At 62.7% G+C, this 54,633-nt stretch carries 55 protein-coding genes and 4 pseudogenes; 28 read left to right on the forward strand and 31 right to left on the reverse strand.

From position 1 onward, the window contains the following. Positions 1–35: 35 nt before the first annotated feature. Complete coding sequence (locus DH08_RS33570) at positions 36–413, reverse strand: phospholipase D-like domain-containing protein (RefSeq protein ID WP_246801191.1); 378 nt, start codon at positions 411–413, stop codon at positions 36–38. A gap of 710 nt (positions 414–1,123) precedes the next feature. Between DH08_RS33570 and DH08_RS33575 the strand changes: the two genes are divergently transcribed. Continuing rightward, a complete protein-coding gene (locus DH08_RS33575; protein WP_192183592.1) occupies positions 1,124–1,762 on the forward strand; it encodes a DUF6766 family protein in 639 nt (212 codons plus the stop codon). 318 nt (positions 1,763–2,080) lie between these two features. Here the strand turns inward: DH08_RS33575 and DH08_RS33580 are convergent, their stop codons facing one another. The 4 genes from DH08_RS33580 to groES all read right to left on the reverse strand — a co-directional run bounded on the left by DH08_RS33580 (position 2,081) and on the right by groES (position 4,779). Further along, on the reverse strand, positions 2,081–2,401 hold the full coding sequence (locus tag DH08_RS33580; protein ID WP_192183502.1) for a DUF982 domain-containing protein: 321 nt from the start codon (positions 2,399–2,401) through the stop codon (positions 2,081–2,083). A gap of 82 nt (positions 2,402–2,483) precedes the next feature. Then, positions 2,484–2,705 (reverse strand): hypothetical protein, encoded by a 222-nt coding sequence (locus DH08_RS33585; protein WP_192183503.1) that lies wholly within the window; start codon positions 2,703–2,705, stop codon positions 2,484–2,486. A 69-nt stretch (positions 2,706–2,774) separates the two neighbouring features. Next, positions 2,775–4,403, reverse strand: coding sequence for a chaperonin GroEL (gene groL / locus DH08_RS33590; protein ID WP_192183504.1), 1,629 nt, complete (start codon positions 4,401–4,403; stop codon positions 2,775–2,777). A gap of 61 nt (positions 4,404–4,464) precedes the next feature. Next, on the reverse strand, positions 4,465–4,779 hold the full coding sequence (groES, locus tag DH08_RS33595) for a co-chaperone GroES (protein ID WP_192183505.1): 315 nt from the start codon (positions 4,777–4,779) through the stop codon (positions 4,465–4,467). 339 nt (positions 4,780–5,118) lie between these two features. On the opposite strand from groES, the gene DH08_RS33600 reads away from it, so the two are divergent. Then, a complete protein-coding gene (locus DH08_RS33600; RefSeq protein ID WP_192183506.1) occupies positions 5,119–5,460 on the forward strand; it encodes a hypothetical protein in 342 nt (113 codons plus the stop codon). Between the two features lie 22 nt (positions 5,461–5,482). Beyond that, positions 5,483–5,754, forward strand: a pseudogene (locus DH08_RS33605) (usg protein). On the opposite strand, the gene DH08_RS33610 reads toward DH08_RS33605, so the two are convergent. Then, positions 5,748–6,005: a hypothetical protein gene (locus DH08_RS33610; protein ID WP_192183508.1), complete on the reverse strand. Its 258-nt coding sequence runs from the start codon at positions 6,003–6,005 to the stop codon at positions 5,748–5,750. The pseudogene DH08_RS33605 and the gene DH08_RS33610 sit on opposite strands and share 7 nt — an antisense overlap. Positions 6,006–6,230: 225 nt before the next feature. Here DH08_RS33610 and DH08_RS33615 point away from each other — a divergent pair, with 225 nt between their 5' ends. The 5 genes and pseudogenes from DH08_RS33615 to DH08_RS33635 all read left to right on the forward strand — a co-directional run. Next, positions 6,231–6,698: an Hsp20 family protein gene (locus DH08_RS33615; RefSeq protein WP_192183509.1), complete on the forward strand. Its 468-nt coding sequence runs from the start codon at positions 6,231–6,233 to the stop codon at positions 6,696–6,698. 66 nt (positions 6,699–6,764) lie between these two features. Then, positions 6,765–7,274, forward strand: coding sequence for an Hsp20/alpha crystallin family protein (locus tag DH08_RS33620; protein ID WP_192183510.1), 510 nt, complete (start codon positions 6,765–6,767; stop codon positions 7,272–7,274). 61 nt (positions 7,275–7,335) lie between these two features. Next, complete coding sequence (locus tag DH08_RS33625; protein WP_192183511.1) at positions 7,336–7,794, forward strand: NADH dehydrogenase ubiquinone Fe-S protein 4; 459 nt, start codon at positions 7,336–7,338, stop codon at positions 7,792–7,794. 3 nt (positions 7,795–7,797) lie between these two features. Next, complete coding sequence (locus DH08_RS33630) at positions 7,798–8,097, forward strand: DUF982 domain-containing protein (protein ID WP_192183512.1); 300 nt, start codon at positions 7,798–7,800, stop codon at positions 8,095–8,097. Between the two features lie 427 nt (positions 8,098–8,524). Beyond that, positions 8,525–8,611: pseudogene (locus DH08_RS33635) on the forward strand (ATP-binding protein); the annotation flags it as partial. A gap of 250 nt (positions 8,612–8,861) precedes the next feature. Here DH08_RS33635 and DH08_RS33640 read toward each other — a convergent pair. Then, positions 8,862–10,274: an alpha/beta fold hydrolase gene (locus tag DH08_RS33640; RefSeq protein WP_210329002.1), complete on the reverse strand. Its 1,413-nt coding sequence runs from the start codon at positions 10,272–10,274 to the stop codon at positions 8,862–8,864. A gap of 1,114 nt (positions 10,275–11,388) precedes the next feature. Further along, on the reverse strand, positions 11,389–11,574 hold the full coding sequence (locus tag DH08_RS33645) for a hypothetical protein (protein WP_192183514.1): 186 nt from the start codon (positions 11,572–11,574) through the stop codon (positions 11,389–11,391). Positions 11,575–11,688: 114 nt separating this feature from the next. On the opposite strand from DH08_RS33645, the gene DH08_RS33650 reads away from it, so the two are divergent. Next, positions 11,689–11,847: a hypothetical protein gene (locus DH08_RS33650; protein WP_192183515.1), complete on the forward strand. Its 159-nt coding sequence runs from the start codon at positions 11,689–11,691 to the stop codon at positions 11,845–11,847. A 105-nt stretch (positions 11,848–11,952) separates the two neighbouring features. Here DH08_RS33650 and DH08_RS33655 read toward each other — a convergent pair whose 3' ends face one another. The 4 genes from DH08_RS33655 to DH08_RS33670 all read right to left on the reverse strand — a co-directional run bounded on the left by DH08_RS33655 (position 11,953) and on the right by DH08_RS33670 (position 16,632). Next, on the reverse strand, positions 11,953–12,138 hold the full coding sequence (locus tag DH08_RS33655; protein WP_192183516.1) for a hypothetical protein: 186 nt from the start codon (positions 12,136–12,138) through the stop codon (positions 11,953–11,955). A 296-nt stretch (positions 12,139–12,434) separates the two neighbouring features. Beyond that, on the reverse strand, positions 12,435–14,702 hold the full coding sequence (locus DH08_RS33660) for a bifunctional DNA primase/polymerase (RefSeq protein WP_192183517.1): 2,268 nt from the start codon (positions 14,700–14,702) through the stop codon (positions 12,435–12,437). Positions 14,703–14,899: 197 nt separating this feature from the next. Further along, positions 14,900–15,109 (reverse strand): helix-turn-helix transcriptional regulator, encoded by a 210-nt coding sequence (locus tag DH08_RS33665; RefSeq protein WP_192183518.1) that lies wholly within the window; start codon positions 15,107–15,109, stop codon positions 14,900–14,902. Between the two features lie 260 nt (positions 15,110–15,369). Continuing rightward, entirely contained in the window at positions 15,370–16,632 is a 1,263-nt protein-coding gene (locus DH08_RS33670) for a tyrosine-type recombinase/integrase (protein ID WP_192183519.1), read from the reverse strand. 333 nt (positions 16,633–16,965) lie between these two features. Here DH08_RS33670 and DH08_RS33675 point away from each other — a divergent pair, with 333 nt between their 5' ends. Then, positions 16,966–17,496: a hypothetical protein gene (locus DH08_RS33675; protein ID WP_246801193.1), complete on the forward strand. Its 531-nt coding sequence runs from the start codon at positions 16,966–16,968 to the stop codon at positions 17,494–17,496. Positions 17,497–17,912: 416 nt separating this feature from the next. Continuing rightward, complete coding sequence (locus tag DH08_RS33680; protein ID WP_192183520.1) at positions 17,913–18,344, forward strand: cupin domain-containing protein; 432 nt, start codon at positions 17,913–17,915, stop codon at positions 18,342–18,344. 109 nt (positions 18,345–18,453) lie between these two features. Here DH08_RS33680 and DH08_RS33685 read toward each other — a convergent pair whose 3' ends face one another. Continuing rightward, positions 18,454–18,909 (reverse strand): carboxymuconolactone decarboxylase family protein, encoded by a 456-nt coding sequence (locus DH08_RS33685; protein ID WP_192183521.1) that lies wholly within the window; start codon positions 18,907–18,909, stop codon positions 18,454–18,456. A 181-nt stretch (positions 18,910–19,090) separates the two neighbouring features. Between DH08_RS33685 and DH08_RS33690 the strand changes: the two genes are divergently transcribed. From DH08_RS33690 to DH08_RS33700, 3 genes are all read left to right on the forward strand, one after another. Further along, complete coding sequence (locus tag DH08_RS33690) at positions 19,091–19,891, forward strand: copper homeostasis protein CutC (protein WP_192183522.1); 801 nt, start codon at positions 19,091–19,093, stop codon at positions 19,889–19,891. Next, a complete protein-coding gene (locus DH08_RS33695; RefSeq protein WP_192183523.1) occupies positions 19,888–20,382 on the forward strand; it encodes a GNAT family N-acetyltransferase in 495 nt (164 codons plus the stop codon). The genes DH08_RS33690 and DH08_RS33695 overlap by 4 nt, the downstream gene beginning before the upstream one ends. Before the next feature lie 77 nt (positions 20,383–20,459). After that, positions 20,460–20,957, forward strand: coding sequence for an SRPBCC family protein (locus DH08_RS33700; RefSeq protein WP_192183524.1), 498 nt, complete (start codon positions 20,460–20,462; stop codon positions 20,955–20,957). Between the two features lie 99 nt (positions 20,958–21,056). Here the strand turns inward: DH08_RS33700 and DH08_RS33705 are convergent, their stop codons facing one another. The 3 genes from DH08_RS33705 to DH08_RS33715 form a co-directional block, all read right to left on the reverse strand. After that, the gene (locus DH08_RS33705; protein WP_192183525.1) at positions 21,057–21,854 is read right to left on the reverse strand and encodes an FAD binding domain-containing protein; all 798 of its coding nucleotides are present in this window, start codon (positions 21,852–21,854) and stop codon (positions 21,057–21,059) included. A gap of 12 nt (positions 21,855–21,866) precedes the next feature. Further along, entirely contained in the window at positions 21,867–24,218 is a 2,352-nt protein-coding gene (locus DH08_RS33710; protein WP_192183526.1) for a xanthine dehydrogenase family protein molybdopterin-binding subunit, read from the reverse strand. Between the two features lie 114 nt (positions 24,219–24,332). Beyond that, positions 24,333–24,833, reverse strand: a complete 501-nt coding sequence (locus DH08_RS33715) for a (2Fe-2S)-binding protein (protein WP_040583100.1) — start codon at positions 24,831–24,833, stop codon at positions 24,333–24,335. 458 nt (positions 24,834–25,291) lie between these two features. On the opposite strand from DH08_RS33715, the gene DH08_RS33720 reads away from it, so the two are divergent. After that, positions 25,292–26,287, forward strand: coding sequence for an FIST N-terminal domain-containing protein (locus DH08_RS33720; RefSeq protein ID WP_428339782.1), 996 nt, complete (start codon positions 25,292–25,294; stop codon positions 26,285–26,287). A gap of 12 nt (positions 26,288–26,299) precedes the next feature. After that, positions 26,300–27,643 (forward strand): ATP-binding response regulator, encoded by a 1,344-nt coding sequence (locus DH08_RS33725; protein ID WP_192183527.1) that lies wholly within the window; start codon positions 26,300–26,302, stop codon positions 27,641–27,643. Between the two features lie 35 nt (positions 27,644–27,678). Here the strand turns inward: DH08_RS33725 and DH08_RS33730 are convergent, their stop codons facing one another. Then, positions 27,679–28,362, reverse strand: coding sequence for a response regulator (locus tag DH08_RS33730; protein WP_006203423.1), 684 nt, complete (start codon positions 28,360–28,362; stop codon positions 27,679–27,681). A 160-nt stretch (positions 28,363–28,522) separates the two neighbouring features. Between DH08_RS33730 and DH08_RS33735 the strand changes: the two are divergent. From DH08_RS33735 to DH08_RS33745, 3 genes and pseudogenes are all read left to right on the forward strand, one after another. Next, positions 28,523–28,753 (forward strand): annotated as a pseudogene (locus DH08_RS33735) (fumarylacetoacetate hydrolase family protein); the annotation flags it as partial. Between the two features lie 77 nt (positions 28,754–28,830). Continuing rightward, positions 28,831–29,481, forward strand: coding sequence for a maleylacetoacetate isomerase (gene maiA / locus DH08_RS33740; RefSeq protein ID WP_192183528.1), 651 nt, complete (start codon positions 28,831–28,833; stop codon positions 29,479–29,481). Positions 29,482–29,516: 35 nt separating this feature from the next. Further along, positions 29,517–30,557 carry a zinc-dependent alcohol dehydrogenase family protein gene (locus DH08_RS33745; protein ID WP_192183529.1) on the forward strand — a complete coding sequence of 347 codons (1,041 nt, stop codon included), beginning with the start codon at positions 29,517–29,519 and terminating at the stop codon, positions 30,555–30,557. Positions 30,558–30,572: 15 nt separating this feature from the next. Here DH08_RS33745 and DH08_RS33750 read toward each other — a convergent pair. Next, a pseudogene (locus DH08_RS33750) lies at positions 30,573–31,465 on the reverse strand (DMT family transporter). Positions 31,466–31,567: 102 nt separating this feature from the next. On the opposite strand from DH08_RS33750, the gene DH08_RS33755 reads away from it, so the two are divergent. Then, the gene (locus DH08_RS33755) at positions 31,568–32,971 is read left to right on the forward strand and encodes an aminotransferase-like domain-containing protein (RefSeq protein WP_192183530.1); all 1,404 of its coding nucleotides are present in this window, start codon (positions 31,568–31,570) and stop codon (positions 32,969–32,971) included. 15 nt (positions 32,972–32,986) lie between these two features. Here the strand turns inward: DH08_RS33755 and DH08_RS33760 are convergent, their stop codons facing one another. After that, the gene (locus tag DH08_RS33760) at positions 32,987–33,880 is read right to left on the reverse strand and encodes a LysR family transcriptional regulator (RefSeq protein WP_192183531.1); all 894 of its coding nucleotides are present in this window, start codon (positions 33,878–33,880) and stop codon (positions 32,987–32,989) included. A 131-nt stretch (positions 33,881–34,011) separates the two neighbouring features. Here DH08_RS33760 and DH08_RS33765 point away from each other — a divergent pair, with 131 nt between their 5' ends. Continuing rightward, positions 34,012–35,460: an MFS transporter gene (locus DH08_RS33765; RefSeq protein ID WP_192183532.1), complete on the forward strand. Its 1,449-nt coding sequence runs from the start codon at positions 34,012–34,014 to the stop codon at positions 35,458–35,460. 3 nt (positions 35,461–35,463) lie between these two features. On the opposite strand, the gene DH08_RS33770 is transcribed toward DH08_RS33765, so the two are convergent. The 3 genes from DH08_RS33770 to DH08_RS33780 all read right to left on the reverse strand — a co-directional run bounded on the left by DH08_RS33770 (position 35,464) and on the right by DH08_RS33780 (position 37,984). After that, positions 35,464–35,961, reverse strand: coding sequence for a MaoC family dehydratase (locus tag DH08_RS33770; RefSeq protein WP_192183533.1), 498 nt, complete (start codon positions 35,959–35,961; stop codon positions 35,464–35,466). A gap of 221 nt (positions 35,962–36,182) precedes the next feature. Next, positions 36,183–36,611: a phasin family protein gene (locus tag DH08_RS33775; protein WP_192183534.1), complete on the reverse strand. Its 429-nt coding sequence runs from the start codon at positions 36,609–36,611 to the stop codon at positions 36,183–36,185. A gap of 68 nt (positions 36,612–36,679) precedes the next feature. Further along, positions 36,680–37,984, reverse strand: coding sequence for a DUF445 domain-containing protein (locus tag DH08_RS33780; RefSeq protein ID WP_192183535.1), 1,305 nt, complete (start codon positions 37,982–37,984; stop codon positions 36,680–36,682). Positions 37,985–38,188: 204 nt separating this feature from the next. Between DH08_RS33780 and rirA the strand changes: the two genes are divergently transcribed. Continuing rightward, complete coding sequence (gene rirA / locus DH08_RS33785) at positions 38,189–38,650, forward strand: iron-responsive transcriptional regulator RirA (RefSeq protein WP_006203413.1); 462 nt, start codon at positions 38,189–38,191, stop codon at positions 38,648–38,650. A 15-nt stretch (positions 38,651–38,665) separates the two neighbouring features. Here the strand turns inward: rirA and DH08_RS33790 are convergent, their stop codons facing one another. The 5 genes from DH08_RS33790 to hemP all read right to left on the reverse strand — a co-directional run bounded on the left by DH08_RS33790 (position 38,666) and on the right by hemP (position 42,858). After that, a complete protein-coding gene (locus tag DH08_RS33790) occupies positions 38,666–39,454 on the reverse strand; it encodes a heme ABC transporter ATP-binding protein (RefSeq protein ID WP_192183536.1) in 789 nt (262 codons plus the stop codon). A 7-nt stretch (positions 39,455–39,461) separates the two neighbouring features. Further along, on the reverse strand, positions 39,462–40,565 hold the full coding sequence (locus DH08_RS33795) for a FecCD family ABC transporter permease (protein WP_192183537.1): 1,104 nt from the start codon (positions 40,563–40,565) through the stop codon (positions 39,462–39,464). Between the two features lie 4 nt (positions 40,566–40,569). Further along, positions 40,570–41,466 (reverse strand): heme/hemin ABC transporter substrate-binding protein, encoded by an 897-nt coding sequence (locus DH08_RS33800; RefSeq protein WP_428339759.1) that lies wholly within the window; start codon positions 41,464–41,466, stop codon positions 40,570–40,572. Positions 41,467–41,580: 114 nt separating this feature from the next. Then, positions 41,581–42,642: a hemin-degrading factor gene (locus DH08_RS33805; RefSeq protein WP_192183539.1), complete on the reverse strand. Its 1,062-nt coding sequence runs from the start codon at positions 42,640–42,642 to the stop codon at positions 41,581–41,583. A gap of 9 nt (positions 42,643–42,651) precedes the next feature. Beyond that, entirely contained in the window at positions 42,652–42,858 is a 207-nt protein-coding gene (gene hemP, locus DH08_RS33810) for a hemin uptake protein HemP (protein ID WP_192183540.1), read from the reverse strand. A gap of 262 nt (positions 42,859–43,120) precedes the next feature. On the opposite strand from hemP, the gene DH08_RS33815 reads away from it, so the two are divergent. The 5 genes from DH08_RS33815 (at position 43,121) to DH08_RS33835 (ending at position 47,548) form a co-directional block, all read left to right on the forward strand. Next, a complete protein-coding gene (locus DH08_RS33815; protein ID WP_246801196.1) occupies positions 43,121–45,271 on the forward strand; it encodes a TonB-dependent hemoglobin/transferrin/lactoferrin family receptor in 2,151 nt (716 codons plus the stop codon). Positions 45,272–45,274: 3 nt separating this feature from the next. After that, complete coding sequence (locus tag DH08_RS33820) at positions 45,275–45,712, forward strand: hypothetical protein (protein WP_192183542.1); 438 nt, start codon at positions 45,275–45,277, stop codon at positions 45,710–45,712. 134 nt (positions 45,713–45,846) lie between these two features. Beyond that, positions 45,847–46,797, forward strand: coding sequence for an energy transducer TonB family protein (locus DH08_RS33825; RefSeq protein WP_192183543.1), 951 nt, complete (start codon positions 45,847–45,849; stop codon positions 46,795–46,797). A gap of 63 nt (positions 46,798–46,860) precedes the next feature. Then, positions 46,861–47,175, forward strand: a complete 315-nt coding sequence (hmuQ, locus tag DH08_RS33830) for a heme-degrading protein HmuQ (RefSeq protein ID WP_192183544.1) — start codon at positions 46,861–46,863, stop codon at positions 47,173–47,175. A gap of 1 nt (position 47,176) precedes the next feature. After that, positions 47,177–47,548: a bleomycin resistance protein gene (locus DH08_RS33835; RefSeq protein ID WP_192183545.1), complete on the forward strand. Its 372-nt coding sequence runs from the start codon at positions 47,177–47,179 to the stop codon at positions 47,546–47,548. Between the two features lie 20 nt (positions 47,549–47,568). Here DH08_RS33835 and DH08_RS33840 read toward each other — a convergent pair whose 3' ends face one another. Then, complete coding sequence (locus DH08_RS33840) at positions 47,569–48,657, reverse strand: glycosyltransferase (RefSeq protein WP_345892488.1); 1,089 nt, start codon at positions 48,655–48,657, stop codon at positions 47,569–47,571. A gap of 60 nt (positions 48,658–48,717) precedes the next feature. Continuing rightward, complete coding sequence (gene putA / locus DH08_RS33845; RefSeq protein ID WP_192183546.1) at positions 48,718–52,329, reverse strand: bifunctional proline dehydrogenase/L-glutamate gamma-semialdehyde dehydrogenase PutA; 3,612 nt, start codon at positions 52,327–52,329, stop codon at positions 48,718–48,720. A gap of 162 nt (positions 52,330–52,491) precedes the next feature. Between putA and DH08_RS33850 the strand changes: the two genes are divergently transcribed. Further along, positions 52,492–52,944 carry an Lrp/AsnC family transcriptional regulator gene (locus DH08_RS33850; protein ID WP_192183547.1) on the forward strand — a complete coding sequence of 151 codons (453 nt, stop codon included), beginning with the start codon at positions 52,492–52,494 and terminating at the stop codon, positions 52,942–52,944. Position 52,945: 1 nt separating this feature from the next. Here DH08_RS33850 and DH08_RS33855 read toward each other — a convergent pair whose 3' ends face one another. Together DH08_RS33855 and DH08_RS33860 are read right to left on the reverse strand one after the other, a co-directional pair. After that, on the reverse strand, positions 52,946–54,154 hold the full coding sequence (locus DH08_RS33855) for a cytochrome-c peroxidase (protein ID WP_192183548.1): 1,209 nt from the start codon (positions 54,152–54,154) through the stop codon (positions 52,946–52,948). A gap of 7 nt (positions 54,155–54,161) precedes the next feature. After that, positions 54,162–54,605, reverse strand: coding sequence for a FixH family protein (locus DH08_RS33860; protein ID WP_192183549.1), 444 nt, complete (start codon positions 54,603–54,605; stop codon positions 54,162–54,164). Positions 54,606–54,633 lie beyond the last annotated feature (28 nt).

The raw sequence follows: 54,633 nt of genomic DNA on the forward strand, positions 1-54,633 counted from the left end.
TCCTAATACAGGATCGGCAACCTCACAGATCGTGATCACTCCCGAAAGGTGGCCCGGAAACACCGCTTACCCTTGTTGTGCATCCTCCGGGTCAACGCAAAAAGTCGCAACAGAACTTCCACACCGCGAAAAATGCTGCGTTGCCTGATGCCGCTCGGATTGAAGAGCTTCAATTCGATGTTTGGATGATTGCTCAGCGCTCGATAGGCAGATTCGCTTTTGCGCGGATTGACGTCGTCAAGGAGCATACGCACCCGCACCCCGCGCTCAGCGGCCCGGACAACTTCCTGCAGAAGCAAGCGGCCAGTCTGATCATCGTGCCAAAGGTAGTACATAAGATCGAGGGTTCGGACCGAACTTCTTGCCGCCAGAACGCGCACGGCGAAGGCGTCATAATTGTCCGCAACGAGCATGGCGTGAGGCATCGGCGCTGGTCGATGAAACTTTTCAAGCCGTCGCTGGAATGGTCCTTTCGCAGGTCGGCGCCGAGGTCGCCCATGGCAGTAGCCGGGCGCAAAAATTCTTCGCGAGCTTTGAGCCGCCGGCACGACCGGAACAAGGCAAAGTTGGTTGCGTTATGAAGTTATCGGTGGCGTTGGCCACCTGCGTCCGCGGAGATTTTTACTTATGTCAGTCCAGTGTCGCGTTTCGGTCGACGATAGCCAGTTCATCGAGAATGTGACTTTTCAGGTCCTACCACGTGTCGGCGAAAGCGTTTCCATGTCGATTGGCGGGGCGCCCACCAATCTTCGCGTTTCGCGAGTATTACATCTGCCGGACGGTGAATCTCCTGACGGCTCGCTCATTGTGCTTGAACTTACCAGCAAGATTCTCTGAAGGTTTTCGCAAAGCGAGGCCTTTGGCGTTTGGCGCTGGCGACAAACCAGTTCGACTGCACGGGCGTTGGGATCCGGCTGCGTCACGTACCCAAGCTCTTCGTGAGGTGCAGGAACTTCATCTGACGTTGGACATTGAGCTGCAGGGGTGCATGCACTTCAGCCCGATGCCGTCAGACGAGCGATTGGAGCTATCTTATGCAGGCTCCGTCTATCGCGACTTAGCGAGCAGTTCGAGGCCTGATGCACCCGAAGAACCGGAACAAGCAGTTGGTCGAGGAAACGTGTTGAGAGCCTTCCTTCGTAACAACGGGCTGACAATCGCCCTGGTCTCAATGTTCCTGTTTTGCGTGCTTGGCATGGTCTGGTCAGGCCAAGCAGCCCACAATGAGGAACTCCGGGAGCACGGCACACCAGCTATCGGAGTATTTGCCTATCTGAAGAGCGCAGAGTTTCTCTCGGCGCTTTTCGAAAACTGGGAAAGCGAATTCCTGCAGATGTCGGCCTATGTGATGCTGACCGCCATGCTCTTCCAGCGAGGCTCCGCTGAATCTCGCGATCCCGATGAACCCCATAGACCGGAAGACGAACTCCCATCCGCGATCCGCAGGCGAAAGCCGATACTGTCGTGGCTCTATTCCTACTCGCTGGGCATAGCCCTGGCTCTACTGTTTATACTCTCATTTGGCTTTCACTGGTGGACAAGCCTGACGGCCGCAAACGAGACAGCGCTGCGCCACGGGGAATCAATCCAGTCTCTGGGAGACCATCTTCTCAACGCCAAGCTCTGGTTCGAATCTTTCCAAAACTGGCAGTCGGAATTTCTGTCTACGGCAGTCCTGGTTCTGCTCTCGATATTCCTCCGGCACAAGGGCTCCCCGGAATCCAAGCCCGTCAATGCGGCAAACTCCGACACAGGTGAGTAGACCGCGATTGCTCGGTGGGCGCCAAGATCGCCAGGACTACTCGGAGCTTTCCGGTTCAGAAACGGCTCGGCTCTGAGAGCCGCCGCTTGGTTCGCCGGAACGGCGCGATTCAAGAAACGATCACGCCGTCTCAATGGAACGTTAGTGGTTTCGGATAGTTGATTTCATGCTTCGGACCCTGCTGCTTGGTTCCGCAGCAGGCTGGTGGTCAAACACCGGCCGGCCCGCGTCATCGGTCCCTCCGTGGCGCGGGCCTTTTTTTCTTTCATAGACTGACTGTCCTCCAGATAGGCCATGTCGATCAGATACAAAGATCGGCTACATAGACTTGTTGTAGGGGTCTCCCAAAGAGGCTCCGAATGCGCCGGCTGCTTTGGCCGCGACGATGTCCCCTGCGGCCGGTACTAGCAAATCCATGCGGCGGGCGAACGCAACAAAAGTGCTCCGAGCGGTTTCGGCATCCACCTCGCCGGCGAGGGCTGCCCTGCACGCATTGAGAGCGATGCCATGAGCAGCGTTCCGCTTCGATGGCGGCCATTCATCCAGCAGGACGAAGGCGTCTTTTACGCTTTGAATGTCGGTCGGAAACCCAAGACCCACGAGCACCCTCACTGGATGCTGAAATTGATTGTGTTCCATGTTTTCCTCCGTTCACGTGGTGTTTAGTTGAGTCGATCGGAAGCCTCGCCACGGCACCGTGAAAGGTCGCGTTCGCAGCGCCCTAGCCTGCCGAACTCCCGTTTGCAGGGGGGTGTTTGCCGTCGGTGAGATTCCGCGCGGCCAGAAACATCACCGTGTATGCTGTTTTGCGCCGATCCCAACCTGCGTGTTCCGCCCGGTCAAGGAGTTCCATAAGGATTGGGTCCAGCGCGGTTTTCAGATCCGCTTCGTAGTTCAGGTCGGTGGCCGCGCGCGAGGGCGGCGGGATAACGTCGAGTTTCATCACGTTGATGGCCTCACCCTATGTCGGAAAAGTCCGCGCTCCATGGAGCGCGGACACCGCTGCGTTTCCTCAGAAGTCCATCCCGCCACCCGGCATTGCCGGAACTGCGGGTTCCTTCTTTGGCTTCTCGGCAACCATCGCTTCAGTGGTCACCAGCAGGCCGGCAACCGATGCCGCATCCTGGAGCGCGGTCCGCACCACCTTCACCGGATCGATGACGCCCTCGTTGTAGAGGTCGCCGAACGCATTGGTCTGTGCGTTCCAGCCCCAGCCGAATTCCGGTTTCTCGCGTAGCTTGCCGACGATGATCGAACCTTCCGCGCCGGCGTTCTCCGCGATCTGGCGCACAGGCGCTTCGATCGCGCGGCGCACGATCTCGATACCGTGCTTCTGGTCCTCATTCTCGGCCTGCACACTGTCCAGTGCCTTGGCCGCACGCAGAAGCGCTACGCCGCCACCTGGCAAAACGCCTTCCTCGACCGCTGCGCGCGTCGCATGCATGGCATCGTCGACGCGGTCCTTGCGCTCCTTGACCTCGACCTCGGTCGAGCCGCCTACGCGGACGACGGCGACGCCGCCGGCGAGCTTGGCCAGCCGCTCCTGCAGCTTCTCGCGGTCGTAGTCGGAGGTGGTTTCCTCGATCTGCGCCTTGATCTGGCTAATGCGTCCCTGGATCTCGTCCTTGCGACCGGCGCCGTCGACGATCGTGGTGTTCTCCTTCTCAACCTCCACCTTCCTGGCGCGGCCGAGCATCGCCAGCGTGACGTTCTCCAGCTTGATGCCGAGATCCTCCGAGATCGCGGTGCCGCCGGTGAGGATGGCGATGTCTTCCAGCATTGCCTTGCGGCGGTCGCCAAAACCCGGCGCCTTGACGGCGGCAACCTTCAGCCCGCCGCGCAGCCTGTTGACAACCAGCGTCGCCAGCGCCTCGCCCTCGACGTCCTCGGCGATGATCAGCAGCGGCTTCGACGACTGCACCACGGCCTCCAGAACCGGAAGCAGCGTCTGCAGATTGGAGAGCTTCTTTTCGTGGATCAGTACGTAAGGCTCCTCGAGCTCGACGCGCATCTTGTCCTGGTTGGTGATGAAGTAGGGGCTGAGATAGCCACGGTCGAACTGCATGCCCTCCACGACTTCCAGTTCAGTCTCTGCGGTCTTGGCTTCCTCGACCGTGATGACACCCTCATTGCCGACTTTCTGCATCGCCTCGGCGAGGAAGCGGCCGATTTCGACATCGCCATTGGCCGAGATGGTGCCGACCTGGGCGATCTCGTCATTTTTGGTCACCTTACGGGCGTTGGTCTTCAACTCCTGGACAATCGCCTCGACGGCCTTGTCGATGCCGCGCTTCAGGTCCATCGGGTTCATCCCCGAGGCAACGGCCTTCGCACCTTCCTTGACGATCGCCTGAGCGAGCACCGTTGCGGTCGTCGTCCCGTCACCGGCGATATCGCTGGTCTTCGAGGCAACCTCGCGCACCATCTGAGCGCCCATGTTCTCGAACTTGTCCTCAAGCTCGATTTCCTTGGCGACGGTGACGCCGTCCTTGGTGACGCGCGGGGCGCCGAACGACTTGTCGATGACGACGTTGCGGCCCTTGGGGCCGAGCGTAACCTTCACCGCATCGGCCAGGATATCGACGCCGCGCAGCATCTTCTCGCGGGCTTCGGTGTGGAATTTCACTTCCTTGGCAGCCATTAGATCGCTCCATCATCTAGGCAGTTACATTGACTGGATTGCGGTTGGACCATCGCCTCGGTCAGGCGGCCTTCTTGACCGCCGCGGTCTGCTCGATCACTCCCATCACGTCGCTTTCTCTCATGATCAGCAGGTCCTCGCCGTTGAGCTTGATCTCAGTGCCGGACCACTTGCCGAACAGGATGCGATCGCCGATCTTGACGTCGAGAGGCGTGAGCTTCCCGCTCTCGTCGCGGGCGCCTGGGCCGACGGCAATCACCTCGCCCTCCTGCGGCTTCTCCTTGGCGGTGTCGGGGATGATGATGCCGCCGGCCGTCTTTTCCTCGGCTTCGATGCGGCGAACCAGGATACGGTCATGCAATGGACGGAACGTCATATCGTTCTCCTTCAGGACAAACAGATTTTCGAGGTTCCTCCACACCGGACCGGCAATATCGGGCCGGTGCGGGGCGCCGCGACCCTTTTCAGGCGTCGCGCACATTATCGAGCTAGTTTTGGAATTTTCGAGTTTCAAGAGGTCGCTGTAAAAATTTTGGCACTCGGCATTTCGGAGTGCTAGCGACATGAATTCATAAAGCTATTTCGCTAGCGCGCGCGATTTTCAGGCCTTGAAATTCGACCGGACTCCACGAAATTTTTTTGCGGTTGGAGTCCCGAGAAGGGGCCACTGCAACACAACGATGCCAAGGAGATTGATAGGAAGCGGAGACTGTCAATGGAACGAACCTTGTCGAAAAACATCCCCTCGATCGCCCCTGAAAACTCTGATCTTGACCGCCTGCTGTTCCCGGCGCGGCACTTTAATCACCCCGATGAGGTGGTGGGCGACCGCACGCTCGACATTCAGGAAAAGCGCGCCATTCTTGCCTCATGGGCGTCGGATGCTTGCGCCGTCGTATCCATGCCTGCGCTGCGAAAACCACAAGGTGCTGCGAGTCTGGTGACATTTGACGCCGTCATGGATGCACTTCGCCGACTGGACGACATTCGCGCCGAGGTTGGCTGGGATTTCAAGGAACGGCGGGACCGAGAACGCCCGCAAAGACTTGATGCCTGAACGCGCGCGATAGGAGAGACGCATGGTCAGCAGGGAATTCCGGCTGCAGAAATGGAGGGCTACGGTCTCACGACCGCGGAGATCCACTATCATCTCCCCGATCATCCAAGCCTATTGCAGCTCTACGTTTGGCAGGAATACGATCTTGCGCCGGAATTCCCGATCCTCAAAGGGTTTCTGGATTACTGGAAGCGCGAACTCGAAGGCGCGCTCCATTCCGTGCGTGTCGCCCATCACTGCCTGATCCGGCCTTCCGAATGGCAGGCCGTAAACGGTATCTTCACCATTCAATAGCCGGCGCCCGGGTCCCCCCGGGCCGGATCCACCAGGTCAGCTTCGTCGTCGGGCTCGATCAGGTCGATTAGCGCTGCCACCCGTGTTCCCGGCAGCGGTCGTCCCTGGCTCATCAACGCCTCATCACCAAAGGCCCAGGCCCATGCCTCTCTCAATTCCTCGAGCGAGGCACCGGACGCGATGATCTCCGCAATCGTCGCGTTGTCCACGGGTCCGAGGACCGAGACAACGTCTTGGCGTGTCATGGTCATCGTTTTCCTCCGTTCGAAATGCTAGCGAAGCAGATGGGTATTCGATGGAGCAGTTGCCACCAGCCGAAGGCGGTCGCGAAACTGCATTGGCGATCCTCTTGACGCGGCGGAAATCAATTCCCAACTCATTCTCGTCGGTCGCCGCGTGAAGGGACCGATGTGTCAGGGAGCGCCAGGCTTCTTGGCGTTCCCTCGTATCTATGTTGCTCCAAGGAGGATGTAGTTATGAGAACGAACCTGGACTTTTCCCCCTTCTACCGGTCGAGCATCGGCTTTGACCGCATATTCAACCTGCTCGAAAACGCCAGCCCCCCGCAGAACGCGGACAACTGGCCGCCCTACGATATCGCCAAGCTCGGCGAAGACACCTACCGCATTGTCCTCGCGGTCGCCGGTTTCGGTGAAGACGAGCTTACGATCACGCAGGAGCCAAATATGCTCGTGATCGAGGGCGCCAAGACAGAGAACGACGAGGTTCAGTACCTCCATCATGGCTTGGCGCTGAGGTCGTTCGCGCGCCGCTTCGAACTGGCCGATCATGTGACCATTGTCGGGGCAAAGCTCGAAAACGGTCTGCTGATCATCGACCTCAAGAAGGAAATTCCCGAGGAGATGAAGCCGCGCCGCATCGCGATCAATGTCGAGACCGACAAGAAGGCGGCCTCCAAACGTATTGAAAGCGCGGCGGCCTGATCTTTGGCGGTCGGCCTGCAGCAAACACCCCGGGTGCGACCCATAGAACGAAAAGGAGAAGGACAAATGAGCGTACGTGACTTGATTCCCTGGAGCCGTGGCGGCAGCCAGGCACCGAGCATTTATCGCGGTGACGACATGGATCCGTTCCTGTCGCTGCACCGCAATGTCAACCGGCTATTCGACGAGGTATTCCGCGGTTTTGACACGCCTTCGGTGTTGGGCCGCATGGCCCCTCTCAACGGCACTTGGCCAAGCGTGGAGTTCTCGGAAACCGATGTGGAAATCCGGGTGACGGCCGAAATCCCGGGCCTCGACGAAAACGACGTCGAGGTCATGCTGGAGGATGGTGTTCTGACGCTTCGCGGCGAGAAGAAAGCAGAGTCCGAGGACAAGGACCGCCAGTTCAGCGAACGCTATTATGGGCGTTTTGAACGGCGTTTCAGTCTCGGTCGTGAGGTTGAAGACGACAAGGTGGCGGCCACGTTCAGGAACGGTGTGCTCACCGTGACACTGCCGAAGACCAAAAAGGCGCAGGCAAACGCCAAGCGCATTGCAATCAACGGCAACAAATGACGGTCGCGAAAGGGCCGGGGCTCGATGAGCCCCGGCCCTCGCAGATGGCGAGGAACATCAAATGACGGAGCTACTCACAGGAGCCAAACAATCGAGCCGCATCACCTCAAGGTCCTGGCAGGGCGAGGAACTCCAACTGTTCGATGGCGGTCTCAACACCCCGGCTCCAGTGGCCCACCAATCGGCACGGATCTTTCGGCCAAGCCGCCCGGTCACGACATCGGCGCGGGTCACGTGCCGGCCTTGGCTCCTCGTGTTCGAACGCCGAACCCCGCCGGTCATTGATCATCTGATGGGCTATTGCGGTGGCGGTGACACACTCAGTCAGGTGGAGCTGAATTTTCCGACAAGGGAAGCAGCGGTGGCCTTCGCTGAGAGGCAGGAACTGGACTATGTCGTGCACACCGATCCACTTGAGCGGCCTCGACGAAACGTTCGAACTTTTTCCTTGAACGGCTACCCGCCCGACAGACTCAGACGAAAGAGCCGCGTCATGGGAGCTGCAATCACAGGGAGGTAACAAATGACCAGTCTGGCTTTCCTTGCCCCCGTGCAGGTTAAGACCAGTGACGTGAGACACGACATCAACTCGGTGCGGGAGGCGCTCGTATTCTTGAATCAATGGCCGAAGGCCCGTCGGGGACCGGTATACAGCTGCGCGGTGAGGAGCTGCAACGCCGCAATCGCCGGGCAGATGACAACCGAACAGGCGCGACAGGCATTTGTCAGCTTTGCCAGGATTGCCGGCGTGTTGGCCAAATCCGATTTCTCGTCATTTACCGACGTGCAAAAAGCAGCACAAAAGTCGCCGAGGCGCCCTTAATCACTAATGGGAAGACGCCAAGGGCTTTTTAGACGGTCGCTCATTTGGTTCAACAGTCGGTCTTCGGTGGACTCGTCCGAGGGTCTCGTACCAACTCCATGGGCTGCCAGAACTCGCGGCTTTGCCCCGACTATCAAGCAGTTTGCCGCGAGTTCGTTCGCCAGCAAGAACCGCCTCGAAGTAATAGCCAACGCTCCAGGGACTTGGCCCTGATTGTGGTTTGCGACGACGTTCCTTCATGCCGATATCTATGCCTCTGAGCTCTTTGATTGCTGCTCCTCATTTTCTGCCAAAAACGATGATCTCGCAGCAGGGTTCCCCGCCACCTTGAGCCAATCATTCAACTCTTATTTGAAACGATGCAGAGTATGAATGGGGATGCCCAGACATGCATTACCGTTCGCCAAAATAGTCGGAATTAATCCACCTTAACATGCAGATCGTCGGCCTGCCGGACAATGCGCTTTCCGAGAACCGCGAGCGCGTGCAGGCCGCACTTTACGCATCGGGCCTAACCAATGTTGGAAGACTTTTTTGCGCGTTCAATCCTGAATTTCCGGTCCTCTGGCGGCTGGCCGCTTTGGCGCCCACCACGGCCCTCAGCGCAGTCTCCTGCGACGTCAGCTTTCAGGAAATGGCAAGGCCGAACTATACGGCCGAGATTAGGCGCATTGCTGCCATTCCATGGTCGCAAATGAAGGTCTCCTACGGGTCAAAAGCTTGCCGTAGAACTGGCAGTTCCAAAGTGGATCACCGGTCGTAAGCTACGCGACCGGATTGTGCATCGCCAGGAAGACAGCCGTTTCCTCGAAAAACTGGTCGTAGGCTGACGTGCCTTCAATGAGCACGTGGTTATTTCCCGGCAGTTCGACGAACATCGCCCCCGGAATGAGTCTTGCCATCAGGCGGCCCTCCTCGATCGGCACGACGCGATCGCCCACGCAATGCAGCACGAGCGTTGGCACACGGACCCTCTTTGCCAGCTCTGTCACCTCAACTTTGCTGTTCATTTGCCAAAGTCGCATCGCCGCCTCGGGGCTCGTGGCAATGCGCTGTAGTTCGTCAAAGCTCGCCATAATCTCATGTGGGGCGTCGGGGATGAACGTCGAAGTGAAGAAATGCCTGAAAACAGGATTCGGCGAGCCCCAGCCGTCGCGGATCATCATCGCCCCGGCTTCATATAGCTTCCTTTGGTCGAGACCCGGTCGCTTTAGCCGACCTCGGACAAAACCACCCAGCAGGACGAGACATGTCACTTGCTCCGGATGCTCCACAGCATAGCGCACGGAAAAGGCGCAGGCTTGCGAGATGCCGAGAAGCGCGAACCGATCCACCTGTGCAGCGGTCGCGACTGTGGACATGTCACCGGCCATTGCATCTTCCGATATAGTCTCAACCTCCCAGTCCGAGAGGCCGTTTCCGCGTTGATCGAACCGCACGAGATGGCAAAACTTGGCGAGCTTCGCGAGCATCGGACGCCAAATTGGACTGTGCCATTCATACTCAAGATGGTTCAGCCAGTTCGGCCCCTTCAGCACCGGCGCTCCCTGGCCAATGCTGGCCCAAGCCAGTTGCACGCCGTCCGACGCCGTCGCGAACTGCACCCTCTGGTGCAGCGCCACCTCGACAGGTCGAGTCGTCTGCAGCGCCGCGTCGGGCGTCCACTGCCAGACACGGATGGGTCGGGAGATGTTCTTTACCCGCTGGTTGCCCATGTCACGGAAGGGAACCTGGATCCGGTCCTCGACTGCCTGATGCACAATGTCCGAGACGCACACGCCGCCCGGCTTGGCGAGCCCCTCTAGCCGCGAGGCCACGTTTACGCCGTCGCCGAAGACGTCTCCGTCCTCGAACATGACGTCACCGAGATTGATCCCGACGCGGTAAAGGATTTGGGTGTTCTCAGGCTCACCGCTGTTCCGCTCCGCCATCGATCGTTGGATTTCGACAGCGCTCTCAACCGCCTCGACGACGCTCGCAAACTCGACGAGCAGGCCGTCGCCCGTGGTCTTGACGATATTGCCCCGATGCGCCGCGATCCTGGGCCTGACGACCTCACCAATATGTGCCCTCATGCGCGCAAGCGTGCCGGCTTCGTCCACCTCCATCATCCGGCTATAGCCGGAAACATCAGCGGCAAGGATCGCCGCAAGCTTCCGCTCGAAAGGGTCGGCCACGTCAACCATACCGCAGCGTACGGGTCGAGCAGCCCTTCTGTCGAGCTACATTCCTAGCCACGCGCTTCGATGTGCTGCAGCGTTCAGATGCCAGGACCGTACGAGATCGATCGAGCTTATACGGCAGCGCCGCCATCCTGCCCCTTGGCGGCGTGCGCCGTGATGGGGCCCACACTCGCCCCCCCGCCCGGCCTGCCGACAAAGCCGGGGGCGGGTGCCGCGGGCTACCAGCGCGATCCAAGCGGTTTCCGCATCATGAGATTCGCATCACGGGATCCGCAGTCTCGGTCGTCCTTGAACTCGGTAGCACCTGGTTTCGAGAGCGGAGACAATGATGCGGACGCCAGCTTGCGCGGAACCAGTGCGAGTTGGAGAAGGTTGGATCTCAGTTGCTCTCCCTCTACCAGTCCTCACACAATACCTGTTCGCTGGCGACCGCCCTGCTTTACCAACGGCCCACAAGTATCTTCAAAAAATTTGCGATGACGGGACGAATAGGATGATAGCTTGCCTTTGCGATGCGAAGTTGGCGATCAGCCTGAAGCGTTCGTCTAGCAACCTGCGACCCCTCAACATTTGAATTGGAAAAATGTGCGCGTTGGGGCGAAACCGGTAAGGGCGGCAGCCTCGGCCAGCTATCGAAATGCCCCCCCGGGGGGGCATCTGGATACCTGTGGCGGTCTGCTCCGGACACCGGTTTCGCCGAATGTACGCACAGCCGCAATTCAAATGTTGACCCCTCGCGCGCTTGCGCGCACGCGCGAGGAAAATCTGTAATAGCGATGACGCTCGACTTGACGGGCGGTACAGGCTCCGACACCCGTAGAGATCGACATGCCCCCCCGCTGGCGGTTTCAACTCATTGAGTTAAGCTGTTAATCCGCACCCGGAGGGGAGACCGAATGGAACGCTTTGCCTTCTTTCTCGGTCTAGTCGGCTTGGCCGTGTCGATATTCACGGGCGACCACAGATCTACGCTAAGCCTCTGGACTCCACCTGAGGGGGGCGGCCATTCTCCCAATATTATTCTAGGGGCTTTGACCGGCACTGCCGCCCGCTGTGCGCGGACGGGTAGTGCAAACGCGCCAGCCAGGGATCGGAACGCCCCCGTACCTCAGTCATCTTCCTCCTCCTTCATATCATCCGCCTCGTCCTTCAATTTCGGCCAGTCTGCGCCGTGCTTGCGAAGCAGCGCCCGCGCTTGTTTGGGAGTCACGTCTGTCACCTCGGTCAGGTGCTCAACTTCAAGTTCGGCACCTTTCCTAACTCGACTCGTGTCGGTCGTTTTCTTAACTGCCATGGCTGCGCTCCTCGCCCGTCGATCAGAGGCAACGGATACTGATCGATGCGGTTCCGATCCCCCGGAACTATCTGCCCGCCGCGGGGGTTACTCTTCTGAAGAGGAGGACAAATCATGCTTCGTTTCCTAATCAGCCTGGGCGCACTTTACGCGGCATTTCAGATTGGCCGCGAGTTCGGCCGAGCCGAGGCCGAAGTTATGCTGCGTCCTCCAGTCGACTATGAGAAGCGACCCCAGCCGCAGGGCTACGACGACCTTGAGGAGCCGACCTAGCGTTGTCATTGGCAGGCTTCAGGTCAGGCCGGATTTTCCAGAATTCTTGCCAGGACAGGCGGCGAATTTGAACGCTGCCGTCGCCAGTGGCGACGGTGCGGGACATCATGCTGCCTCCTCATTGCGCGACGGCCAGAACATCTCGACAAGGTCGAACCTGCCGGCCTCACATAGTTCTGCCGCCGTGACCCATTCCCACTTCCACTTCCCGTCCACTGGGTCGAGGCCATACACGTGGACACTCTCGCCATCACCATCATCGGCCTCTTCAACGCTATCCAAATCGATCATCGCAGCCCTCCTTCAGACCCGTGTTTTTGGTTCGACTTGCCGACTTGCCACGGTAGGGGAAAACCTGAACGTCACCCAAAGAGCGCATGGGTCGTGGCAAGTGCGGCAAGTCGGCAAGTGAGTGACAGACAAATATAAAATACATATATATATCATACACTTACATATGAACATCCTCCTGATTTCCACTTGCCAAAAACTTGCCACTTGCCAAAGGCATGCACAAAAAACGGCTCAAAATCCGTGCACGTCCGTGGCAAGTGCAAGCGTTTGGCAAGGGTTTTGGCAAGTGCAATTCACCCCCATCCCGCCTCTGACAGACGATAGGTCTTGCCGTCGCTTCGCTCGATCTCGCCGGTTTCTTGAAGGCGCCTTATGGCATCATCGAACGTTCGATTTTCAGCTCCACGAACACCGCGCCGCCTGAGTAGGGTGGCCCGAAAAAGCTGGCCGTCCTTTGCGCCTCGAAGCGCTGCCACGATGGCCTTGCACAGCGTCTCGAACTTGCTCGACGTCATGTGTTTGTCTATGCCGTTTTCGATGGCCTCGATGCTGGCGTCCATCACCCGCCGCGACCATGCGACGTCTTCTACAGTAACAGCCGCGCCGGATGGACCACGTGAAAGGGCGCGCAGTGTGGCCAGGCGGATTGCGTTCTCTGCGAAGCGGCCGATGATGCCGTCGCGGCTTTCGTCCCGGATAATCTCTTCTTCCTGCCAGTCCTCGATCGCCAGCCATGCGCGTTCCGCTGCTGCGTCTGCCCACGGAATTTCGACCAGCGACGGAACGCTCGCTGCCGTGCGCCAGGCGGCTTCGCCCCCGGTTACACGCTTAGGCCACGGGAACCGCTCCCGCGCGTCAGTGACCGCTTCGGAGAGCGCGCGAGGGAGGTGCAGACCGTTATCCTGCGGATTTGCCCGCGACGGTCGCGCTTTCGGGGCGATGAATATCCATCGCGCGACAAATCCGTCTTTCAGGTTTCCCTCGGTCAGTCCCCCGTAGAACCGGATAGGCGTTGATGTACCGACGACAGACATTGTGGGGCAATGGATCGGGTCGCTGTTCTTGTCTTCGTCGACTCGCTCTTTGCCGAACCAAACCCCCGTGGATTTGCTGTACAACTCGAGCATTGCCTTGCGGATCGTAGCTGCCCAATTTCCAGTGCCCGCGCTGCCGACGTTCATTGACTCCAAGACGTCGCCTACTTCATCCCATGGCATCACCATCACAGGCTTCTTACGAAGCACTTTTTCGATGGCGCCCGCACTGGTGACCTCCCCCGGCCCGATCAGATAGGCCATCTTGGAAGACTGCAGCAAATTGACGAGGCGAGCCAATGGCGCCTCCTTGCCGAACCCCGGCCCGGCAATGCCAGCAAGGTACAGGTTCACCCCGCATCCTGTGGGCGTGGCGACGCGTCGGCCGTAGAAGGCCGCCAGGAACGCAACGGACGACATCACGGCAAGCTCTGGCGACCTGCGGCGAGACGTGTTCAGGATCCACTCCGCGACCATGCCGCCAAGGCCGCCGACCGCCTCCGGAGTAAATGGGTCGTTGTCGACAGGCTTCGACTTCTTCGCAACAAGCGCCTTGATAGCCTCGGGCGATGGCATCATCGGCTCGCCGTTATCGACCCAACCAAGATCCTCCTTGCGCTTGCCCAGGCGCTCGCACAGCCATTCAGCGGCGCTCGCAACGCCGTCTCCGCGGCCGACGTTCTTGGCGACGTCTATTGCAGTGTGTGTCTCGCCGCTTCCCCAGTCCGTGATGCCGCTCGGGTGAAACGACAGGTTCGCATTCTTCACGCCGCGCCAAACAGCGACGGGCCGGTATCCCTCTCCGTGGCGAGCGGTCTTTGGTAGGTCAAGTGCCGGCACCCATGCACTGAGATCGTCAAGTGCGGCCTGGTTGACGCGACGAAAGAAGCTATCCGCGGTATTGTCGTTCGATGCTCTTCGCGGCCTCGGTGCTGCCTTGCGCTGCTCTGCATGGGAGGCAAGCAATGCCGACGCGTCCGCGAGCATCCGCTCAAGCGATCCCCAATCAAGTAGCGGCAACTCACTGGCCGATTGCAGTGGCCTATCCCATTCGTATGGCCGCTCTGTTTCAGGATGGATGCCGTCAACAATGACTTGCTGACCGACACCCATCACCTCGATTCGCTGATCTATGCCGTCGATCTTGAACCAGTCGCTGGCGCTCTTCTCGCGGGGATCGGTCGTGCGGAAGAGGAACATTGCTTTGGGGGCTTTGCCTACGCGCATCGGCGCCGGGTCGCCGCCTGGCAATTCACGCACCATGTTGGCGATGGCCACGGCCAGTTCCGGCCTCAGGATATCGATGTCGATTGCCACAACATCGCCGGTTAGAATGCCGGTGGAGCGGTTTTCGGGGAATGACGCTTCCCAATCGATTGCATTCTCAGCGGTGGCGCGAAGATCCTGCCACCCTTTAAAGCCGATAGGGACTTTGCCCTTACATGGAACGATACGATAGCCGGAAGCGATCAGGTTCCTCCGGATGGAGAGGACATCGTCTGTTTTCAGCTTGGGTAGAGCGGCCATTAAAACCTCGCGTTTTGGCGTGCCCGTTCCACGCCTTGGAACCGGCCGTTTAGATGCTCTTGGTAAGTAAGGGATCGTCGCTTGTGGCCGCCCTTAACGGCGGGTGGCTTCCCGCTGCGCCAGCCGCCACGCCTGCACAGCGCGAACGGCGGCAAGCGCGGTGTCGATTTCCTCGATCGTCATTTCGGAGGGCTTGGTCATGCTGCCGCCCTCGCCGCGATGCGCTGGTCAATCCATTGGCGCACCTCAGAAGCGACGAAAGCCACCCTCTTTTCGCCAAGCGGCACGGCTGCAGGGAAGCGACCATCGCCGCGATAGCGATTAAGCATGGAACGGCTTAGGCTCGTCATCCTGGCCGCATCGTTCAAAGATACCAAGACAGCGATGTTGTCGTTTGCGTGTTGCATAAAACCCCCTCGCGGCCAGACAGAATCCGGCGCGGTTTTGTGGCGTTGATTGAGAGTATGGGTGGGGTTTATGAGTCGCCCTGCGGGGCAAACTAGCGGCGGTGCCGCCCGACCTGTTCGGAGCTAATGGACAGCAATGTCGTCCACTTGGTTCACTTCTATATATAGGTTTCAGAGGCGCAAACGTCCGCTACCAACCAGCATCTTTTATTGCGTTTTATGTGTTGCGGCGGCGTATGTTGCATTTCCGCAACATACGGCTAGTTCCCGCCAGAACAATAGTTCGCCCAATTCGCGGCTAGCTGACGGCGCTTTTCTAGTCCATCTCCGCGCGAATAGGCGCGCTCTGTGGCGTCGCCAACGGCGTGCGCAAGCGCCATTTCGGCAAGTTCGCGCGGGTGGTCTGAAATCTCTTTCGCCCAATCGCGGAAAGTCGACCGGAACCCGTGAACGGTAGCGACTTTCGGCTTGCCGTCGTCGTCTAGTTGTTTCGGATCAATCCAACCCTCGCGCCCTGCCTTTCGTTCGGCTGCGTCCATGCGCTTGATGACTGCCGCCAGCGTCATGTCGGACAATTCCCCGCCGCGCATTGCCGGAAAAACCAACTTGTTGTCTTCGAACCGCGGGGTCGCCTTCAGTAGCCTTACGGACGCATCCGACAATGCCACGCGATGCTCCTTACCGGATTTCGTTCTCTTGGCTGGGATGATCCACATGGCCGCAGCAAGTTCGATTTCATCCCATTGCGCGCCGCGCACCTCGCCGCTTCTTGCGGCAGTTAGGATAGTGAACTCGAGAGCGCGCGCGCCCATTCCGTCGACGCCGAGGAGCTTTTTCATGAACCCTGGCGCCCGGCTGTACGGCAATGCTGGATGATTGTTGGCGCCGGCTAGTGCGTCCGGCTTGTGCAGAACATGCTCCAGATTGCCCCGCCATGCGGCTGGGTTCTCACCACTGCGCAAGCCCTCAACCTTAGCCGAGTCTAGCACTCGCTCGATGCGCTCGCGCAGCTTCTCGGCGGTCTCTTGCTTTTCACCCCAGAGCGGCCGAAGGACCGACAGAACGTCCTGAACGCCAATATCGTCGATCGCCTTCGGACGAAGCGGCGCGGCATGGTTTGTCAAGGTGTTACGCCAGCCGGCTTCGGTCTTAGCACCGCGCCACCTCCCCGCCTTAACGGCGTCGTCAATGTACGCGTCGGCATAATCCCCGAAGTTCTTGACCGCCATCTCGGCCTTGGCCGCTTCAATGATTGCAGCGCCACGTTTGTGCTCGACGGGGTCAACCCCCTTTTTGAGGAGATCCCTCGCCCCTCCCGCCTTCTCTCGTGCATCGGCCAGCCCGACTGTATGGAGCGGCCCAAGACCCATCTCGCGCCGCTTGCCGCCGAAGCGGTAGTCAAGGATCCAATAGCGCCCAGCGCCCTTCGCTACCAGCCACAAGCCCCCGCCGTCGCGTAGCTTCTTGGCATTGCTTGAGGAAATCTTTTTGACCGTTAGAACGTTGCGAGTATGGCTCCCCATGACGTCTTCCCCGCTTTTTCCCCGCTATTGGGTTCGTGGCTAGCAGTAGACGATATGGTTACGCTTTTCAAGCAACTCCTTTGTTTTCAAGGGATTGCTCAGAGTTGCCGTGTACGATATGGCTGACAAAATCACGATACTGTATCCGGCCCGGGGAGCCAACATTTTCAAAGACTTAAGGTACTCGGCTAACCGACGACTATTCGGTTGCATCCGGCATATGCACGCATAGTGCGCTTGCCCAGCCGAAAACAAGCAATCCTTGATTCCTGGCGGTTTCCTGCAACTATTGCCCTAATCCATGTCAAATGGATGCAATGGGGGCATTGGACCATGGTGAGGTATCGGCTTGCAGGGCACGCCCTGGCTCTCTTGGCTGCTCACGCCTTCATCTCCGATGGTCGCGCCAATGACGCGGCAATGCCGGTCGCGGCAGACGCGCGGGTGTCTCACCTGCTCGACCGCTCCGACATGGCGCGAGCCTATTCAGGCGAATCGGACCTTGTGACCGCCTACACGACGGGAATGGCGCGCAATCGTCTCAATCTGACCGCGCGTGGCGGGGAAAACGACCTTGCGGTCCCGCTCGAGCCAAGGCTCCTGCGCGCGGAATTCCGTGCGCGAACGTGGCGGGCGGCGGACGGCAGCCTGTTGCAGGGTTTTGCCGGCACGGGCGGCTTCCGGCTGACGACCGGAAATTGCCTTGCCCGCATCTGCTCCGCCAGCGAATGCAGCGATGACGGTTGGCCGGTCTACAAATGCAGCGACGGCCGCAAACGCAAGATGTCGGTCGCCGACTTCGTGACGGCAGTCTTCGACGGCGTCCCCTACCGGCGATTGAGCGCCCCTCCTCCCAAGGAGTAACGCCGCACATCAGTGCCATGAGCGACAATACCGGGCACGGGTGAAGCGATTGAGGCCTGAGGCGCTGGGCAGGCAAAACGGGGCAATGATTTGAGCGACACCCCGTGGCGCTACGCAAGGGCCGAAGGGCCGGCTTACGCGATCGCGCAATAATCAATCCGGCGGACTTTGCTATGCTTGGCTCAGCGGCGGTCTTGACGCCGCGTGGCCGGCGCTCCCAGGCAACCCCCAATCTCCCCGCCCCCTGCGGCGCCGGCCATCCTCGAAAAGCGGCGATCGATCGATCGGACCGATTTCAGATTCCGTATCCCTGACGGTGGCTTTGCGACCCAAGTCCTGTTCGGTTCTGCCTGCGAGAGGCGCTTGCGCGCGCATGCCCGCCGGGCGATGGTGCAACCGTGTCTTTGGGAGGAACCATGCGAAACATCCTGGCATCGGCGCTGCTGCTTTGCGCCGCGCTCTGCGCAGACACCGCCGCGGCGCTGGACAGCAGCGGAACGCCGGTCGTCGTGACGCCGCTTGCCGATCGCACCGAGACGGCCTCGGGCCAGCCGATCACGCTGCCGCAGAAAAACGTCCAGGTCCTGGTTTCGACCTTCGACATTGCGGTGGGCGCGACCTTGCCGGTGCACAAGCATCCGTTTCCCCGCTACGCCTATGTGCAGGCGGGAACGCTTCAAGTGACGAATGTCGAGACCGGCAAGAGCAACACCTACAAGACGGGCGATTTCATCATCGAGATGATCGGCCAGTGGCACCAGGCCACCAATGTCGGCGACGGCCCGGTCAAGCTTTTGGTCATCGACCAGGTCGAGCAAGGCGCCAAGAACACGGTGCTGCGCCAGTAGCCACGCTTAGAGCGGTTCGGCTTTTGATGGAACTGGCGAACCGCTCTAAGGGGTTTGTTTCCACGCAGTTCCGGACGGAAAACCGCTGCGCACTTTTCCTGGAACTGCTTTAGCCCCAGGCACCGACCGGCTGTCTGGTGGCGGCGTTGAGGCGGTTGAACGCATTGATGAGCGCGATCTGGACCACCAGCGCGGCCAGCCCTTTCTCGTCATAGTGCCGGGCGGCCTCGTCCCATACATCGTCGGGCACCGCATCGGAGCGGTCGCTCAACCGGGTCGTGGCCTCAGTCAGCGCAAGGGCGGCGCGTTCGGCATCGTTGAAATAAGGCGTTTTGCGCCAGGCGGAGACGGCGAAGATGCGTTCGTCCTTTTCACCGGCCTTCTTCAGTTCGCGCGCATGCATGTCGACGCAGACGCTGCAGCTGTTGATCTGGCTGGCACGCAGGTGCACGAGCTTGCGCGTCACATAAGGCACATCGGCAGCTTCGGTCGACTTGTCCAGCGCCAGCAGCGCCTGCAAGGCGCCGGGAATGAGCATCACCGGGTTTTTCAGTCGTGCTTGCATGATTGGTCTCCTTCAAATCGGTTTCGGCAGGGCTGTCGTCGGCCGCGAAATCAATAACCAATTGGCTATGGATTATCCATAACTAGTTGGTTATGGATATGTCAAGCGGTGTCTGGCCCTGAATAGGCGCCCCACTGTCGCGTGTGGACCGATCATTGCTGCTTTAACGACGGCAGGCCCGATGCTAGGGCTGGCCGTCTGCAATCATGAACGGATCGTCCTCTTGGCCAGAAATGCTCGCCTGCCCCTGATCGAACTTTGCGTCGAAGGCATTGATGGCCTGCTCGCAGCGCAAGCTGCCGGCGCCGACCGGGTCGAACTCTGCGCCAGCCTGGTCGAAGGCGGCATCACGCCGAGCCTCGGCACCGTGCGCGCGGCACTCGAGCTTGCGACCGTTCCGTTCCACGTCATCGTGCGGCCGCGCGGCGGTGACTTTCTCTACAGCGAGACCGAATACCGTTCGATGCTGGCCGATGTCAGCGCGCTCCGCGATCTCGGCGCCGCCGGTGTCGTCGTCGGCTGCCTCAATGCGGACGGCAGCATCGACGAGCAGCGCATGAGCGGGCTGGTGCAGGCGGCCGGCTCGCTCAATGTCACCTGCCACCGCGCCTTCGACATGACGCGCGATCCGGTCGAGGCGCTTGAAGCCCTGATCCGCAGCAAGGTCGGCCGCGTGCTGACCAGCGGCCAACGCGACACGGCGCTGGAAGGAGCGGACCTGCTGGCCGAACTTGTCCGGCAGGCTGGCGACCGCATCATCATTCTCGGCTGCGGCGCGCTCGCCCCCGACAACATCGCCGAGGTGCTCGAGAAAACCGGGCTGAGCGAAATGCATTTCGCCGCGCTCACCGACGTGCCGAGCGCAATGGCCTACCGCAATCCGCATGTCGGCATGGGCGGCGCCGACCTCGACCGCGAATACCGCACCACCATCACCGATGAGGCGCTGGTGGCGGCGACCATCGCGGCTGCCAGACCATGAGCGCAGCTTTGCCGATAGACCGGGTCTTGCTCGAGGACGAACCTGCCATACTGACGCTCAACAACGAGCATGCGGCCGAACTGTCATGGCTCGAACCCGGGCGGCTGTCCTTCCTGATCGGCGAGGCATTCTATACGCGCCGCATCGGCGCGCTCGAAGCCTTCATCATGACCTTCGACCAGGATGCCCAATACGACAGCCCGAACTTCCTCTGGTTCCGCGAGCGCTACCAGCGCTTCGTCTATGTCGACCGCGTCGTCGTCGCGGCGCAGGCACGCGGCCGCGGCCATGCCCGCCGGCTGTATGAGGATCTGTTCGACCACGTTTCGCGCGCCGGCCACACCATCGTCACTTGCGAGGTGAATGCCGAGCCGCCAAATCCGGCCTCGGATGCCTTCCACGCCGCGCTCGGCTTTGCCGAGGTCGGCGATGCGGTGATCCATGGCGGCAAGAAGGCAGTGCGCTACTACGCCAGGCAGATCACCGGCTAACGCGGCATCAACCGATACTGGCGCCATAAACAAGCCAAGGCTAAAGTAGCCGCTTCCGCCATCCGGGGCGAAACACCATGCCGAGCAACGTCTTCCGCTTCGACGAAAGCTGGGACATTCCTGAGGCGACGCCGCAAGAGGTGTGGGAGGTGCTTTCCGACGCCGAACTGCTGCCGCTCTGGTGGGGCGACGTCTACAAGGAGGTCGTGCCGCTCGACAGCAAGGGCAAGGGCGTGGTCGGCTCGCGGGCCAAGGCCCGGGCGCGCGGCGCCCTGCCCTACGAGCTGAACTTCATCGTCGAGGCAGCCGAGCTCGAACCGGGACGGCTGGTGGTGGTGAAGACTTTTGGCGATTTCGACGGGGTCTGGCGAGCGGAACTGTCGCCATCCGGGACCGGCACCCACGTCAAGCTGATCTGGCAGGTCACGGTGCTGAGGCCGATCCTGAAATTCCTCGCGCCGCTGCTGCGGCCCGCCTTTGCCTGGAATCATCGCTGGACGACACCGCGCGGCGAAGCCGGCCTGCGCCGCTATCTGGCGCAGAAGCGGGCATGGCGGCACGATCACGCCCTATAGCACCCTTGCAGCCCAGCCATTCACGCATGATGGCGAGTCGAAAACCGATGAAAAAGGGGCCGTGAAGGCCCCTTTTCTATGCCATGAGATCGCAAGTGATCAGGCGTTGGCAGCGGCCACCGCGCGCTTGGCCATCACCGCCACCAGATTGGCGCGGTATTCAGCCGAGGCATGGAGGTCGGTCATCAAATTCTTCGCCGGCACTTTCACGCCATCGAGCGCCGCGGCCGAAAAATTCTTCGCCAGTGCCGCCTCGATCTCCTTGGAGCGGAAGACGCCGTCGTCGCCGGCACCGGTGACCGCGACGCTGACGCCGTCCTTGCCCTTGGCGACAAACACACCGACGATCGCGTAGCGCGATGCCGGATTGCGGAACTTTTCATAGGCAGCCTTGGCCGGCGCAGCGAAGCTCACCGCGGTGATGATCTCGCCGTCCTTCAGCGCCGTCTCGAACAGGCCCGTGAAGAATTTGGCGGCTGATATCTCGCGCTTGTTGGTGACGATGGTTGCGCCCAGCGCCAGCAATGCCGCCGGATAGTCGGCGGCCGGATCATTGTTGGCGACCGAGCCGCCGATCGTGCCCTTGTAGCGCACCGCCGGGTCGCCGATCAGCGAAGCCATGTGGGCGAGCGCCGGGCACACCTTCATCAGCTTCTCATCGCTGGCGACGTCGTAATGCGTCGTGGCGGCGCCGATGTTGACGGTCTTGCCCGACACCTTGACGCCCTGCAGCTCCTTGATCCGCGAAAGATCGACAAGGTCGGAGGGTGCGGCGAGCCGCGTCTTCATCGCCGGGATCAGCGTCATGCCGCCCGACAACAGCTTGGCATCGCCGCTCTTGACCAGCTTGGCGGCGTCGGCGACCGAGGTGGCGCGGTGGTAATTGACCGAATACATGGCTGTTCCTCCTCACTGCTTCGTCGTCGCGCGGATCGCTGCCCAGACCGTGGACGGCGATGCCGGCATGGCAATGTCGGTGATGCCGATGGCGTCGGTGATGGCGTTGATGACCGCCGGCGGCGATCCGATGGCGCCCGCCTCGCCGCAGCCCTTGATGCCGAGCGGATTGCTCGGGCACGGCGTGTTCGAGGTCGAGACCTTGAACGACGGCAGGTCGCCGGCGCGCGGCATGGTGTAGTCCATGTAGCTCGCCGTCAGCAATTGTCCGCCGGCGTCATAATGCGCGCCTTCCAGCAGGGCCTGGCCGATGCCCTGGGCGATGCCGCCATGCACCTGACCCTCGACGATCATCGGGTTGATGATGTTGCCGAAATCGTCCGCCGCGACGAACTGGACGATCTCGGTCGTGCCGGTTTCCGGATCGATCTCGACCTCGCAGATGTAGCAGCCTGCCGGGAAAGTGAAATTCGCCGGATCGTAGAACGCCGTCTCCTTCAGCCCGGGCTCCATGCCACTTGGCAGATTATGGGCGGTGTAGGCGGCGAGCGCCATCTGGAACCACGGTATGTTCTTGTCGGTGCCGGCTACCTTCAGCGCCCCGTTCTCGATGACGATGTCGCCCTCGTCGGCTTCGAGCAAATGGGCGGCGATCTTCTTGGCCTTGGCCTCGACCTTGTCCAACGCCTTGGCGATGGCCGACATGCCGACGGCGCCCGAGCGTGAGCCATAGGTGCCCATGCCCATCTGCACCTTGTCGGTGTCGCCATGGACGATCGAAACGCTGTCGATCGGCACACCAAAGCGCTCATTGACCAGTTGCGCAAAGGTCGTCTCGTGGCCCTGGCCGTGGCTGTGCGAACCGGTCAGCACCTCGATCGTGCCGACGGCGTTGACCCGCACCTCGGCCGATTCCCAAAGGCCGACACCGGCGCCGAGCGAGCCGACCGCCGCCGACGGCGCGATGCCGCAGGCCTCGATGTAGCAGCTCATGCCGATGCCGCGCAGCAGCCCCTTCTTGGCGGCGGCTGCCTTGCGCTTGGCAAAGCCGGCATAGTCGGACGCCTTCGTAGCTGCGTCGAGCGAGGCGGCATAGTCGCCGGCGTCGTAATTCATGATCACCGGTGTCTGGTGCGGGAAGGAGGTGATGAAGTTCGTGCGCCGCAGTTCCGCCGGCGACACGCGAAGTTCGCGCGCCGCCGCCTCCATGGTGCGCTCGAGCAGATAAGTGGCTTCCGGCCGCCCTGCCCCGCGATAGGCGTCGACGGGCGCGGTGTTCGTATAGACCGTGCGCACATTGGCGTGGATTGCCGGGATGTCGTACTGGCCCGACAGCAGCGTCGCATAGAGATAGGTCGGCACGCAGGACGAGAACAGCGACATGTAGGCGCCGAGATTGGCGATGGTGTCGACTTTCAGACCGGTTATCCGGTTGTTTTTGTCGAAGGCCATCTCCACCGTCGAGACATGGTCGCGGCCATGCGCGTCCGACAGAAAACTTTCGGTGCGGTCGGCGACCCATTTGACGGGCACACCGGTCTTCTTTGAAGCCCACAGGCAGACGATCTCTTCCGGATAGATGTAGATCTTGGAACCGAAGCCGCCGCCGACATCGGGCGCAATGACGCGCAATTTGTTTTCCGGCGCGATGTTGTAGAAAGCGCTCATCACCAACCGCGCGACATGCGGGTTCTGCGACGTCGTCCAGCAGGTATAGTGGTCCTCGGCCTTGTCGTAATGGCCAAGGGCGGCGCGAGGCTCCATGGCGTTGGGCACCAGCCGGTTGTTGACGATCTTCATGCGGGTGACGTGGGCGGCAGCCTTGATCGCCGCGTCGGTCGCCTTGGCGTCGCCGATCTCCCAGTCGAAGATCAGATTGTTCTCGGCCTCCGGGTGGAGCTGCGGCGCGCCTTTTTCGAGCGCCTTTGTCGCATCGACGACGGCTTTCAGTTCCTTGTAGGTGATCTCGACCGCTTCGGCCGCGTCGCGCGCCTGGCCCTTGGTTTCCGCGACCACGATGACGACCGCATCGCCGACATAGCGGACCTTGTCGACGGCGAGCGGCGACCAGGCGCCCATCTTCATCGGCGAGCCGTCCTTGGAATGGATCATCCAGCCGCAGATGAGATTGCCGATGCCGTCGGCCTTGAGCTCCTTGCCGGTCAGCACGCCGACAACGCCGGGCATGGCTTGGGCCTTCTTGACGTCGATCTTCTTGATCTGCGCATGCGCGTGCGGGCTGCGCACGAAGGCCGCATGCTTCATGCCGGGAACCACCATGTCGTCGACATAGCGGCCGGCGCCGGTGATGAACCTCTTGTCTTCCTTGCGCGCGACCCGCGCGCCAACACCTTCAATGCCCATCAGAAATTCCTCCGAATTTAGGTGTGTAGGCAGTAGGGACTAGGCAGTAGGGGAAAGGGCTCTCGGTTCCGTATGGCCGTTTGCCCTACTCCCCAACTGCCTACTCCAATTCCCTTAAGCAGCTTGCTTCGCCTTGCCCTTGGCTCCCTTGGCCATCGTCTTCGATGCGGCGAGAATCGCCTTGACGATGTTGTGGTAGCCGGTGCAGCGGCAGATGTTGCCTTCCAGTTCGGCGCGTACCGTTGCCTCGTCGAGGCCTTCCGGATGGCGTGCGATCATGTCGGTCGCGGTCATGATCATGCCGGGCGTGCAGAAGCCGCATTGCAGGCCGTGATGTTCCTTGAACGCCGCCTGCACCGGATGGAGGTCCGCGCCGTTTGCCAGCCCTTCGATCGTCACGATGTTCGACCCGGAGGCCTGCACCGCGAGCATCGAGCACGACTTCACCGCCTTGCCGTCGACATGCACGACGCAGGCGCCGCATTGCGAGGTATCGCAGCCGACATGCGTCCCGGTGAGGCCGAGATTTTCCCGCAAGAAATGAACCAGCAGCGTCCGGTCTTCGGCCGTGCCGCTGACCCGCTTGCCGTTCACCATCAACGATACGTCCGACATGAAACCTCCCTGGGTAATTTACCTTGGTCGTCCCGGCGCCGGTGTTGCCCGGACGCTGCGGATATCGGCCTATTCCTATACCGCACAAAGCACGGGAAAAAGTGCCTTGCGCCCTCCACGACGCGAGAATGCAGTTCGTCCGAAACGCCGCATATTGTACTTTCGGTCACGCCTGACGGGGCCCGCCCATTGCCAAAGCGACCCCCGAAGACAACAATGCCCTGCAACGCCTGCGTGCCAGACAAGCACAAGAACGCGTTGGAGGACCTGCAGGAGGAAGGCAGCTGGCCAGTTCGAGCACGCGCTACGCATGCGGCCTCTCGGCGCTCACCACGGATGAGTCCGACGCCAACGCTTTCGCCCAGGCCATCGCGGCGGAAGCGGCAGCCATCGACGCCGGCTTCGCGCTGCTGTTCTTCTCCCAGAGCCTGGTCGACGCGACAGCCCTGTCCCAGGCGCTGAAGGCGCATGCGCCTTCGCTTGCCTATGCCGGCTGTTCGACCGCCGGCGAGATCACGCCGCAAGGTCTGGAGGAAGGCCACATCCTTGCCTTGCTGCTGCCTTCGGCGTCGTTTTCGACAGTCAGCATCATGGTCGACAACCTCTCCTCGTCGGGCATGGACAGGATCACCGGTGAGGTCGCCGCGCTCAGGCGCCTGCTGCGCGGCCGCGTCGGGCACGCACTGGCCAAGGGAACCTTCGCACTGTGCTTCATCGACGGCCTCTCCTATGCCGAGGAAGCAGTGACCTCGGCGATCCATTGGGGGCTGGACGACATTCCGCTGATCGGCGGCTCGGCCGGCGACGATCTGAAATTCGAGACGACCAGGCTGATCTCGAACGGCAAGGTCACCTCCGACAGCGCGATTATTGTTTTGATCACCACGGAAATTCCGTTCCACGTCTTCAAGACCGACAATTTCATCCCCACCGACGAGAAGCTGGTGGTGACCGCGTCCGATCCCGATCACCGCATCGTGCGCGAGTTCAACGCCATCAACGCCGCGGAGGAATACGCCGCTTCGGTCGGCATCATCCCGCAGACGCTGACACCGCTCAGCTTCGCCTCGCATCCGGTGGTGGTGAAGGTCGGCGGCGAGTATTATTGCCGCTCGATCCAGAGGATGCATGCCGACGGCTCGCTGTCGTTTTTCTGCGCCATCGACGACGGCGTCGTGCTGTCCATCGCCCAGCCGAAGAACATGGTGGAAGCGACGCGCGCCGCCCTCAGGGACGTCGAGGAAAAGCTCGGCGGCATCGACATGATCCTCGGTTTCGACTGCGTGCTGCGAAGGCTCGACGCCCGCAACCGCCAGGTCTTTCGCGACATTTCGGAACTCTACAGGGTCAACAACGTCATCGGCTTCGGCACCTATGGCGAACAGTACCGGTCGATGCATCTGAACCAGACCTTTACCGGCATCGCCTTCGGCGAGCGCCAGGCGGCAGAATAGGATCTTTTCTACATGCCGCTGAGAGACATCAACGACCTGGAGAAGCTGAAGAAGATCAACGCAGCCCTGGTCAGCCGCGTCGAGCGCTCGATGGACCAGCAGGGCAATGCCTTCTCGCTGTTCCAGACCGCGATTTCGCTGGAGAACCGGGTGCGCACGCGCACCGAGGAATTGCACTCGACCTTGCGCCGGCTCGAACAGTCGAACATCGACCTCAGCGCCGCCAAGGAAACCGCCGAACTGGCGAACCTCTCCAAGACCAGGTTCCTGGCCGCCGCCAGCCATGACGTGCTGCAGCCGCTGAACGCCGCCCACCTCTCGGTCTCGGCGCTGGCCGAACTGCAGACCAGCGACGAAGGCAGGAAACTGGTGCGGCAGGTCGAGCGCTCGCTGGAGACAATGGAAGACCTGTTGCGCACGCTGCTCGACATCTCCAAGCTCGACGCCGGCGTGGTGCAGCCCGACATCGGCGACGTCAGCCTGGAGACGCTGTTTTCCTCGCTGCGCTCGGATTTCCTGCCCGTCGCCGAGCTGAAGGGCCTGACGCTGAAATTCCGGCCGGTGAACGCCGTAGTGCGTTCCGACCGCACGCTGCTGCGCCGCATCCTGCAGAACATCTTGTCCAATGCGCTGCGCTACACCCGCTCCGGCGGTGTGCTGGTCGGTACCAGGCATCGTGGCGACACCATCCGCATCGACGTCGCCGACACCGGCTGCGGCATCCCCGACGACCAGCGCGAGGCGGTGTTCGAGGAATTCCACCGCGGCGGCACCGCACTCACCGATACCGGGTTTTCCGGCGGCGGGCTAGGATTGGGTCTCGCGATCGTGCGCCGCATGGCGGCAGCGCTTGGCCATCCCGTGACGTTTTCGTCGAAGGTCGGCCGCGGCACGATCTTTCACATCGACGTGCCGGTCGGCATCGGCGCCACGTCTGACACCGTTGCCGGCACCACCGACATGGAGCGGCCGCGCGGCTACGGCCTGTTCGGCACCAAAGTGCTGCTGGTCGAAAACGACGCCGACGTGCTGCAGGCGATGACGTCCCTGCTCGAGCGCTGGCAATGCGTGGTGCGTGCGGCGACCTCGACCGACGATGCGCTCGACATGCTCGGCGATACGGACTGGGTGCCGGACATCGTCATTGCCGACCAGCATCTCGACGGCGGCGACCTCGGCACCGCCACCATCGCCGAGGTCCGCGACTATCTCGGTCGCCCGGTTCCGGCCCTGATCGTCACCGCCGACGCTTCAGAAATTGTCGCCAAGGCCGCCCGCGCCGACGGCATCGAGCTGATGCGCAAACCGCTGAAGCCGGCGCAACTGCGCGCCCTGCTAGCGCATTTGCTGGCTTAGCTCGATGCCCTCCCCTCGATGGGAGGGTAAAAGGCTCAGAACCCAGCCTGGTCGCGAAACAGCTCGGCATTGTCCAGCTTCGACACTTCGATCACCGCTTGCGTGCGGCTGTACACATTGAGCTTGCGCAGGATCTCCGAGACATGCGCCTTGACGGTGGTCTCGCCGACCTGCAGTTCATAGGCGATCTGTTTGTTGAGCATGCCCTGGCGCAGCATCTGCAGCACCCTGAGCTGCTGCGGCGTCAATCTGGACAGGCGCTGCAGCATGTCGGCGCGGTCGGCGCTGTCGGCGTCGGGCGGCTGGCCCTCATAGGTTTCGGGCACATAGATCGCGCCATCCATCACCGAACGGATGGCGGCGGCGAGGTCGCTCTTGCGCGCCGATTTCGGGATGAAACCGGCAGCCCCATAAGACAGTGCCTCGGAGATGATCCTCGGCTCTTCATAGCCCGAGACGATGACCACCGGCAGACGCGGATGGCGGGTCCTGAGCTGCAGCAGTCCGTCGAAGCCATGCACGTCGGGCATGCTGAGGTCGAGCAGCGCAAGGTCGAACAGTTTTGCGCCGGCCAGCAGATCGAGCGCCTCGGCGATCGAGCGCGCCTCGACCGTATCGACATCCGGATAGGCCATCTGCACGGCGCTGTGCAGCGCCTCGCGAAACAGCGGATGGTCGTCGATGATCAGAAACCGGGCGCGATCGTTGACTGCGGTCATGGTGAGGTCGCTTCACTTCGCTCAGAATAGGATAATCCGGCGACCATGGCCAGATTATTGCAAGATAGTACATCGCCATATTTGGCTGGCGCTTGCCCGGCCGTGCAAATCGGCCGAATGTGCCGGCAAACAAAACCATAGCTTTGGCAGAGACCGGTGCATGACAGAATTCGTCCTCCCCTTGCCCGCAACCCCTTCGGTGGCCGTCGCGGGCTCTGAGGCACGTTTTGCGGTACGCCGCATCTTCCGCGTCGGCCGCAACTACGCGGCGCATGCGCGCGAACTCGGCAATGACGAGCGCGACCCGCCCTTCTTCACCAAGCCGGCCGACGCGATGGTCGATTCCGGCACGACCATTCCCTACCCGCCGCTGACCAAAAACCTGCACCACGGGCCAGACCATCACCGGCGGCGTCGACGGAATCGGCATGATCGCAGTAACCATCGGCCAGCCGATAGCGTGATCCGATGAGCGACCTCGTCCTTCACAACTACTACCGTTCCTCCACCTCCTATCGGGTGCGGATCGCGCTGGAGATGAAGGGCCTGACCTATGATTATGTGCCGCATCATCTACGCCATGGCGAGCATCTGGAGCCGGCCTATCTCGCGGTCAATCCGCAAGGGCTGGTGCCGGCGCTGATCCTGGGCGACGGCACGCTTTTGACGCAGTCGCTGGCGATCATCGAATATCTGGACGAGACGAAGCCCGAACCGCCGCTTCTGCCGAAGGATGCTCTCGGCCGGGCGCGCGTCAGGATGCTGGCGCAGATGATCGCCTGCGACATCCATCCGGTGAACAATCTGCGCGTGCTGACTTCGCTGCGCACGCTGTTCGGCGCCGGCGACCAGGATGTCGTCAACTGGTTCCGGCACTGGGTGAACGAAGGTTTCCAACCACTTGAGAAGATTCTGGCCTCGTCGCCCGAGACCGGCACATTCTGTCACGGCGATACGCCGGGGCTGGCCGACATCTGCTTGGTCGCCCAGGTCACCAACAATGCCCGCTTCGGCGTCGACATGACGCCCTACCCCACGATCTCGCGCATTCATTCCGCCTGCATGGCGCTGCCGGCCTTTCAGAAGGCGGCGCCAGAGAATCAGATAGACGCGGAATAGCCGCATAAGATCGGGGCAGAGCATGGGAGTTGCCGATGAAAGCCGTCGTCTTCGAGAAATTCGGCGAGGCGCCGACGATCCAGACCGTGCCCGACCCGAAGCCGGCGCCGGAAGGCGTCGTCATCAAGGTCGAGGCGACCGGGCTTTGCCGCAGCGACTGGCACGGCTGGATGGGCCATGACGACGGCATCACGCTGCCGCATGTGCCGGGCCACGAACTGGCCGGCGTCGTCGTTGCCGCAGGCAAGCGGGTGACCCGCTGGAAGGCCGGGGAGCGTGTCACCGTGCCCTTTGCCGTCGGCTGCGGCCGCTGCTTCGAATGCAATTCGGGCAATCACCAGGTCTGCGAGCACCAGACGCAGCCGGGTTTCACCGCCTGGGGTTCGTTCGCCGAATATGTCGCCATCGACCATGCCGACACCAACCTCGTGCGCCTGCCGGACGAAATGGACTTCGCCACAGCCGCCAGCCTCGGCTGCCGCTTTGTCACCTCGTTCCGCGCCATCGTCGACCAGGGCCGGGTGACGCCAGGTGAATGGGTGGCCGTGCATGGCTGCGGCGGCGTCGGCCTGTCGGCGATCATGATCGCCAGCTCGATGGGCGCCAATGTGATTGCCATCGACCTCACCGACGAGAAGCTGGACTTCGCCAAAAAGATCGGCGCAGTGGCGACGATCAATGCCGCGACAACGCCGAATGTGGTCAAGGCGGTCAAGCAGATCACCAATGGCGGTGCGCATATGTCGATGGACGCGCTCGGCCATCCGACGACCTCGTTCAACTCGATCGCCAATCTGCGCCGGCGCGGCCGTCACGTGCAGGTCGGCCTGATGCTCGCCGAGCATGCCAGGCCGCAGGTGCCGATGGACAAGGTAATCGCGTTCGAACTCGAGATCCTCGGCAGCCACGGCATGCAGGCCTACCGCTATCCGGCGATGATGGAGATGATCCGGACCGGCAAGCTGAAGCCCGAACTGCTGGTCGGCAAGAAGATCAGCCTCGAGGAGGCGCCCGCCGCGCTGATGGCGATGGGCGGCTTCGAAGGCATCGGCATCGGCGTGGTGACGAAATTTTAGCTGCGGCCGGCACTATCACCCAACAGTCGCGGGTCGCGGCGCTTCCTGCTTGGCAAACTTCTTCGCTCCGAACACGCACAAGACCACGCCGAGCGTGACGACAATCATCAGCGGGCTCACCTGTTCATGCAGCAGCGTTGCCGCCAGCGCGAGGCCGAAGAAGGGCTGCAACAACTGCAACTGCCCGACCGCGGCGATGCCGCCTTGCGCCAGGCCGCGATACCAGAAGACGAAGCCGATCAGCATGCTGAACAGCGAGACATAGGCGAGGCCGATCCAGGCGGCGTTGCCGACACCATCAAGTGACGCCGGCATGGTGATCAGTGTCAGCGCCAGCATGACCGGCAGTGACAGCACCAGTGCCCAGCAGATCACCTGCCAGCCGCCGAGCTTGCGTGACAGAGCGGCACCCTCTGCATAGCCGAGGCCGCAGACGATGATGGCGGCAAGCATCAGACCGTCGCCCACCGCCGAGGCCGTCACGCCTTGCGTCAGGGCAAAGCCCGCAACGAGCGCGCTGCCCAGGCACGAGAACAGCCAGAACGCCGGGCGCGGACGATCGCCACCCCGCAGCACACCGAAGACGCGGTCGCCAGCGGCAGCAGGCCGACGAAGATGATGGAATGGGCCGTGGTGACGTGCTTCAGCGCCAAGGCGGTCAGCAGAGGAAAGCCGACAACGACGCCAAGCGCCACGATCACCAGCGACAGCAGATCGCCGCGCTCCGGACGTTTCTGCCGGAACAGGAGCAGCAATGCCAGACCAAGCAGTCCGGCAATCGCCGCTCGGGCCGACGTCAAGAATGTCGGGTCGAAATCCATCACCGCCACGCGCGTCGCAGGCAGCGAGCCGCTGAAGATCAGCACGCCGATGAAGCCGTTCACCCAGCCATTCAAACTTCTGTCCATGATCTGCTCCGTTTGCCCTCCCGTACAGGTTCGGGCTATGGCGCCGCCAGAGACAATGCGGTACAGTTTGGCAAAACTGTTATGGTCAATTGAGAAGTACAGATGGACACATCCGATCCAAAAACCGGTAGCGAAGGAACGCTTGTCGAAGCGGTCATGGTGGCGATCAGGCACAGGATTGCCGCGCGCATCCTGACGCCCGGGGCGCGGCTGCCGTCGATCCGGGCCTTCGCCGGCACGATGCAGGTGTCGAAGTCGACTGTCGTCGAAGCCTATGAGCGCCTGGCCGCCGAAGGCACGATCCGCTCGCGGCCTGGTTCGGGCTTCTACGCCGCCGGACCGCTGGCGCCACTGTCGCTGGCCGAGATCGGCCCTCGGCTCGACCGGGTCATCGATCCGCTCTGGGTCTCGCGCCAGTCCCTGGAAGCCGGCGACGAGACCCTGAAACCCGGCTGTGGCTGGCTGCCAGCCTCGTGGATGCCGCAGGCAGCGTTGCGCCGGGCGCTGCGCACAGTGGCGCGGACCGACGATGTCACGCTGGCGGACTACGGCACACCGCTCGGCCTGCCAGCGCTGCGCCAGTTGCTCGCGCGGCGCATGGCCGGGCACGGTATCGAGGCCTCGCCAGAGCAGATCATGCTGACGGAATCGGGCACGCAGGCCATCGATCTCCTCTGCCGCTTCCTACTCGAACCCGGCGACACGGTGCTGGTCGACGATCCCTGCTATTTCAACTTCCATGCCCTGTTGCGCGCTCACCGGGCCAAGGTCGTCAGCGTTCCCTACACGCCGTCGGGGCCGGATATCGAGCTGTTCGCCCAGGCGCTGGCCGAGCACCGGCCGCGCCTCTACATCACCAATTCCGCCATCCACAATCCGACCGGCGCGATCCTGTCGCCTGTCACCGCCCACCGCCTGCTCAAGCTCGCCGACCAGTCGGACCTCACCATCATCGAGGACGACATCTTCGCCGATTTCGAGCACGCGCCTGCCCCGCGCCTTGCGGCGTTCGATGGCCTCAGTCGGGTCGTCCATATCGGCAGTTTTTCCAAGACGCTTTCGGCATCGGTCCGCTGCGGCTACATCGCAGCGCCCCGCGACTGGATCGAACAACTCACCGACCTCAAGATCGCCACAACCTTCGGCGGCGGCCGGCTCGCGGCCGAACTGGTGCTGACGCTGCTCAAGGACGGCAGCTATCGCAAGCACATGGACTTGCTGCGGGCGCGGCTTTCGCGCGCCATGGGCGAAACCAGCGCCCGCCTGAAGGCGATCGGCATCACGCCCTGGATCGAGCAGCCGGCCGGCCTGTTCCTGTGGTGCAGCCTGCCGGATGGGGTGGATGGGACAGAAGTGGCCCGCCGTGCTTTGGCCGCCAACATCGTGCTCGCACCCGGCAATGCATTCAGCCTGTCGCAGACCGCCAGCCGTTTCTTGCGCTTCAACGTTGCCCAGTCGGGAGACGAGCGGATTTTCACCACGCTCGAAGCAGCGATGTCGCGTTGATGTCGTGATCACCAGTCAGCGGGAAGACGTGCAAACCTCCCGAACGCAATCCCGCAGCCAGCGCTGCGCCGGATCGGCGTCGAGGCGCGGATGCCAGAGCATGGAAATGGTGACCTCCACGGTGGTGACCGGCAGGGGAAAGCTGAACATGCCGGCACGTGCCCCGTGCGAATGCCGCTCGGGGACGCTGGCGATCAGATCGGAAGCACGCGCCATGGCAAGTGCGGCCGAGAAGCCTGACACCATGCACACCACAGTCCGCTGCAATCCGAGTTGGCTCAAAGCCTCGTCAATCGGCCCCCTTTCGCGGCCACGCCGCGAAACACTGATGTGGCGGCCGGCCGCGAAGCGCTCCGGTGTTATGGCGCCCCGGCTCAGCGGATGACCGGCCCGCACCGCACCGATGAAGCGGTCGCGGAACAGCGCCTGGATACGCACCTCGGGCCCGGTCTCACCGGCAACGCCGATCTCCAGGTCAACAGCCGCTTCGCGCAGTGAGGCGACGTCCTTGTCGGACTTTGGTGCGAAGCGCACCCGAACGCCTGGCGCATCCGCTTCGATGCGGGCGACAAGAGGGGGCCCGAACTCCTCGACGAAACCCTCATTGGTGCGCAGCGTAAACGTCCTGTCGAGACGTGAAAGGTCGAGCAGCTTTGCCGGACGCAACAACGCTTCTGCGTCCTGAACCACACGCCCTGTCTGCTGCCGCAATTCAAGTGCCCGCGGCGTCGGCACCAGGCCGCGCCCGGCGCGGACCAGCAAGGGGTCGCCCGTCGCCTCGCGCAGGCGCGCCAGCGTGCGGCTCATTGCCGAGGGGCTGAGGCGCAGCCGCTGGGCGGCCCGCGCCACGCTGCCCTCGGTCAGCAAAATGTCGAGGGCGAAGAGCAAATTGAGATCAGGCGATGCCATCGACGGATCATAACACATGACAGGGCGTTCTGTGCATGAATAAGGTGCAAATGCTGCGCCTTCCGCCATATCAACCAGAAGGCTAGATCTCCGATAGCTCCGGTTCTGGGGCTGATGGAAAGGAGATCGCCTTGGCAATCGCTGAGCAAAATCGGGACGAGCGCGTATCGGCGCGGCAACAGACGCAATCCGCAGGCTGGGCGCTGGCAAGCCTGTCGCTTGCCACGCTGCTGTCATCGCTTGGAACCAGCATCGCCAGCGTCGGCCTGCCGTCGCTGATGCAGGCGTTCGGCGCGTCTTTCCAGTCGGTGCAATGGGTTGTTCTCGCCTATCTGCTCGCCATCACCACATTGATCGTCAGCGCCGGACGGCTCGCCGACATGTTTGGTCGCCGGCCGTTGCTGCTTGGCGGCATCGCGCTGTTCACGCTCGCCTCGGTACTCTGCGGCCTGGCGCCGACGCTTTGGCTGCTGATCGCGGCGCGGGCCATGCAGGGGCTTGGCGCGGCGCTGATGATGGCGCTGACGCTGGCTTTTGTCGCCGAAACTGTGACCAAGGCCAGAACCGGCAGCGCCATGGGCCTGCTCGGCGCCATGTCGGCGATCGGCACGACACTCGGCCCCTCGCTCGGCGGCTTGTTGATCGCCGGCTTCGGCTGGCGGGCGATTTTCCTCGTCAATGTCCCGCTTGGCGTCCTGACCTTCGCTCTCGCCTGGCGTGCCTTGCCGGCACGCGGTAAGATTGCGCAGACCGATCGAGGCGAATTCGACGCGATAGGCACTGCCCTGCTCGCCCTGACGCTGGCGGCCTATGCGCTGGCCATGACGCTTGGCAGAGGCAGCTTCGGCTCCTTCAATATCGGCCTGCTGGCTGTCGCCGGCATCGGCGTCCTTCTGTTCGCCGGCGCGCAGGCGAAGGTGAAAAGCCCGTTGATCAAGCTCGCCAGCTTTCGTGACCTCGAGCTGAGCGCCAGCCTCGGCATGAGCCTCATCGTCGCCACCGTGATGATGGCGACCCTGGTCGTTGCCCCGTTCTATCTGTCTCGTGGGCTCGGGCTGGATGCCGCAATGGCCGGTCTCGTGCTGTCTACAGGGCCGCTTGTCTCGACCCTTTCAGCGCTGGTGGCCGGAAGCCTTACCGATCGCTTCGGACCCCACAGGATGATGGTCGCCGGCCTGCTCGGCCTCGCCACGGGCACTTTCCTGCTGTCGCTGGCCATGACGGAACTCGGCATTGTCAGCTATGTCGTTCCGATCAGCGTCGCCTGCATCGGCTACGCGCTGTTCCAGACGTCCAACAATGCAGCCGTCATGACCGATGTCGGTGCCGGCGAACGCGGAGTCGTTTCCGGCCTGCTCAACCTGTCGCGCAATCTTGGTCTGATCACCGGTGCATCGTTGATGGGCGCCATCTTCGCCGCAGCGTCGGCTGGCGGCACGGACGAGACGATGTTGGGCTCTGCGGCAGCCGCCCGGGGCATGCAGGTCACCTTCCAGGCGGCTACGGTGCTTGCGCTGGTCGCGCTCAGCCTCGCGGTGCTCTCCTGGCGCACCGTCGCGAAGCGTCAGGCGCAGGCATAGGGCTCAGGCCCCTGCCCGCTTGCGGCGCTCGTAGAGCATCACCAGCGTCTCGGCGGTCAAGGCCGGCTTCGGCTCGCCTTCGATCTCGACCGTGTTGGCGGCCTTCATCAGATATTGGCCGGGACCTCTGTCCTCCATCGACAGCAGCGTCGTGCGCAGCCTGATGCGGGCGCCGACCCGGACCGGCGCCAGGAAGCGCACCTTGTCGAAGCCGTAATTGAAGGCGGCCTGCGTGTTTTCGGGCACGATGCCCATGCCGAGCGCCAGCGCGCCGATGATCGACAGCGTCAGATAGCCATGCGCGATCGTGGTGCGGAACGGGCTTTGCCGTTTCGCTCTTTCAGGGTCGACATGGATCCATTGATGATCGCCTGTGCATTCGGCAAACTGGTCGATGCGGTACTGATCGACCGTCGTCCACTCCGACACGCCAAGCTCCTGCCCGGCCATCGTCCTCAACTGCTCGAAGGTCGGCGGCGTCCTCGGCCGTTCTTCCGTCATTCCTGCATTCCCGATCGTTCCGCCTGTCTCCGGACCACGAACCGGCAGTCTCTGTCAATTCGCCGCGAGCGATTCCACTTCATCATCCTCAGGCGCGTCAGGGTTCATTTCCGCGCACGAAAGGCCTGCGGCTGGACATTTCCAGCTGCCTCGATGGTCTTCATCCCAAGCTTCAAGGGCAATCGTCGAACCAGGAAAAAACGGCTTTGGTACGGAAGCGACTATTTCTTCTCGTAGCCGGAGCGGATTTCCGCCATCGCTTCCTTGATGCGCTCGCGCAGGATCTCGACGGATTCGGTGCCGGATTTCCGGACCAGCTCGGACACCTCGCCGGCATTCTTGAGCGCGGTTTCGAAGGATTTCCGCGCGAACTCCGCCTGCTTGGCCATCAGTTCCTGCGGATTGCCCGGCGCCCGGTAGTTCTGCGCCATGTCGGCGACTTCGCGCAGCGTGTCCTGCAGCATCTCGCGCTGCCTGGAGAACAGCGAGGTCGCTCCGGCAGCACCGGCTCTCGCCGATTTCTCCAGCGCTTCGAGGTTTTTGCGATGGTGGCTGAGGATCGCTTCTATATCGACATTCGGCACCTTCAGGTCACGGCCGAATCTGCTGAACATGTCCAGGAACGAGTCGGATTCCGGTTGTTTTGCCATAGTCGTTTGCTCCCCAGTCTGCCGCGAATACTAACCCTCATGGAAGAATAGAGCATGACGCGCCCGCGTCAATTGACGAGGAACAATCGCTCCGCCGCATAAAGCATTATGCCGGCAAGTCCGCCGATGACCATGCCGTTGAAGCGGATGTATTGCAGGTCGCGGCCGATGTTCATTTCGATCAGCCGGGTGAGCTGGGCAAGGTCCCAGCGCCTGACCTGGTCGGCGATGAATTTCGACACCCCGCTCTTCTGGTTTTCGACGAAGGAGGACAGCGCCACGACGAACCCCTGGTTCATGTCGGCCCTGATCTGCACGTCGCTGGCCAGATGGCGGCCCACCTCGACGAACATGGCCGCGAGATGGACGCGGATCATCGAATTCGGCGCCTTGGCATCCTGCTCGATGAACAGGCTGAGGCTCTCCCACATGTCGCCGGCCAGTGACTTCACCTCCGGCCTTGCCAGGAAATCGCGCTTCAGCTGCTCGGCGCGCCTGGCATATTGCTTCGAGGTCCTCAGCCGTTTTATGAAGGTTCGCACGAAACGGTCGAATTCGGCGCGCATCGGGTGATCGGGATCGGCCCGCACCTCGTCGAGCAGCGAGCCGGCGGAGGCAACGATCTTCTTCAAAAGATAGGCGTCGGCACGAAACAGGTTGAACAGCGACGGCAGTTCCTCGCGGATCTTCTCGCGCATGGTCGCCAGCGCCTCCTCGTCGTTCAGGAAGCGGCCGATCACCCTTGTGAATTCGTCGAACAGTTTCTGGTGGCGGCGGTCGTCGGTCAGTGCCGACAGCAATTCCGCGGCCAGCGGTGCCAGCGGCACCTTGTTGATTTGCTCCAGCATGCGGCTGGTGACGAAACCGCGCAGGCCGGATTGCTCGATCGCTGTGAGCGTCTGCGGCACCAGACGGGCGACGAAGCGCGACAGGCCGGCGGCGCGCTCGGCATCAGCCAGCCAGTCGGCGACCAAAGCCGAAAAGTCGACCTCGGCCAGTTTCTCGCGCACCGGCTCGGGCGCCAGGAAATTGACCTCGATGAAGCGGCCGAGATTGTCGGCGATACGGTTCTGGTTCTCCGGGATGATGGCGGTGTGCGGGATTGGCAGGCCGAGCGGCCGCTTGAACAGCGCCACCACCGCATACCAGTCGGCCAGCCCGCCGATGGTCGCCGCCTCGGCGAAGGCGGCGACAAAGCCAAGCCATGGGTAGGTGCCCTCGAACGACTTGGCAAGGGCAAAGACGAGGACGCAGAGCACCAGCGCCGCGGTGGCCGCGAACTTGGTGCGCCTCAGCGCCGAGAGCTTCACTTCGGCATCGATGTCGATGCGAACGGGGGCAGCCGGGGCAAGAACCTGGACTGGTGGTGACATGGGTCGAGCCGCTCCTGATCGGTGTTGCGATCTTATTTAGGATCGGTCCCGGCCAAATGCCCGCGACACGCCATCCGGGTCACAAATCCGCGCGGTCATGCACATAAAGTTGACGAACTTGTTCATCTATTATGCGCCGCCAGTCTGGAATTGTTCCAAGGTATAGGCCATATTGGACTCAAGCTACTGCTTCGTGAGGACAAAATGCGGCTTACGCGCCAGACCAATTACGCCATGCGCATCCTTATGTATTGCGCCGCCAACAGCGATCGGCTGAGCCGCATCCCCGAGATCGCAGCCGCCTATTCGGTGTCGGAGCTTTTCCTGTTCAAGATCCTGCAGCCGCTGGTCGAGCATGGTCTGGTCGAGACGGTGCGCGGCAGGAATGGCGGCGTCAGGCTTGGCCGCGCCGCCGAGCAGATCAGCCTGTTCGACGTCGTGCGGGTGACGGAAGAGAGCTTCGCCATGGCCGAGTGCTTCGAGAACGACGCGGCCGAGTGCCCGCTGGTCGACAGCTGCGCGCTGAATTCGGCGCTGCGCGAGGCGCTCAACGCCTTCTTTGCCGTGCTGTCGCGCTATACGATCGCCGACCTGGTGGCGGCGCGCCCGAACGTGCGCCAATTGCTTGGCATCGACATGCTGGTTCAGCGCGCTCCGGCCGCCTGATCCTCTGGCCTGTCGCTAAGCGGCCGATTGCGGCAGCACGAACGGCACGTTGCCCGCCGGCAGCACGCCGACCTTCAGCCGGCAATCGAAGACTTTTTCGATCAGCTCGTCGCTGAGCACATCCTGCGGCGCGCCGGCGGCGGCCAGCCGTCCGCGATGCATGACATGGATGTGGTCGGCATACATGGCCGTCAGGTTGAGGTCGTGCAGGATGGCGATCACGCCGCCGCCGTGTCTGGCGAAGTCGCGGGCGATGTTCATGATGATCAGCTGGTGTTTGATGTCGAGGCTGGAAACCGGCTCGTCGAGAAACAGGTAGCGCGGTTTGCCGTCCAGGACCGGCGCCCAGACCTGGCACAACACGCGCGCAAGCTGGACGCGCTGCTGCTCGCCGCCCGAAAGCTCCTGGTAGAAACGCCCGGCAGAACCCTCGAGGTCGACACGCGCCAGCGCTCGTTCGGGCAGTCGCGCATCCTCGCCTGGCAAGACGCCCGAGCGGCCGCCGACAAGGCCAAGCTTGACCACCTCTCGCACCGTAAACGGGAAGGACAGCGTCGTCGCCTGCGGCAGCACCGCTCGCTGCGTCGCGGCCTCGACCGGCCTCATCGCCGACATGTCGCGGCCGTTGAGGGCAATGCTGCCCGTATAGACAAGCTCTCCCGACAGGGCCTTGAGGAAGGTCGTCTTGCCGGACCCGTTGGGGCCGACAATCGCGGCCACTTCGCCCGGCCGCGCCTCGAAATCGACACCGGTAACGATAGGTTTGCCAGCGATCGCCACCGAAACATCCCTTGCCTCGATCATCCGGGCCTCACAGGTCGACGATGCCGCGCTTGCGCAGCAGGATCCAGAGGAAGAATGGCGCGCCGGCGATCGCGGTGACGATGCCGATAGGCAGCTCGGCCGGCGCGACAATGGTGCGGGCAACGGCGTCCGCCAGCAAAAGCAGCGAGGCGCCGAGCAAGGCCGAAGCCGGCAGCAGATAGCGATTGTCGGGCCCGATCAAAAGCCGCAGCAGATGCGGCACGACAATGCCGACGAAGCCGATGCCGCCGCTGACGGCGACGGAGGCGCCAACCGCCGCCGAGACGCCGACGATGGCCGTGTATTTCAGCCGCTGTACCGGAATGCCGAGATGGCCGGCGGTCGCCTCGCCGAGCGCCAGCGCATTGAGGCCCCGCGCCAGGAACGGCATCGCCGCCAGCGCCAGCCCGATGACCGGCCCGACGGAACCGATCTTCTGCCAGGTCGCGCCGGCCAGTGAGCCGAGCTGCCAGAAAGTCAGGTCGCGCAGCTGCCGGTCATCGGCCATGAAGATCAGGATGCCGGTCAGCGCCATGGCAAGCGCCGCCAGCGCGATACCGGCGAGCAGCATGGTGGCAATCGAGGTTTGCCCGCGCCGCGTGGCAACCTGATAAAGCACCAGTGTCGTGGCAAGACCGCCGACGAAGGCCGCCAGCGGCAGCGCAAGCGTACCGAGCAAGGCGGTTACCGGCGCCAGGACTGTCGCGCCAAGCACGATGACAGCGACCGCGCCGAGGCTGGAGCCTGCCGAGACGCCGATGAGGCCGGGGTCGGCGAGCGGATTGCGGAAAAGCCCTTGCATCACCGCGCCAGACACAGCGAGTGCCGCCCCGATCAGCACGCCGAGCAGCACGCGCGGCATGCGGATATCCCAGACGATCAGCTGGTCGCGGGCGTTCAACGCCGCGTCGCCCGGCACCGAACCGAACAGCCAGTCGCCGATGACGCCGACGGCCGAGGCGTCGGACGCGCCTGAGGTCAGTGACAGGAAAATCGAGATGCCGAGCGCCTGGCACAAAAGCAAGATGACGAGGCGCGCACGCGCCGAGCGGTCGCCTTCGGCTGCCGTCGCCATCCCGCCCGCCACGCCGGCGATCGACTGATCCGCCATCCGCTCAGTCCGTGACCTGGCCGCCATAAAGCGAGACTGCGAGGTCATGGATGGCGTCGGCCGTGCGCGGCCCGAAGCCGAGCAGATAACCGCCATCCATCCGGACCACCTTGCGAGTGATCCCCGCCGGCGTCGAGGCGATGGACGGGTGCGAAAACAACTCGTCGTCGGATACGGCCGGTCCGGCATTCTCCATCATCAGGATGACATCAGGCCTGGCGGTGATGATCGCCTCGTCCGACATTTGCTTGTAGCCGGAAAAGCCCTCTACCGCGTTGACGGCGCCGGCCAGCTTGACGATGCCGTCGGCGGCGGTCTCGCTGCCGGCCGCAAGGACCTTGCCGCCCTGTATCGACAGTACGAACAGGATGCGCTTGCGCTCCTTAATCGAAGCGGTCTGGTTCTCCGCCGCCTTCAGCTTGGCGTCGACTTCGGCCGCGAGTTTCTCGGCTTTGTCTTCGGCGCCAAGCGCCTTGCCGACGATGCGTATCTTTTCGAGGATGCCCTCATGGCTGTAGCGCTCCGGCACCTCTATGAAAGGGATGCTGGTTTTCTTCAGCACGTCGACGGCTTCCTTCGGGCCGCTGCCATGCAGCGCCAGGATTCCCGACGGATTGACCGACAGCACGCCTTCCGGCGACAGCTGACGCATATAGCCGACATCAGGCAGTTGGAGCGCCGCCTCGGGATAGCGGCTTGTCGAGTCGCGCGCGACCAAATGGCTCTGCTGGCCAAGCGCATAGACGATCTCGGTGATCGAACCGCCGATCGCCGCGACCCTGGATGTGTCGGCAAAGGCGGCAACGGTTTCGCTCGCGCGGGCCGGCAAGGCGGCGAGAAGCAGCGAGAGGCCGATCGCCGGGACAAGCGTCGCACGAAACAACCGGGGCAATGAAATCATCGTCATGTTTCCTTAGAGCAATTCCAGGAAAAGTCCGTCGCGGCTTTCCGCCCGGAATTGTGTAAAAACAAAGAGTTAGAGCGGCTCAACCATTCTATCAAACGTTGAACCGCTCTAGGCCGCGGTCGGGCTTGGGATGCGCGGCAGGTTCTCGGCCAGGAAGCGCCAGTCGTCGCGCTCGCCCTCGCCCTCATGGCGCTTGCCGAAGAACTGGATGATCATCTTGCCGTCGGCGCCATAAACCTCGAGCGACGTCACATGGCCGTCCTTGGTCGGCTTGCGCACGGCCCAGACCTCGTGGATGTGGTCGGTCCGCAGATGCAGATGGAAGGTCTCGTCGAGCACATTGATCCAAGGCCCCATCGGCTTGATCGACTTGACCGGGCCGGAATGGATCTGGATGCAGCCGCGATTGCCGACAAAGCACATGATCGGCATTTCACCGGCGGCGGCATGATGGAACATGGCGCTGACAGCGTCGTTGTCGACCAGCCAGGCATAGTCCTGGCCGACCATGCGCACCGCCTGGCGGCGGCTGAGCTTGAGCGTCTTCAGCATGCCGAAGAACTGGTGCACGTCGGTCAGCCTGCTCCACTGATCGCGCAGATCGTCGACACTGGTAACGGCACCCTGAACCTCGTTCTCCTCCTCGGCGCCGCTTGCCGAGACCGCCACGGTCGGTTCCTGGTTCGACGATTCCAGCCCCGCCACCAGCTTCTGATAGGCGTAGAGGTTGGATGCGGGCCGCAGATGCACCTTGTGCACGGCTTCGCCGGCCGCGTCGAAGAACTGCAGGCTGCGGCGGATGTCGCCGCCATCGCGCTTTTCGACGGCAAAGCCATGCGCCCAGACTTTCGGGAAGATGCGCAGGTCTATGTTCTCGCCGAGCACCATGGCATTGTGGTTGCCGGTGACGACCTTGTCGTAGACGCCTATCTTCTCGTGCACCGCGCTTTCGTTGCGGGTCAGCGCCATCACCTCGCCAACGGCTTCGAGGCCGGTCAGGAGATCGTTGACGCGCGGCTCGACGCGAACCACGCCTTCGCCGCAATGCGCCGCGACGAGTTCGGCCTCCGAAATGCCGAGCTCGGCGGCGAGGTCGCGCTCGCGCGTTTTGGGATTGTCTTCCCGCGCCCGCCGGATTTCATGCGGGGAAGGTTTCACGCGCTGGTCCATGTCGGTACCTTACTTGTTGAGGATAAGCTTGCCCTGGCGGGTGATCTTCAGCCGGTAGAGCGCGCCATGATGCTCGATGCCGATCTCGTGCTCGCCCTGGAACAGCGTGTTGCTGGACAAGGTCCGCACCGCCAGCGGAGCCCGGTCGAAACGGGCTGATGTGTCGTCGGAGCGGCGGACGCGATAGCGGAAGTCACTGGGATTGTGCGTGTTCATCAGGTCGGTCCCTTTCCTGTGCCGGCCACCTGGCCGGGCGCCTGCGTAAAATGCCGATTCATTTCTTGACTTGAATAATCATGTTTACTAGTCAGTGCAATACCGGACTAAATGAGTCAACATTTAAGACGCCGGATGCAATGAAAAATGCCAGCGAGCCGCGGGCCAGCCAGCATCGAACCTGGATTTTTGGAGTTGGGGCATGGGGTTGGCGAATTGGGGACTGGGTCTGGCGGACAGCGCGGGCCCGGCGCATCGATCGATGGCAAAGGGAGTGGCCGTATTGCTGGCAGGTGCGGCGGCAATCGCATTGCTCGCACCGCCCGCCAATGCCCAGCAGGCGGCCCAACCGGCGGCTGACCAGACGGATGAGGCGAAGACGGAAGAGCCCAAGCCTGCCGAGGCAGGCGCAACACTGCTCGACAGGATCCTTGTCATAAGCCGCACCGGCGAAACGGCGATCGAATCGCTGGCCTCGGCCAGCCATGTCGACCGCGAACAGCTCGACCGCCGCATGGCGACGACGCCGAACGAAATGCTGCTCCGCGTGCCGGGCGTCGCGGTACAGGCCGACGCGCGGCGCGTCAGCTCCAGCATCAACATCCGCGGCCTGCAGGATTTCGGCCGCGTCGCGGTGATAGTCGACGGCGCCCGCCAGAATTTCCAGCGCTCCGACCACGGCACGCAATCGACCTTCTATGTCGATCCCGAGCTCATCAAGTCCGTCGACGTCATCCGCGGCCCGGTCGCCAACACCTATGGTTCCGGCGCCATCGGCGGCGTCGTCTTCTTCGACACCAAGGACGCCGAGGACTTCCTCAAGCCTGAGGAAACCTGGGCCGGCTCCGTCACCGGGCGCTACGAAAGCAACGGCAAGGGCTGGACCACCAGCGCCAGCGGCGCTTACCGCTTCAACGAAAACTGGGATGTGCTGGGCAACATCGTCTACCGCAACTATGACGACTACAAGAATGGCGGCGGCGACACCGTTGCCGGCACCGGCTTCGACGTGCTGAGCGGCCTGCTCAAGACCACGATCCGCCCCAGCGAAAACAGCGAATTGAAGCTCGGCTGGGTCGGCTCGAGCGACGGATGGACAGAGACCAGCGGCGGCGTGCCGGCGAACGATGTCGACTTGAAGTCGAACACCTTCACCGCTCGCTACAACATCACCGACGACGCCAAGAGCTGGCTCGACCTCCACATCAACACCTCCTACAACAAGACCAACCTCGATCTGACGACCCTTGTTGCACAAAACCGGTTCGATCCGGTCACCGGCCTTCCCGTTGTGCTGCCGGCGGGCTCGATATCGACCTTCGATGTCGGCACCACAGGCATCGACATCTGGAACACGTCACGTTTCGAGACCGCGGGCATCGCGCATGAGTTGACCTATGGCGGCGACTGGGTGGGCGACAATGTCGAGACGGGCGGCACGGCCGGCGGCGACAGTTTTTACACGCCGTCGGGCAAGCGCAACGTCTCCGGCGCTTACGTCCAGGACAAGCTGACCTGGGACTGGCTCGAAGTCATCACCGGCCTGCGCTATGACAACTACAGCCTGAAGGACTCGAGCAACGAAACATCCGGCGACAGGCTGTCGCCGCGCATCACCGTCGGTGTCTCGCCATTCGAAAGCGCCGGCCTTGCCGGTCTGCAGTTCTACGGCACCTACGCGGAAGGCTACCGGTCGCCGTCGCTGACCGAAACGCTGATCAGCGGCAACCATCCGGCCGGCGTCAGCTTCCCGTTCCTGCCCAATCCCAATCTGCGGCCCGAAACCGGCAAGACCACCGAGTTCGGTATCAACTACAAGCAGAACGACATTCTCGAAGCCGGCGACGCGCTGCGACTGAAGGCCGCCTACTTCAACAACAATGTCGACGACTACATCGAGGGCGTGACGCTCTCGCCCTTCGACCCGACCAGCGGTTGCCCATTCGGCCCGGGCATTCCGATCTGCTTCCAGTACCAGAACTTCGCCAAGGCCAAGATCAACGGCTTCGAACTGGAAAGCGTCTACGACGCCGGCTGGGGTTATGCCGGGCTCTCGGCCTCGATCATCAACGGTCACACCTTCTCGTATGAAGGCGAGCGGGCCGACCTCGCCACCATCCCGTCCTCCCAGGTGACGGCGCAGCTTGGCGTTCGCTTCCTCGAAGACAAGCTGACCGTCGGCGGCGAAGTGCAATACAACGGCAAGCCCAAGGGCAATCCAGTGGCCAAGGACTATACGCTGGTCAACGCCTTTGCCAGCTACCAGGCGACCGACAATTTGAAGGTGGACTTCCGCGCCGACAATTTGTTCGACGTCAAATACGCCAACCCGCTGAACGGAAGCACCACCGCCGTCCTCTACGAACCCGGCGTCACGCTGAAGCTGGCGGCGACCATGCGCTTTGGAGGCTGACGAATGAACTTGACGACATTGCTTCGTCTGCTGACCTCGGCGCTGGCGATGTCGCTTGCGACGGTGCCGGCGTGGACTCAGTCCGCGCCGGCCCCTGTCCTCACCCTCGAACTCAACGGCGCGCAGCCCTCCGAGAAGGGCTGCCGGCTGACCTTCGTCGTCAACAATGCACTCGGCGCCGATCTTTCCAAGGCGGCATTCGAGATCGCGCTGTTCAACGACGCCGGCGTCGTCGACCGGCTGACCGTCCTCGATTTCAAGGACTTGCCCAACGGTAAGACCAAGGTAACCCGCTTCGACCTTGCAGGAACGGACTGCGCCAAGGTCAGCCGCGTGCTGATCAACAGCGCGACCGAATGCGCGGGCAGCGGCGTCGAGCCAAGCGCCTGCATGCGCGGGCTGAAGACCGAGACAAAGACCGGCATTGCTTTCGGGGTCTGAGGGCGACAGTGGGACTGCATTCCGCCTTCATGCAAGACGCAGTGGCTTGGCCCGTCTCCAGTCCGCTGCCATGGCAGGCAATCGATCTTGATTTGACAATACCACGTCGCCCGCGGCAGTTCTCGCCGCGAGACATGCAGGAAATCAGCCCCCTCCCCGACGACGCCGGCAACGAACCGGCGATTGCGCCGCCCGAGCCGCTTGCGCGGCCGGCGGCCGATCGCAAATGGACGGTGGCGATCGCTGCCTCCTGCCTGCTGCACGCGGCGGCCCTGGCGGCGTTCCTGATCGCACCCGCCGGAACATTTGAGACCGGGGACGCAATACAGTCAGAAGGCTCCGATCAATCGGGCGCCGACGTCGTCGGCACCGCTTTGGAAAGCCGGCCGCCTGACGCGATCGATGTTACCTTGGTGGCCGATCCGCAGCCGGCCAAGCCCGAAGCCGTTCAACCAGCGCCGCCGACCGAGGCGGCCCAACCCGTAAGGCAGGAGGCAACGCCTGAGCCTCCCTCGGAAGTCGCCGAAGAGGCTGCGCCGGACACACTGACGGCCGCCATTCCGAATGATCAAAGTGTCGCCCCAGCGGCTGAGACGCCGGCACCATCGGCGGTTCAACCGCAAAGTTCAGAGGCGCCGCCCGCCGACGAGCCTCCTGTTGACTTGCCTGCTGCCAAGGCCCCGGTTCCAAGCCCGAGGCCGAGCCCATCAGAATCGGTAGACGCTGGCGCGACAGATGGCGAGGAACGTGACGCGCTAGCGGCGGCCAGCAAGGGTAAAAAACAAGGCGCGGCCGGCAATGCGATGGAATCCGGTTACAGCGTTGAAGTTCAGAACAAGCTTGTCCGCGCCAACCGCCGCGTTTCCAAAGAGGTTCAGGCGAAGGCTGTCAACAATGCCAGGGTGGTTTTCGTCGTCATGGCCGATGGCAGCATCGGCGACTTGCAGCTTGCCGAAAGCTCGGGGTCGGATGAGCTCGACCAATTCGCTTTGAAACTGGTGCGCCAGCAAGCCCCGTTCCCGCCCATCCCACCCGAGACCGGCATGTCAAGCTGGGTGTTCAGGGCGCGGATCGGTCCGTTCTAGAGCCCCTCGCTTTTCCGTTTCAAAACCATCGCCAAACGTTACAATCCACTGGAAAGGAACCCCATGTACATCGCCATGAACCGCTTCAAGGTCCAGAACGGCTCGGAAACCGCCTTCGAGGACGTCTGGAAGAACCGTGATTCCAGCCTTTCGGAGATGCAAGGTTTTCGGGAATTCCATCTGCTGCGCGGCCCGGTCAACGAAGCTGAAGGCTACACGCTGTTTGCCTCGCACACGGTGTGGGCGAGCCACGATGATTTCGTCGCCTGGACCAAGTCGGAGAATTTCCGCGCCGCGCACCACAACACCGGCACGACGAAAGTTCATTATCTCGGCCATCCGCAATTCGAGGGCTTTTCCGTCGTCGAAGGCGCCTGACATGGCAACACCTGCCGAAGATCCCGCCCGCAGCATCCCGGTCCTGCCCACGCCCGACATCGCTGCGACGCGCGATTTCTATTGCGATGAACTCGGTTTCGGCATCGTCGGGCCGGAGATGGACGACTATCTGATCGTGCGCCGTGGCGAAATCGAGATCCATTTCTGGAAGAGCGACGACCGCAAGCTGCCCGAAGTCTCGTCCTGCTACATCAGGGGTGGCGAGGTGCCGGCGCTGCACGCCGAATTTTCGGCGCGCCGCGTTGAAAAGCTCAGTCCCTTCACCGTTCGGCCATGGAACATGACGGAGTTCTACCTCCGGGACCCGCATGGCAATCTGCTGAAATTCGGCTGCGCGCCCGAGGAGATCTGAAGCTTCGCCGGGCAACCGTGTCAGCGTGGCGCCCAACCGAACAGCCGCCGCACTCTCCGCGTGAAGCGCTTGCGCAACTGTCGCCGGCGGTTCTTGCTACTGAGAAACGGCGTCAGCCGGGGATCGGCGGCCAGAGTGCCGAACCGCCGGACATGCTGCGCAAGGAACCCGGGCACGAAATCCCTGCCGTTGATGGCGCGTAGCCGCTCCGCATGGGCCAGCACATAATCGAGGACATCCGCGCCCATGGTCGCTTCGTGGGCAAGATAGGCCGGCGATTGCTGCACATGGCCGCCGGCATAGGCAGCGCCGGCCGATACGTTGGCGCCATGCAGACGATAAAGGCCGAGACTCTCGGACAGGATCAGGCTGCCAGCGGCCAGATGCGCGCATGTCGCGGCAAAGTAGTCGGTCCCTGTCTTCACCCGAAACGGGAACGCCAGAACCGGTTCCAGCGCACCGCGCCGGAAAACCATCGACGAGGTCGGCGCCCACATCCAGCCATAGGCGCCGGGTCCGAAATAGGTCACCGGATGGTCCGATTGATAGCCAAGCTCGCCAGCCATCGCGCCAAGCTGCCTGAAGGCCGGAATGCCGATCCCGGCCGCCTCCGGTTCCGGTCGCGGCTTGCGCAACATGACATAGGTGCTCGCAAGCAAGGTCCGCTCGCTATCGACGAAGAAAACATCCGAACTGGATAGCGACGCCGTTCGCGTCGGGTTCAAATGCGCCGACAGATGCGCAAGCAAGAAATTCGGCAGCCAGATATCGTCGGCATCGAGGAATGCAACGAAAGGCGCGTCGGTCGCGGCAAAGCCATCGCGAAATCCCGCGATCTGCCCGCCATTCTCCGAGCGCGCCAGCAGTCGCAGGCGCGGGTCGCCAATCGCCTGGAGGAGTTCGCGGACATGTTCGGCCGAGCCGTCGGTCGAGGCATCGTCGACGATGACGCAGTCCCAGTTCCGGTAGGTCTGCGCCAACACCGAGCGGATCGCCTGTTCGACGTATGGGCGGTAATTGTAGCAGGTGATGACCACCGCCACGCGCGGCAGCTCAAACGGTGGGGACGTGTCTTCCATCTGATCGGCCTCGCCCGCTCGAATTGCCACCCATGTTCATCCGGCAGCTTTTCCTTTGCAACTTCGACGCAGGCGAGCGAAGTACGAAACCTAGGCGGCCGCCAGCAGGCTGGCATTGCCGCCCGCCGCCGTGGTGTCGACGCAGACGGCCCTCTCATGTGCGTAGGCCGCCGGGTTGAGCACCTCGCTGACCAAAGGCACGATCGGGCCGCTGCGGTCGGCGATGACCTTGCGCACGATGCGCGCGGCCTCAGGCGTGCCGGAGAAGGCGACGACGTCGACGCGTAGCGAACGCGCCTCGACCGGATCGGGGCGTCCGTCGATAGCCGCCAGCGGCAAGCCCTTGCCAGTCAGCGCCGACAGTGCTGCCGGCGCTCCTGGCGCGACGGCGAGCACCGCATTGCCGGCGGCGAGCGCCTGTATCGTCTGCGCAAGCAGCGTGTCTTGATCGGGACCGAGGCACAGCACCCGGCCGCGCGGCGACAGCGACAGCGTGTTGGCCTCGCCCGTCGGCCCGGGCAGGTCGACCTGGCCGAAATCGATGCCGGCGGCAGCCCCGATGGCCGCGGCGCCCTTGCCGCGCAGATGCTTCCTGAGGATGGCGACGCGGTCGGGCCGCGTCGACCAGCCGCCAAGCGTCGGATCGGGCAGATTGTCGGCAAGCTCGGTCGCCGTCACCTTGTGACCGTCCTCGATATGCGTGCCCGCCTCCGGCCCTTTGCGGAAGCGCCTCAGATAATGCGGCCCGCCGGCCTTCGGACCAGTGCCCGACAGCCCCTCGCCGCCGAAGGGCTGCGAGCCGACAACGGCGCCGATTTGGTTGCGGTTGACATAGATGTTGCCGGCATGGATGCCGTCGACGAAATGCTGGACGCGACCCTCGATGCGGGTGTGCAGGCCGAAGGTCAGGCCATAGCCCTTGCGGTTGATGGCGGCGATGACGGCGTCGATCTCGTCGGCGTCGAACGTCGCAACATGCAGCACCGGCCCGAACACCTCGCGCTCCATCTCCTCGATGCCCTTGACTCGGAACACATGCGGCGCGACGAAGCGGCCATTCTTCGGCGCTTCGAGCTTGGCGATCAGCCGGCCCTGCAGGCCCATTTTCGTGCAATAGTCGCTGATCGAGGCCTGCGCCTCGTCGTCGATGACCGGACCGACATCGGTCGAAATCTGCCAGGGATTGCCGAGGTTGAGTGCCTCCATGGCACCCTTCAGCATTTCCAGCATCTTCTTCTCGACGTCCTTCTGCACGTAGAGCATCCGCAGTGCCGAGCAGCGTTGGCCGGCGCTCTGGAAGGCCGAGGCAAGGATGTCGCGCACCGCCTGTTCGGGAAGCGCCGTGGAATCGACGATCATCGCATTCAGTCCGCCGGTCTCGGCGATCAGCATCGCGTCGGGCGCGGCGGTCTCGGCCAGTTGCTTCTCGATCAGCTTGGCGACCTCGGTCGAGCCGGTGAAGCAGACGCCGGCAATGCGCGGATCGGCGGTCAGCGGGCCGCCGACCGACGGACCGTCACCCGGCAGTAACTGGATGACATCTTCCGGTACGCCGGCCTCGCGCAGCATTTCGACGGCGCGGAAGGCGATCAGCGGCGTCTGCTCGGCCGGTTTGGCGACGACCGAATTGCCGGTGACCAGTGCCGCGGCGATCTGGCCGGTGAAGATGGCGAGCGGGAAATTCCAGGGCGAGATGCAGACGATCGCGCCGCGTGCCTGCGTGCCGCTCTCGGCATTGACCGCCTCGGCGGCGTAATAGCGCAGGAAGTCGACCGCCTCACGCACTTCGGCGACACCATCGGCGAGTGACTTGCCGGCCTCGCGGGTGGCCAGCGCGAAGAACTCGACCGCATTGGCTTCATAGAGGTCGGCGGCACGGTTGAGGATCGCGGCGCGCTCGGCGACGGGGCGTTTCGCCCATGCCGGCTGCGCCTCTACCGCGATGCGCACGGCGGTCGCGACCTGCTTGGCGTCCGCCTCGTGGACAGAACCCACCACTTCGTCCGGCTTCGCTGGATTGGTGATCGGGCGCTGCTTGCCATAGCCGGCGGCGCGGGTAATCGGCTTGGCGTGCCAGCGGTCCGACCCGGCGAATTCCGCCTTCGCCTTTTCGATCGCGGCCAGCGTCACCGTATCGGTGGTATCGAATCCCCTCGAGTTGCGGCGCCCACCGCCGAAGATGGCAAAGGGCCGGGCGATAGCCGGATTGGCGGCCGGTCCCTGCTTCTCGACCGTTTCCAATGGATCGCGGGCGATATCCTCCGGTTCGACCTCCTCGTCGGTGAGCTGGTGGACGAAGGAGGAGTTGGCGCCGTTCTCCAGCAGCCGGCGGACCAGATAGGCGAGCAGGTCGGAATGGGCGCCGACCGGCGCATAGATGCGGCAGCGCGTGCCTTCGGCCTGGCGCACCGTCTCGTGCAATGCCTCGCCCATGCCGTGCAGGCGCTGGAATTCGAAGGCATCGCGGTTCGTCGCCATCGACAGGATGGCGGCGACGGTATGGGCATTGTGGGTGGCGAACTGCGGATAGATGCGGTCGGTCATCGACAGCAGCTTCTTGGCGCAGGCCATGTAGGAGACGTCGGTGTTGGCCTTGCGGGTGAAGACCGGATAGCCGTCGAGCCCGAGCGTCTGCGCCCGTTTGATCTCGGTATCCCAGTAGGCGCCCTTGACCAGCCGCACCATGATGGTGCGGTCGTACTTTTTCGCCAGCGCGTAGAGCCAGTCGATGACGAAAGCCGCGCGCGGACCATAGGCCTGGACGACAACGCCAAAGCCGTTCCAGCCGGCGAGTTCCGGCTCGGCCAGCACGCGCTCGATGACGTCGAGCGACAGGTCGAGGCGATCGGCCTCCTCGGCGTCGATGTTGAGGCCCATGCGCGAATGCCGCGCCGCCAACGCCAGCGACAGAAGCCGCTCGGCCATGACCGGCAGCATCGTTTCCTTCTGCGCCACTTCATAGCGCGGATGCAGCGCCGACAGCTTGACCGAGATGCCGTGGTTTTGGCGGATGTCCGGCCCATTGGAACCGGAGTCGAGCGAGGAAATGGCGTCGGCATAGGCCCTGTGATAGCGCAGCGCGTCGGCCTCGGTGCGGGCCGCCTCGCCCAGCATGTCGAAGGAATAGAGATAGCCCTTCTGCGTCATCGGTCGGCCGCGCTTGACCGCCTCGGCGATGCTGCGGCCAAGCACGAACTGCTCGCCCATTTCGCGCATCGCCGCCGCGACCGCCTTGCGGATGACCGGCTCGCCGAGCCTGCGCACCATCGCGCGCAGCGTGCCTTCGATGCCGCCCTCGCCTTCGTCGAGCACGCGACCGGTCAGCATCAGCGCCCAGGTCGAGGCATTGACGAAGATCGAGCTGGAACCGCCCGAATGCGCCGACCAATCGTGCGGCGCGATCTTGTCGGCGATGAGGTCGTCCATCGTCTCGGTGTCGGGCACGCGCAGCAGCGCCTCGGCCAGACACATCAGCGCCACGCCTTCCTTCGTCGACAGGCCGTAGGCGGAGAGAAAGACTTCCATCAGCCGGGGATCGGACGAGCCGCGCACCGCCCGCACCAGATCGGCCGCACGGGCCGAGATCGCGTTGCGGTCCTTCGTCGACAGTTCTGTCGCCTCGGCCAGCCGCTTCACGGCCGCGTCTTCGGCGGGCAGATAGTTGGCGCGGATCTGCTGGCGGATGGCATCGAGCGCTGGCATGGCGGTCCTGTGAACGAGCAAGAGGGAGCGGGCCGGCGGTCACCGGACCGAATGGCGCAAGCTAGCACAATTGCGGATTTCGGTCGGTCCAAAGAAATCGACAAGGCAGGCCAATTGATCTATCATTTGCGCAAGCTTCCCGCCAAATTGACCACAAAATTGATGACCGAAGACCAATTGGACCGCATCGACCGGAATATCCTGTCGGCGCTCGCGCGCGACGGGCGGCTTTCCATGTCGGAACTCGCGGGCAAGGTCGGCCTGTCGAAGACACCGGTGCAGGCGCGGGTCAAGCGGCTTGAGAAGGACGGCTTCATCCGCGGCTACCAGGCGATCATCGATCGCGAGCGCATGGGCGAAGGCCACGTCGCCTTCGTCCAGGTGAAACTGTCCGACACCCGTTCGGCCGCCCTTGACGCCTTCAACCGCGCTGTCCAGACGGTGCCGGAGATCGAGCAATGCCACATGATGGCATCGAGCTTCGACTATCTGCTGAAAGTCCGCACCACCGATATCGCCGCCTATCGCCGCGTGCTCGGCGAGCGCATATCGGCGCTGCCGCACGTCGCCCAAACCTCGACCTTCGTGGCGATGGAGACGGTCAAGGACCGCTGACTCACTCGGCCAGCGTCTTCAAAAACGCCACCAGCGCCGCGCGCTCGCGCTCCGATAGCTGCAGCGGATGGACTTCCGACGTGCCTTCGACACTCGCCGGCGCCTTCGAATAATGCGCCACCACCTCGTCGAGCGACGAGAACTGGCCGGCATGCATATAGGGCGGACGGGTGGCCGCGCCGCGCAAGGACGGCGTCTTGTAGGCACGCACCAATTCCGGCCCTGTCTTGACCATGAAGCGCAGCTCACGACAGGCGCTGTCGTCGCCGTCGCGGAAAGCGCCGAAGCAGTTGAACGGATCGGCCTCGACCTGCGCCACCGCGTCGATGCGGCCGCGGTCCGGCGGCAGGTCGGCAACCGGCGGCACACCGGTGTTGTGAAAGCTGTTGTCGGTGAAGCGCGGACCGTTGTGGCAGGTCACGCAATTGGCCTTGCCGATGAACAGCTTCAGCCCGAGGATCTCCTCCGGCGAAAACGCATCATCGCCCTGCGGCTTGGCGCCCGACGCCAGGTCGATGGCAAAACGGTCGAAGCGCGTCTGCGGCGGCTCGATGGATCGCTCGAAGGCGGCGATAGCCTTGCCGATATTGGCGAAGACGCGATTGACGTCCTCGGCCTGGCTGTCGGGCATGGCATTCCAGGCTGCCTTCTCGGCATCGGTGCCGAGCGGACTGGCATTGGTCGGCACCGTCGAAAGGTCGGGCAGCGGCCCGAAGATGCGCTCGTAGCGCTCGCCGAAACGCTTCTTGATGTAATGCGCGAAGGCGGCGCGATTGCCGGCCTGCTCGAGCGGATTTTCCAGCGGCGTCAGCGCCTGTGCCCACAGGCTGTCGCGGCGCCCGTCCCAGAAGAACCATGGATCGCGCGCGACACCCGCCAGCGGCATGGTGCGCCGGTTGGTGCGGCCGATAGCAACCGCCTGCGGCAGGTCGTCCTGGAACTGGCGGTCGATCTTGTGGCAGGTCGAGCAGGAGACCGTCCCGTCGCGACTCATGCCCTGGTCGAAGAACAGCGTCGAACCAAGTGCCGCGGCGGCAGGTACGTCGGCGAAACGGTTGGTGGTGTCGGGCTTCAACGCCGGCAACGTGTTCAACGCCAGCGAGGCGATGGTTTTCTTCTCGCCATCGGAAAACTGCGGCTTGCCGCAGCCGGCCAGCACGACAAACGCGCTAAGAGCGAGAACGCATGAAAGACTGGCAAGGCGCCTCATCGGCCGCTCACAGCACCACATTGAAAACAACCGTATCGGAGCCGGCCGCCGCGGAAATGGCAAAGCGCAGCTGCCACCATCCGCTCATGGTGAATTTCAGCCCGTCGATGCGGTAGCGCCCCTCGCCCAGATAGTCGGTCGCCTGCGGACTGGTCGGCAGGCCGTGATTGTGCAGCGGCATGCCGCCGGAAACCGTGATCGCCGCCCCTTCCACAGGAGCCCCCTTGACCGTCTTCAGCGTCAGCAGCCACGACTGCAATTCGCCCTGCCTGATGACGCCGCGCTCCGGCTGGAAACTGGCGACGAACAGCCCGTTCGCCGTCGTCTTCGAGCGCGACGTGTCGGCACCCGGCGCCGTCTGCGGAGCGGTCAGGTAGACGATCGCCAGGATGCCGACCAGCAAGGCGGCCAGACCGAGGCCCGCGAGAAGATAACGCCATAGGGATGCCAAACCGGTTCCTTTTCCAAGATAACGTTGC

The organism is Mesorhizobium amorphae, assembly GCF_014843845.1.
In the GTDB taxonomy this organism is placed as follows: Bacteria; Pseudomonadota; Alphaproteobacteria; order Rhizobiales; family Rhizobiaceae; genus Mesorhizobium; species Mesorhizobium amorphae_A.

What these genes read in the sequence shown, in the direction of transcription:
- DH08_RS33570 (WP_246801191.1), bottom strand. Translation starts at nt 413, where the DNA reads ATGCTCGTTGCGGACAATTATGACGCCTTCGCCGTGCGCGTTCTGGCG.
- DH08_RS33580 (WP_192183502.1), bottom strand. Translation starts at nt 2,401, where the DNA reads ATGGAACACAATCAATTTCAGCATCCAGTGAGGGTGCTCGTGGGTCTT.
- DH08_RS33585 (WP_192183503.1), bottom strand. Translation starts at nt 2,705, where the DNA reads ATGAAACTCGACGTTATCCCGCCGCCCTCGCGCGCGGCCACCGACCTG.
- groL (WP_192183504.1), bottom strand. Translation starts at nt 4,403, where the DNA reads ATGGCTGCCAAGGAAGTGAAATTCCACACCGAAGCCCGCGAGAAGATG.
- groES (WP_192183505.1), bottom strand. Translation starts at nt 4,779, where the DNA reads ATGACGTTCCGTCCATTGCATGACCGTATCCTGGTTCGCCGCATCGAA.
- DH08_RS33600 (WP_192183506.1), top strand. Translation starts at nt 5,119, where the DNA reads ATGGAACGAACCTTGTCGAAAAACATCCCCTCGATCGCCCCTGAAAAC.
- DH08_RS33610 (WP_192183508.1), bottom strand. Translation starts at nt 6,005, where the DNA reads ATGACCATGACACGCCAAGACGTTGTCTCGGTCCTCGGACCCGTGGAC.
- DH08_RS33615 (WP_192183509.1), top strand. Translation starts at nt 6,231, where the DNA reads ATGAGAACGAACCTGGACTTTTCCCCCTTCTACCGGTCGAGCATCGGC.
- DH08_RS33620 (WP_192183510.1), top strand. Translation starts at nt 6,765, where the DNA reads ATGAGCGTACGTGACTTGATTCCCTGGAGCCGTGGCGGCAGCCAGGCA.
- DH08_RS33625 (WP_192183511.1), top strand. Translation starts at nt 7,336, where the DNA reads ATGACGGAGCTACTCACAGGAGCCAAACAATCGAGCCGCATCACCTCA.
- DH08_RS33630 (WP_192183512.1), top strand. Translation starts at nt 7,798, where the DNA reads ATGACCAGTCTGGCTTTCCTTGCCCCCGTGCAGGTTAAGACCAGTGAC.
- DH08_RS33645 (WP_192183514.1), bottom strand. Translation starts at nt 11,574, where the DNA reads ATGGCAGTTAAGAAAACGACCGACACGAGTCGAGTTAGGAAAGGTGCC.
- DH08_RS33650 (WP_192183515.1), top strand. Translation starts at nt 11,689, where the DNA reads ATGCTTCGTTTCCTAATCAGCCTGGGCGCACTTTACGCGGCATTTCAG.
- DH08_RS33655 (WP_192183516.1), bottom strand. Translation starts at nt 12,138, where the DNA reads ATGATCGATTTGGATAGCGTTGAAGAGGCCGATGATGGTGATGGCGAG.
- DH08_RS33660 (WP_192183517.1), bottom strand. Translation starts at nt 14,702, where the DNA reads ATGGCCGCTCTACCCAAGCTGAAAACAGACGATGTCCTCTCCATCCGG.
- DH08_RS33665 (WP_192183518.1), bottom strand. Translation starts at nt 15,109, where the DNA reads ATGCAACACGCAAACGACAACATCGCTGTCTTGGTATCTTTGAACGAT.
- DH08_RS33670 (WP_192183519.1), bottom strand. Translation starts at nt 16,632, where the DNA reads ATGGGGAGCCATACTCGCAACGTTCTAACGGTCAAAAAGATTTCCTCA.
- DH08_RS33675 (WP_246801193.1), top strand. Translation starts at nt 16,966, where the DNA reads ATGGTGAGGTATCGGCTTGCAGGGCACGCCCTGGCTCTCTTGGCTGCT.
- DH08_RS33680 (WP_192183520.1), top strand. Translation starts at nt 17,913, where the DNA reads ATGCGAAACATCCTGGCATCGGCGCTGCTGCTTTGCGCCGCGCTCTGC.
- DH08_RS33685 (WP_192183521.1), bottom strand. Translation starts at nt 18,909, where the DNA reads ATGCAAGCACGACTGAAAAACCCGGTGATGCTCATTCCCGGCGCCTTG.
- DH08_RS33690 (WP_192183522.1), top strand. Translation starts at nt 19,091, where the DNA reads ATGCTAGGGCTGGCCGTCTGCAATCATGAACGGATCGTCCTCTTGGCC.
- DH08_RS33695 (WP_192183523.1), top strand. Translation starts at nt 19,888, where the DNA reads ATGAGCGCAGCTTTGCCGATAGACCGGGTCTTGCTCGAGGACGAACCT.
- DH08_RS33700 (WP_192183524.1), top strand. Translation starts at nt 20,460, where the DNA reads ATGCCGAGCAACGTCTTCCGCTTCGACGAAAGCTGGGACATTCCTGAG.
- DH08_RS33705 (WP_192183525.1), bottom strand. Translation starts at nt 21,854, where the DNA reads ATGTATTCGGTCAATTACCACCGCGCCACCTCGGTCGCCGACGCCGCC.
- DH08_RS33710 (WP_192183526.1), bottom strand. Translation starts at nt 24,218, where the DNA reads ATGGGCATTGAAGGTGTTGGCGCGCGGGTCGCGCGCAAGGAAGACAAG.
- DH08_RS33715 (WP_040583100.1), bottom strand. Translation starts at nt 24,833, where the DNA reads ATGTCGGACGTATCGTTGATGGTGAACGGCAAGCGGGTCAGCGGCACG.
- DH08_RS33725 (WP_192183527.1), top strand. Translation starts at nt 26,300, where the DNA reads ATGCCGCTGAGAGACATCAACGACCTGGAGAAGCTGAAGAAGATCAAC.
- DH08_RS33730 (WP_006203423.1), bottom strand. Translation starts at nt 28,362, where the DNA reads ATGACCGCAGTCAACGATCGCGCCCGGTTTCTGATCATCGACGACCAT.
- maiA (WP_192183528.1), top strand. Translation starts at nt 28,831, where the DNA reads ATGAGCGACCTCGTCCTTCACAACTACTACCGTTCCTCCACCTCCTAT.
- DH08_RS33745 (WP_192183529.1), top strand. Translation starts at nt 29,517, where the DNA reads ATGAAAGCCGTCGTCTTCGAGAAATTCGGCGAGGCGCCGACGATCCAG.
- DH08_RS33755 (WP_192183530.1), top strand. Translation starts at nt 31,568, where the DNA reads ATGGACACATCCGATCCAAAAACCGGTAGCGAAGGAACGCTTGTCGAA.
- DH08_RS33760 (WP_192183531.1), bottom strand. Translation starts at nt 33,880, where the DNA reads ATGGCATCGCCTGATCTCAATTTGCTCTTCGCCCTCGACATTTTGCTG.
- DH08_RS33770 (WP_192183533.1), bottom strand. Translation starts at nt 35,961, where the DNA reads ATGACGGAAGAACGGCCGAGGACGCCGCCGACCTTCGAGCAGTTGAGG.
- DH08_RS33775 (WP_192183534.1), bottom strand. Translation starts at nt 36,611, where the DNA reads ATGGCAAAACAACCGGAATCCGACTCGTTCCTGGACATGTTCAGCAGA.
- DH08_RS33780 (WP_192183535.1), bottom strand. Translation starts at nt 37,984, where the DNA reads ATGTCACCACCAGTCCAGGTTCTTGCCCCGGCTGCCCCCGTTCGCATC.
- rirA (WP_006203413.1), top strand. Translation starts at nt 38,189, where the DNA reads ATGCGGCTTACGCGCCAGACCAATTACGCCATGCGCATCCTTATGTAT.
- DH08_RS33790 (WP_192183536.1), bottom strand. Translation starts at nt 39,454, where the DNA reads ATGATCGAGGCAAGGGATGTTTCGGTGGCGATCGCTGGCAAACCTATC.
- DH08_RS33795 (WP_192183537.1), bottom strand. Translation starts at nt 40,565, where the DNA reads ATGGCGGATCAGTCGATCGCCGGCGTGGCGGGCGGGATGGCGACGGCA.
- DH08_RS33800 (WP_428339759.1), bottom strand. Translation starts at nt 41,466, where the DNA reads ATGATTTCATTGCCCCGGTTGTTTCGTGCGACGCTTGTCCCGGCGATC.
- DH08_RS33805 (WP_192183539.1), bottom strand. Translation starts at nt 42,642, where the DNA reads ATGGACCAGCGCGTGAAACCTTCCCCGCATGAAATCCGGCGGGCGCGG.
- hemP (WP_192183540.1), bottom strand. Translation starts at nt 42,858, where the DNA reads ATGAACACGCACAATCCCAGTGACTTCCGCTATCGCGTCCGCCGCTCC.
- DH08_RS33815 (WP_246801196.1), top strand. Translation starts at nt 43,121, where the DNA reads ATGGCAAAGGGAGTGGCCGTATTGCTGGCAGGTGCGGCGGCAATCGCA.
- DH08_RS33820 (WP_192183542.1), top strand. Translation starts at nt 45,275, where the DNA reads ATGAACTTGACGACATTGCTTCGTCTGCTGACCTCGGCGCTGGCGATG.
- DH08_RS33825 (WP_192183543.1), top strand. Translation starts at nt 45,847, where the DNA reads ATGCAGGAAATCAGCCCCCTCCCCGACGACGCCGGCAACGAACCGGCG.
- hmuQ (WP_192183544.1), top strand. Translation starts at nt 46,861, where the DNA reads ATGTACATCGCCATGAACCGCTTCAAGGTCCAGAACGGCTCGGAAACC.
- DH08_RS33835 (WP_192183545.1), top strand. Translation starts at nt 47,177, where the DNA reads ATGGCAACACCTGCCGAAGATCCCGCCCGCAGCATCCCGGTCCTGCCC.
- putA (WP_192183546.1), bottom strand. Translation starts at nt 52,329, where the DNA reads ATGCCAGCGCTCGATGCCATCCGCCAGCAGATCCGCGCCAACTATCTG.
- DH08_RS33850 (WP_192183547.1), top strand. Translation starts at nt 52,492, where the DNA reads ATGACCGAAGACCAATTGGACCGCATCGACCGGAATATCCTGTCGGCG.
- DH08_RS33855 (WP_192183548.1), bottom strand. Translation starts at nt 54,154, where the DNA reads ATGAGGCGCCTTGCCAGTCTTTCATGCGTTCTCGCTCTTAGCGCGTTT.